We start from the raw sequence: 57,330 nt of genomic DNA, 5'->3' as shown, positions 1-57,330 counted from the left end.
GGGAGGCCGGCGTCGGCCTGATCGTGCCGGCGCTGGTGATCGCCGTCTGGCAGGTCGTGGCCGTGATGGGCTGGGCCAACCCGCAGATGTTGCCGTCGCCGCTGGCGGTGCTGGAACGCTGGATCGCCTATTTGCTGCCGATCCAGCCCTACGACGCGGCCCAGGGCAGCTGGCTGGCGTGGGCCGTGTCGGGCGAGTTGATCGTCGATTCGCTCGGCAGCCTGTACCGTGTGGTGGTCGGCTTCGCCATCGGCGCCGCGCTGGCGCTGCCGCTGGGCTTGCTGATGGGCGCGCGGCCGCGCGTCTACGCCTGGTTCAATCCGCTGATGCAGCTGCTGCGGCCGATCCCGCCGATCGCCTACATCCCGCTGTCCATCCTGTGGTTCGGGCTGGGCAACGCGCCGGCCATCTTCCTGATCGTGCTGGGCGCCTTCTTCCCGGTGCTGATGAACACCATCGCCGGCGTGCGCCAGGTCGACGGCATCTACCTGCGCGCCGCGCGCAACCTGGGCGCGACCGGCAGCACCCTGTTCGTGCGGGTGATCCTGCCGGCCGCCGTACCATATATATTGTCCGGCGTGCGCATCGGCATCGGCACCGCCTTCATCGTCGTCATCGTGTCCGAGATGATCGCCGTCAACAACGGCCTGGGCTTCCGCATCCTCGAGGCGCGCGAGTACTTCTGGTCGGACAAGATCATGGCCGGCATGATCACCATCGGCCTGATCGGCCTGGCCATCGACACCGGCGTCAACAAGCTGAACAACTACCTGTTGCGTTGGCACCGTGGTTTGGAGAACTGACATGAGCGCAGCCCACATCGTCATCTCGCAGGTCAGCAAGGTATTCCAGACCGCCGAGCGCGAACTGGTCGCGCTCAAGGACATCGACCTCGACATCCCGCAGGGCCAGTTTGTCTGCCTGCTGGGGCCTTCGGGCTGCGGCAAGTCGACCCTGCTCAACGCGGTGGCCGGCTTCGCGCTGCCGTCGTCGGGCAGCATCACCGCCGACGGCCAGCTGGTGACCGGCCCCGGCCCCGAACGCGGCATGGTGTTCCAGGAATATGCGCTGTTCCCGTGGATGACGGTGGCCGACAACGTCGCCTTCGGCCTGGAGATCAAGGGCATGCCGAAGGCGCAGATCAGCGCCGTGGTCGACAAGCTGCTGGCCATGCTGTCGCTGACCGACTTCCGCAACCGCTACCCGAAAGACTTGTCCGGCGGCATGCGCCAGCGCGTCGCCATCGCCCGCGTGCTGGCGCTCGATTCGCCGATCATGCTGATGGACGAGCCGTTCGGCGCGCTTGACGCGCTGACGCGCCGCAACCTGCAGGACGAGCTGCTGCGCATCTGGGCCGAGCTGAAGAAGACCATCATCTTCGTCACCCACAGCATCGAGGAGGCGATCTACCTGGCCGACCGCATCGTCGTCATGACCTACCGTCCCGGCACCGTCAAGCGCGACCTGATGGTGGACCTGCCGCGCCTGCGCGACCCGGCGGCCGCCGAGTTCAACGCGCTGAAACGCGAACTGGGCCAGCTGGTGATGGAGGAACAGCAGCGCCATCACCACGACGAGCTGCGCATGGCAGCCGTCGACTGAGCGATGGTGTAAACTGCGGCACATGCAGACCTATTTATTCCTCGCAGCCGTCGCGCTGTATCTCTTCTGCGCCGCGCTGCCGTCGCGCCGCGGCGGGCTGATTTCCGCCGTGACGGCGGCCGCCTGGCTGCTGCACGGCGCCGGCCTGTGGTCCGAGGTGGCCGGCGGCGCCGGCACCATCCGCATCGGCTTCGCCGCCATGTTGTCGTCGGCGCTGTGGGTGTCGGTGGCCGCCTACTGGATCGAGAACCGGAACTTCAGCCTGGACGGCCTGCGCCGCCTGGTGATGCCGAACGCCGCGCTGGCGGCCGCGCTGCAGGCCGGCTTCCCCGGCAACGTGATTCCGCTGGAAGGCAAGTCGCCGCTGTTCGGCTGGCATATCGCCATCGCCACGCTGGCCTACAGCACCTTGACCATCGCCGCCTTCCACGCGGTGCTGATGTCGCTGCAGGAAAAACGCCTGCACGCCGGCACCGACCGCAAGACCTTCTTGTCCGGCGCGCTGGACCAGCTGCCGGCGCTGCTGACGATGGAGAAGCTGTTGTTCCGCATGATAGGCTTCGGCTTCGCGCTGTTGAGCCTGACCGTGTTGTCGGGTATCGTGTTCTCCGAACAGCTGTTCGGCCAGGCGCTCAAGTGGGACCACAAATCGGTGTTTACGCTGATGTCGTGGCTGCTGTTTGCCGCGCTGCTGGCGGGGCGCCGCTTGCGCGGCTGGCGCGGCAAGACCGCGCTCAGCTTCACGCTGGCCGGCTTCGCCACCTTGCTGCTGGCCTACGTCGGCAGCCGTTTTGTGTTTGAAGTGGTTTTGCATAAGGGTTGGGCATGAGCCGTATTATCTTTTGGCTGGCATTGGCGTTCCTGGTGATCTTCGCCGTGCGCAGCAAGATCCGCCAGGCGCAGAAGCGCCACGAACAGCAGTTCCGCCAGCCGCCGGCTGCCGGCCCGCAGCCGCCGCCGCAACCGGGCCGTCCGGCCCGCGCCGCCCAGGCGGCCGACGCGGAAACCATGCTGCAATGCGCGCACTGCGGCATTTTCTATCCCGCATCCGAGACCGTGCAGGCGCGCGGGCGCGACTACTGCAGCGCGGCCCACGCCACGCTGCCGGCCGCCTAGGCCTCTGGCGTGATCGCGCGCCTGCAAGCGCTGTCGGCGTTGTCGGCCGAGTCGCGCGCGACCTTCTGGCGCTCGCTGCAGACGCTGGGCGCCACCCGCGTGGTGATCGCGCTGGTGCTGCTGGTCTACCTGAGCTTTGACAGCCACGGCCTGCGCGCCTCCGGCCCCTATCTGTACCTGCAGATCTGCCTGGTGTACCTGGGTCTGTCGGTGTTCTTCGCGCTGAGCGCCGTCTACTGGCAGCGCCGCTTCCTGCTGCAGCTGCTGTCGCAGATCGCCTGCGACCTGACCGTCATTTCGCTGCTGTACATCGCCGGCGGCGGCGCGCGCAGCGGGCTGGCCATCCTGTATTTGTTCCCGCTGGCCGGCTCGGCCATCCTGGCGCCGCTGCTGCTGTCGCTGTTCTGCGCGGCGCTGGTGGCGCTGTTCCTGCTGGCCGAGAGCATCTGGCAAATCTTCATGATGGAGGGCGACCACGCGATCCTGCAGGCGGGCCTGTACGGCGCCGCCTTCTTCGCCACCGTGCTGGTGGTCAACCGCATGGCCGCCAGGCTGATCGGCCAGGAAGAGCTGGCCAACCGGCGCGGCGTCGAGATCAACGTGCAGCAGGCGGTCAACCGGCTGGTGATGGCCAACATCGGCGACGGCATCCTGGTGGTCGACCCGGACGGCCAGGTGTTGGCCGGCAATCCGGCGGCGGCGCAGATGCTGGGCATGGGCGGGCCGGAGCTGCGCTTCCGCCTGTCGGCCGCCGCCGCGCTGGCGCCGCTGGCCCAGGCCTATGCCGAATGGCGCGCCGACGCCGCGCGCAGCACCGCCTTCGTCACCATCAAGCCCTACACCGAGGCCGCGCTGCAGGACGTCACCGCCGCCTGGAGCGCGCGGCGCGACCTGTCGGCCCACCTGAAGGTGCGCTTCGCGGCGGCCGACACGGCCGGCATGGACACCGAGCGCAGCGTGATCTTCCTGCAGGACGTGACGGGCATCGAAAATCAGGCGCAGCAGCTCAAGCTGGCGTCGATGGGGCGGCTGACCGCCAGCATCGCGCACGAGGTGCGCAATCCGCTGTCGGCCATCGGCCACGCGACGTCGCTGCTGGGCGAGGACCTCGACAGCGCCGTCCACCTGCGCCTGCTGAAGATCGTCGGCGACAACGTGGCGCGGGTCAACCGCATGGTGGAGGACATCCTGCAGCTGTCGCGCAAGGTGCAGCCGCACAGCGAGCCGCTGGCGCTGGACGTGTTCCTGGCCGAGCTGAAGACGGAGTTCGTCGAGACCCACGGCCTGCCGCCGGACATCGTCGCCGTGTCGGTGCCGGCCGGCACGCTGGTGCGCTTCGACGCGCTGCATCTGCGCGAGGTGGTGCTCAACCTGCTCAACAACGCGGTGCGCTACGCCAGCGGCGGCCCGCGCTCGATCCGCGTGGACCTGGTCAGCGACCGCGCGCGCCGGATGGCGCTGATGGAGCTGCACGTGCAGGACGACGGCCCCGGCATCTCGCCCGAAGTGCGGGCCCACCTGTTCGAGCCGTTTTACACCACCTCCAGCAAGGGCACGGGACTGGGGCTGTATCTGGCGCGCGAATTGTGTTTGAATAACGAGGCCAGGCTGGATTATGAATACCGTTTCGACGCCAACGACAGTCCGGATGGCGCTCCCCGCTCCAGCGGCCGATTTGTGATCACCTTCGCCCACCCGGCGCAGAAGCAAGGAAAGGCTGTTCCATGAGTGCTAGAGGTTCCCAACGCGCCCCGCGCGTGCTGGTCGTCGACGATGAGGCGGACCTGCGCGAACTGCTGGAACTGACCCTGCTGAAAATGGGGCTGGACGTCGACAGCGCCGAAACGCTGGCGCAGGCGCGCGCGCTGCTGGCCACGCCGGAGCGCGAATACCAGCTGGTGCTGACCGACATGCGCCTGCCCGACGGCCTGGGGCTCGAACTGGTGCGCGAAGTCAGCGCCGCCTACAAGAACACGCCGATCGCGGTGGTGACGGCCTTCGGCAGCGCCGACAACGCGGTGGTCGCGCTCAAGGCCGGCGCGTTCGACTACATCTCCAAGCCGGTGGCGCTGGACCAGCTGCGGGTGATGGTGCAATCGGCGCTGCGCCTGAGCGCCGGGCCGGCCGCGGCCGACGGTGAGGCGCCGGCCGCCGAGCCGGCGGGCGGCCGGCTGAAGGGCGATTCGGCCGTGATCCAGGCGCTGCGGGCGCAGATCGCCCGGCTGGCGCGCTCGATGGCGCCGATCGCCATCAACGGCGAATCGGGCAGCGGCAAGGAGCTGGCGGCGCGCGAGATCCATGCGCAAAGTTCGCGCGCGGGCAAGCCCTTCATCGCCGTCAACTGCGGCGCGATTCCGGAAGCGCTGATGGAGGCCGAGTTCTTCGGCTACCGCAAGGGCGCCTTCACCGGCGCGGCCGATGAGCGCGACGGCTTCTTCCAGGCGGCCAACGGCGGCACCCTGATGCTCGACGAGGTGGCCGACCTGCCGCTGGCGATGCAGGTCAAGCTGCTGCGGGCGATCCAGGAGCGGCGCGTGCGCAAGATCGGCGCCACCTCGGAAGAGCCGGTCGACGTGCGCATCATCAGCGCGACCCACAAGAACCTGGCGCAGTGCGTGGAGCAGGGCAGCTTCCGCCAGGACCTGTTCTACCGCCTGAACGTGATTGAACTGAGCCTGCCGCCGCTGCGCGAACGACTCGACGACCTGCGCGTGCTGACCGCCGCCATCCTGGAACGGCTGGGCACTTTCGAGCACAAGGTGCACCTGGGGCCGGGCGTGCTGGACGCGCTGCGCGGCTATTCCTTCCCCGGCAATGTGCGCGAGCTGGAAAACATCCTGGAGCGGGCGCTGGCCTTCGCCAACGATGGCGTGATCGAGGTGGCCGACCTGGCGCTCAAGGGCGCGCGCATGGTGGAGGCGGTGGTGCCGCTGCCGTCGCCGCTGTATCCTTCGCCGGACTTCGCCGCCAGCGAAGCGGCGGCGCTCGGCCTGCCGCCGACGCCCGCGCCGCCGCCCGAGGGCGGGGCCGCCGGTGATGGCGCCCCGGCCGCTCCGGCCCCGCCGCCGCTGCCGCACCTGGACGCGCTGCCCAGCAGCCTGCCCGACTACCTGAACCAGATCGAGCGCGACATCATCCTGCGCGCGCTGGCGCAGACGCAGTTCAACCGCACCCAGGCCGCCCATCTGCTGGGCATCAGCTTCCGCCAGCTGCGCTACCAGATGCAGAAGCTGAACATCCAGGAGCCGGAGGCGTGAGCGTTTTATCGCCGCTCGCCGCGCCGCTGCCGCCGGTCGGCGCCGACGGCTGGTGGCCCGCCGCCCGCCGCTACGACAGCCCGCACCGCGACGCCCGCCCCGACCCGGACGACATCACGCTGCTGGTGATCCACAACATCTCGCTGCCGGCCGGCCGCTACGGCGGCCCGCACGTGTCCGACCTGTTCAGCGGACGGATCGACTATAATGCCGACCCCTCGTTCGCCGACCTGCGCGGGCTGAAAGTGTCGAGCCACTTCCTCATCCGCCGCGACGGCCGCGTGCTGCAGTACGTCGCCGCCGGCGAGCGGGCCTGGCACGCGGGCCGCTCGGCGTTCCGCGGAAGGGAGCGGTGCAACGATTTTTCGATCGGCGTCGAGCTCGAAGGCACCGACGACACGCCGTTCGAGGCGGCCCAGTACCGGGCGCTGGCCGGGCTGACGGTGGCGCTGCAGACGCGCTACCCGCTGGCCGAGGTGCGGGGGCACGAACACATCGCGCCGGGCCGCAAAACCGATCCGGGGCCCATGTTCGACTGGGAATACTATCAAAAGCTGCTTAGGAAAGAGGCAATGTTAGTAGGCGCTAGCGCTGAACTTGGCTTCCCCATTGGGCTTCTTTAATGTCAAGAGCAAAATTGCTGGAAATATCAAAATTTCTCACTTGCCGTGCTACGGTGTGACCACTACAATCAGTGGATAGGTTCTGATCAATCACTAGATCTAGTAGTTATTCTCGTATTGCCGAGACACTGAATCTTGTGGGGATGACAAGCCTGCCGGGCCGGTTACACACCCTTTTATGGCATTTTTTTACACAACATACGTCGCGCAGCACTGACTGCACGCTGTTATCGGGGAGCTTAAATGCAATCTACTCAAGACATCACCATCAATCCAGCGCTGGTACCAGCAGCCGCTGCGAGTACCGCCAGCAGCCCGATCACGGCCGCCAGCGACCTCGGTGACTACCGCATCATCCGCCGTAACGGCGCGGTCGTCGCGTTTGAACCGTCGAAAATCGCGATTGCCGTGACCAAGGCCTTCCTGGCCGTCAACGGCGGCCAGGGTGCCGCCTCGGCCCGCATCCGCGAATTGGTAGAACAGCTGACCTCCAGCGTGGTCACCGCGCTGGTGCGCCGCCAGCCATCGGGCGGCACCTTCCACATCGAAGACGTGCAGGACCAGGTCGAGCTGGCGCTGATGCGCTCCGGCGAACACGACGTCGCCCGCGCCTACGTGCTGTACCGCGCCAAGCACATGGAAGAGCGCCGCGCCGCCAAGGAGGCGCAAGGCGCCGCCGCCGCGATCGACGCGCCGCAGATCCACGTGGTGGAAAACGGCGAGCGCAAGCTGCTCGACATGAACCGCGTCTCGAGCCTGATCAACGCCGCCTGCATAGGCCTGGAAAAACACGTCGACGCCGACGCCATCCTGGCCGAGACGGTCAAGAACCTGTACGACGGCGTGCCGGTCGAAGAGCTGCACAAGTCCGCCATCCTGGCCGCCCGCGCGCTGATGGAAAAAGACCCGGCCTACTCGCAGGTGACGGCCCGCATCCTGCTGCACACGATCCGCAAGGAAGTCTTCGGCAAGGAAGTCGCGCAGGGCGCGGCCGCGGCCGAATACGTGACCTACTTCCCGCAATACATCGCCAAGGGCATCAAGGAAGAACTGCTGGACGCCAAGCTGGCCGAGTTCGACCTGGCCCGCCTGGCCAAGGCGCTGGTCGCCGACCGCGACCTGCAGTTCGGCTACATCGGCCTGCAAACCCTGTACGACCGCTACTTCCTGCACGTGCGCGACATCCGTATCGAAATGCCGCAGGCCTTCTACATGCGCGTGGCCATGGGCCTGGCGCTGAACGAATCGGACCGTGAAGCGCGCGCCATCGAGTTCTACAACCTGCTGTCGACCTTCGACTTCATGTCGTCGACGCCGACCCTGTTCAACTCCGGCACCCTGCGCTCGCAGCTGTCGTCGTGCTACCTGACCACCGTGTCGGACGACCTCGAAGGCATCTACGACGCGATCAAGGAAAACGCGCTGCTGGCCAAGTTCGCCGGCGGCCTGGGCAACGACTGGACCCCGGTGCGCGCGCTGGGCGCCCACATCAAGGGCACCAACGGCAAATCGCAGGGCGTGGTGCCGTTCCTCAAGGTGGTCAACGACACCGCCGTCGCGGTCAACCAGGGCGGCAAGCGCAAGGGCGCGGTGTGCGCCTACCTGGAAACCTGGCACATGGACATCGAGGAATTCCTCGACCTGCGCAAGAACACCGGCGACGACCGCCGCCGCACCCACGACATGAACACCGCCAACTGGATTCCGGACATGTTCATGAAGCGCGTGATGGAAAAAGGCGAGTGGACCCTGTTCTCGCCGTCCGACTGCCCGGACCTGCACGACCTGGTCGGCAAGGCCTTCGAGAAAGCCTACCTGGGCTACGAAGCCAAGGCCGCCGCCGGCGAAATCCGCGTGTTCAAGAAGATCGCCGCGCTGGACCTGTGGCGCAAGATGCTGTCGATGCTGTTTGAAACCGGCCACCCATGGATCACCTTCAAGGACCCATGCAACATCCGCTCGCCGCAGTCGCACGTGGGCATGGTCCACAGCTCGAACCTGTGCACCGAGATCACGCTCAACACCGGCCCTGACGAAATCGCCGTCTGCAACCTGGGCTCGGTCAACATGCCGGCCCACATGAAGGAAGGCAAGCTCGATCACGTCAAGCTGCAGAAGACCATCCGCACCGCGATGCGCATGCTCGACAACGTCATCGACATCAACTACTACGCCGTCGACAAGGCCCGCAACGCCAACATGCGCCACCGTCCGGTCGGCCTGGGCGTGATGGGCTTCCAGGACTGCCTGCACATGATGCGCGTGCCGTTCTCGTCGGACGCCGCCGTGTCGTTTGCCGACACCTCGATGGAAGCGGTGTGCTACTACGCCTACCTGGCCTCGACCGAGCTGGCCGAGGAACGCGGCCACTATCAGTCGTACAAGGGCTCGCTGTGGGACCGTGGCATCCTGCCGCAGGACTCGATCAAGCTGCTGGCCGACGAACGCGGCGGCTACCTGGAGCAGGACACCTCGGCCGCCATGGACTGGACCCCGGTGCGCAACCGCATCAAGCAGTTCGGCATGCGCAACTCGAACTGCGTGGCGATTGCTCCGACCGCGACCATTTCGAACATCATCGGCGTGTCGGCCTGCATCGAGCCGACCTTCCAGAACCTGTACGTGAAGTCCAACCTGTCGGGCGAGTTCACCGAGATCAACGCCTACCTGGTGCGCGACCTGAAGGCGCGCGACCTGTGGGACGAGGTGATGATCTCCGACCTGAAGTACTTCGACGGCTCGCTGGCCAAGATCGACCGCATCCCGCAAGACCTGCGTGACATTTATGCAACCGCGTTCGAAGTCTCGCCGACCTGGCTGGTGGAAGCCGCCTCGCGCCGCCAGAAGTGGATCGACCAGGCGCAGTCGCTGAACATCTACATGGCCGGCGCCTCGGGCAAGAAGCTGGACGAGACCTACAAGCTGGCATGGCTGCGCGGCCTGAAGACCACCTACTACCTGCGCACCATCGCCGCCACCCACATGGAGAAGTCGACCACCAAGACCGGCGCGCTGAACGCGGTGTCCGTGGACGGCGGCATGTCGGCCAGCGCCATGGCGGCGGCAGGTCCTGCCGCGGCGGCCATGGCCGGCTCGGCGGCATCGGCATCGTCGGTGGCGCAAGCCGAAGCCGACGGCGCGGCCTGCTACCTGCGTCCGGGCGACGACGGTTTCGAGGAATGCGAAGCCTGCCAGTAAGCTGGCGACGAATGTACTGATAAAACGTACTAATATATAGAGTGAACCGTCCCGGCCCGTCCGGGCGGTTCTTTTGACACCGAATTCAGAAGGAAACCACCATGTCGCTGTCCTGGGACGAAGAGGCCGCACCGGCCGCATCGCAAGTTGTCAATCAAGCCGCTCTGGCCGCCACCGAAGGCAGCGCCGAGCAGGTCGCGCTGCGCGTCAACGCGGACGACAAACGCATCATCAACGGCAAGACCGACGTCAACCAGCTGGTGCCGTTCAAGTACAAATGGGCCTGGGACAAATACCTGGCCGGCTGCGCCAACCACTGGATGCCGCAGGAAGTGAACATGCAGCGCGACATCGAGCTGTGGAAGAACCCGAACGGCCTGACCGAGGACGAGCGCCGCCTGGTCAAGCGCAACCTCGGCTTCTTCGTCACCGCCGACTCGCTGGCCGCCAACAACATCGTGCTGGGCACCTACCGCCACATCACCGCCCCCGAGTGCCGCCAGTACCTGCTGCGCCAGGCCTTCGAAGAGGCGATCCACACCCACGCCTACCAGTACATCGTCGAGTCGCTGGGCCTGGACGAGGCGGAGATCTTCAACGCCTACAACGAAGTCAAGTCGATCCGCGACAAGGACGAGTTCCTGATCCCGTTCATCAACACGCTGACCGACCCGGCCTTCACCACCGGCACCGTGGAAAACGACCAGAAGCTGCTGAAGTCCCTGATCGTGTTCGCCTGCCTGATGGAAGGCCTGTTCTTCTATGTCGGCTTCACCCAGATCCTGGCGCTGGGCCGCCAGAACAAGATGATGGGCGCGGCCGAGCAGTACCAGTACATCCTGCGCGACGAGTCGATGCATTGCAACTTCGGCATCGATCTGATCAACACCATCAAGATGGAAAACCCGCTGCTGTGGACCCCGGCCTTCAAGGAAGAGATCAAGCAGCTGTTCCTCAAGGCGGTGGACCTGGAGTACGCCTATGCCGAAGACACCATGCCGCGCGGCGTGCTGGGCCTGAACGCGACCATGTTCAAGGGCTACCTGCGCTTCATCGCCAACCGCCGCGCCACGCAGATCGGCCTGGAGACGCTGTTCGAGCAGGAAGAGAACCCGTTCCCATGGATGAGCGAGATGATCGACCTGAAGAAGGAACGCAACTTCTTCGAGACCCGCGTCATCGAATACCAGACCGGCGGCGCGCTGAACTGGGATTAAGCTTGTAAGTTATAGAGCGTCAAACAAAAAGCCTCGCACTGCGAGGCTTTTTGCTATTGCAGGTCAATATCCTGCGCGGGAATACGAGTAAGAGTGAGCTCAGGTTTCGTAACCAGGGAGAACTTAATGAGTAAGTCCGATCCGACGCCAACAAATGACCTGGAAAATAACCTGGAGTCTCTGCACGCAGAATTACGTGCTCTCATCGCTTCCAGCCGGCAGCGTTTGTCTTCCACCGTTAACGCTGAGCTAAGTCGACTATATTGGACAGTAGGGCGCCGCCTATCCACCGACCTGCTGTCGGGAGAACGTGCGCGCTACGGCGCCCAACTTATGCAAGGTCTGGGAGAAAAACTGGCGAGGGAATTTGGTCGAGGTTTTGAGGTCAAAAACCTGCGCCGTATGGTGCAATTTGTACAAGCTTTTCCCGATGTGGAAATTGTCGCATCGCTGATGCGACAATTGAGCTGGACACATTTCTTGCAACTGTTGCCGGTGAAGGTGGAAGCTGCCCGCTGGTACTACGCGCAGCAATGTGTCGTGGAGTGCTGGAGCGTGCGCGAACTGCGACGGCAGATTGAACGCAAAGGCTTTGAGCGCAGCGAACTCGCCGATACACCCATGCCGCCAGTATCCGGCGAGGTTATATCTTCCGCTATCTTTAAAGATCCGTACTTTCTGGACTTCCTGGGGCTAAGCCAGGGCTACGACGAGGCCGATTTGGAAGCTGCGATTCTTCTGCAGCTGCAAGCTTTTATCTTGGAACTGGGACGCGGGTTCGCTTTTGTGGAGAGAAAAAAGCGCATGGTCATAGATGGCGAGGATTTTCATCTCGATCTGCTATTTTTTCATCGCCGTCTGCGCCGCTTAGTCGCCATTGAATTAAAACTTGGACGTTTCAAGGCGTCGCACAAAGGGCAGATGGAACTGTACCTTAGATGGCTGGACAAGCATGAGCGCCAGTCTGGCGAAGAAGCACCCATCGGTTTGATCTTGTGCGCCGAATCCTGTCGCGAGCAAATAGAATTGTTGCAAACGCATAAAGACGGCATCGCCGTAGCCGAGTATTGGACTGAGTTGCCACCAAAAGCAGAATTGGAGCGCAAGCTGCATACCGCACTTGTTGAAGCGAGGGAGCGTTTGGCGCGACGGGAAGTTTTGGTGGGAGGTGAAAAGTCGAATTGAGGCTCTCAATGACTGAGGTGCTCTCTCAAGATTCCGCGATCATCAAAAGGCAGGACGGCAGGTTGTGCAGCGCGTGGATGATCATAACGATCAGGAAGGCGCGTCCCTTGCCCTGGTCCAGCAGGCTGACATAGGCCAGCCCCAGAAAAACGCCGCAGGGAATGCCGGCCGCCAGGAGCGTCGACAGGCCGGCGCCGGCGTGCAGCAGCGCGAACGGAATCGACGCGGCGAGAAATGAATAGCCGTCGCCGGCGCGGAAGAAGCGACGCACAATCCCGACCGGCAGCATCTGCAGGAACAAGGTCTCCGTAAGTGGTGCAAAGATCAGGCCGACGAACAGCAGCTCGCCGGGGCCGAACTTGTCCATGTCGGTACGTCCGGGCAGCGACAACAGGTCGCAGATCGCGCCTATCGCGAACGATGCGATCAGGCTGGCGGCGACAAACGCCAGGATGAAGATGAGTGGACCGCGTTGGGCGTAGAAGCGTTGACTGCGCAGTACCGCCTGATGGATGGTCTTCAATTTGTCGCTAGCTTCCCGGTGGACTTGGCGGCGATTGTCGCATGGCCGTCAATCCACTGTCGAGCAGGGAGCTTCCTTACCCCAGCCACTTTATATAGTTGGCCAGCGCCGCGCCGTGCTCGTCGCCGGTCAGCACGCCGACGTAGCCGTCCGGCCGGATCAGCGCGATGTCGCCCGGCTGGAAGCCGTATGCATCGCGCAGATAGCCGTCGTCGTCGCGCAGCTCGCCGCGGACGCCGATGTCGACGATGCGCAGGCCGGGGCGCCCGGCGATCGCCGACGGCCCGCTCGCCTCATAGCGCAGCAGCAACCAGCCGCCGCCACCCGATAGCGTAAACAAACGCACGGGCTGTCCCGCCGCGCCGCGGCATGGCGCATCCGGTGCGCGGTCGCCGGCGCGCAGCACGGCGCTGTTCGACGCATCGTGCGCCCGCTCGTCGAGCGTCAGCGCGGACAGCGGATAGCCCAGGTCCAGCTGCTGTGTCTCCCGGCCGCGCCGCAGGTCGCCGCGCAAACGCGCCGCGTCCAACAGCTTGCTGGCCAGTCCCAGCATGCCGGCGGCCACCTCGCGCCGCTCCGCCTCATAAGTGTCGAGCAGCGCATCCGGCGCGCCGCCGAGCACCGCCGCCAGCTTCCATCCCAGGTTCCAGGCATCCTGCACGCTGGTGTTCAATCCCTGGCCGCCGGTCGGCGGATGCACGTGCGCGGCGTCGCCGGCGATGAACACGCGGCCGACCCGGTAGCGTTCGGCCAGGCGGGAGCTCATCGCATAGTCCGAGCGCCAGTGCACGGCATGCACCACGATGTCCGCGCGCCCGGTGCGCGCGGCGATGGCGGCGGCGATGCCGGCATCCGACAAATCGAATTCGCCTTCGAGCGGGATCGGCATCTGCAACTGGAACAGCGGCGTGCCGCGCAGCGGGCACAAACTGATCTGCTGCGCGCCGCCGCCGTTCCAGCGGTGCCAGACATCGTCCTTCAATCCGCTCAGCGACAGGTCGGCCACCACCGCGCGGGCGTTCATCGACTCGCCGGGAAAGTCTATGCCCAGCGCCTTGCGCACGAAGCTGCGGCCGCCGTCGGCGCCGATCAGGTAGCGCGCCCGCACCGTCACGTCGCCGTCCGGCGTCGCCACCCGGGCGCTGACGCCAGCTTGCTCATCCTGCTCGAAGTCGGCCAGCGCATGACCGTAGCGCGGCGCGTGGCCCAGTTCCATCAGCCGCTCGCGCAGTATCCCTTCGGTCAGATGCTGCGGCAGCATCAGCGGTTCGCCGTACGGTTCGGCGGCGCTTGGCGCCGCCGCCTCTACCGACGCCACGTCGTCGTAGCCGCTGTCGGCGCGGTACTTGCGCTGCGCCGGATAGCGCCCGCCGGCCGCCACCATGCGGTCGGCCACGCCCATCGCCTCGAAGATTTCCAGGGTGCGCGGCTGTATGCCCTTGCCGCGCGAGCCGCCGAACGGCGTCGTCGTTTTATCGATCAGCAGGAAGTCGACGTGGCGCCGCGCCAGCTCGATGGCTAGCGTCAGGCCGGCGGCGCCGGCGCCGCAAATGAGAACGTCGGTGTGGATGGTTCGCATGATGAACTCCTGTATGTGTGTATTTTGCACATATTATTCCGGGCTGAAGATCGTGTCAAGAACTATGTGTATAATGCACATATGAATAAAGATATCCGCGATATGCATGACGCGCTGCTCGACATCATCGGCTTCATGAGCCGTCCCGAGCCCGACGTCGCACTGATGGCCGACATGTCGATGCCGCTTGAGCGCGCGCTGCTGCCGCTGCTGGTGCGCATCGACCGGCGCGGTCCGATCGGCGTGGTGGAGCTGGCCGACCTGGTCGGCCGCGACTACACCACGGTGAGCCGGCAAGTGGCGCGACTCGACGAACTGGGTCTGGTGGTGCGCCGCTCCGGCGCCCGCGACAAGCGCGTGCGCGAAGCCGAGGTGACGGAGCTGGGCCGCGAGATGGCGGACGCCATCGACCGCATGCGCGAGCAGCTGGTCGGCGAACTGATGGCCGATTGGACCAACGCCGAGCGTCGCGATCTGGCGCGTTTGATGAAGCGCTTCGCCAACGACATGAACGAATGGGTGCTGCGCCGACGCGGCGAAGACGCCGACGAGTAAGGCGCACCGCTGTATTCTGCTTGCCATTCGCCGCACTCTGTCTCATAATCGCGACGAAATAAAAAACAGTGAGCAGAGACGGCGCGCACGCGATGCGCAAGCGCTCTCGAATTCGGAAGCGGGCGGTGCGGATTTTTCGTCGGCGATGCCGGCATCGCAGAAGCCCAGGCGGCACAAGGCGCGCTTTGAAGCGATCCTTTTTCGCGCGGCGCGGTGAGCGCCTTTTCGAACTCGATTGAGCGCGCACATCGCGCCGCGACGACGCGAGCGAGCTGTCCGAATCGGCGCGCGTATGTGAATTGGCGAGCTTAAGTCGAAAAAAAGCGCGCGAATATCTATCGTGCTGGTTGCGCACCGACAAGGTTTTCGTGTACTTTACGAGATTGAAAATGCGTGTTTGTAAATGTGCTGGTTTTTGAAAGCGCGCGCCACGCAAAATGATCGCGATACGGGATACAGATTCACACAGATATGCACAAGACCACCACCGTTTTTGAATAGCCGTCTCGCCTGATTAGGTTCAGGCTGGGCGGTTTTTTCTTTGAAAACGAAAACCGTGATGTGGCTGCGACGTAGGTCCATGGAGCTGAGTACACGCCCGACCACCCGCAAAACGTCGCAACAAGATTTGTACCTGAGCGCCGCGCCGGCCACGGACGGCGACCAGGTCGATGGCTGCAGTGCTGCACTCGTGAGGAGGGGCAGCAGTTCAGCCGGTGCCGAATTCATTAGCGCAAACCGTAGTCCGTTTGTGCCGATGAATAATTCGCCTGGCCTAATTCCGGGCCGGACGGGTTTAAATCTTGTTATGAATTTTTCCCATCCCCGATGAAGGAGAACTAAAAATGGCAACTGCCGCAAAGAAACCAGCAGCAAAAAAGCCGGCCGCTAAAGCCGCCGCCCCAGCGAAAAAGCCGGTAGCAGCGAAAGCCGCCGCCAAGCCAGCAGCGAAAGCTGCCGCTAAACCAGCAGCGAAACCAGCCGCGAAAAAAGCCGCTGCCAAGCCAGCAGTGAAAAAAGCCGCAGCCAAACCAGCAGCCAAACCAGCTGTGAAAAAAGCAGCCGCCAAGCCAGCAGCGAAGAAAGTCGTCGCCAAGGCAGCAGCCAAGCCAGCAGCTAAAAAAGCAGCCGCCAAGCCAGCAGCGAAAAAAGTAGCCGCTAAACCAGCAGCGAAAAAAGTCGTCGCCAAGGCAGCAGCCAAGCCAGCAGCTAAAAAAGCAGCCGCCAAGCCAGCAGCTAAAAAAGTAGCCGCTAAACCAGCAGCGAAAAAAGTCGTCGCCAAAGCAGCAGCCAAGCCAGCAGCTAAAAAAGCCGCAGCCAAGCCAGCAGCCAAAAAAGCAGCCGCCAAGCCAGCAGCGAAAAAAGCCGCAGCCAAGCCAGCAGCCAAGCCAGCAGCTAAAAAAGCTGTCGCCAAAAAACCAGCAGTAAAAGCAGCAGCCAAACCGGCTGCAAAGGCAGCGGCTAAGCCAGCAGCAAAAAAGCCGGTTAAGGCAGCTAAGCCAGCTGCCGCCAAACCAGCCGCCAAGAAAGCAGCCGCCAAACCGGTAGCCGCCAAACCGGCCGCGCCAGCTGCAGCACCAGCAGTGGCAGCCGCCGCTCCTGCTGCCAAGCCTGCCGCGAAAAAAGCTGCGCCGAAAAAGCCGGCTGCACCGAAGAAGGAAGCTGTCGCCAAGCCAGCCGCTCCAGCTCCGGCCGCCGCGCCCGCAGCAAAAACCGTGTTGGCACCGGCCGCAGCATGGCCGTTCCCAACCAGCACGCGTCCTTCCTGAGCTGGTAAATAGCTTGGGTGCCTGCTGAGGCAACCGGCCGCTGTGTGAGACAATCACACAGCGGCTTTTTTATTGGAGGGACCCCGTGCTTAGTATTGTCATGTTGATTGTCGACGCCATCGCCACCCTGTTGGGCGGGGCCTTGCTGTTGCGCTTCTGGATGCAGGCGATCCGCGTCCGCCCGCCGGCGTCGGTGGCCCAATTCACTTTTCAATTATCGGACTGGCTGGTGCGCCCCTTGCGCCGCATCGTGCCCGGTGTGGGCGGCTATGATTGGGCCAGCCTGATCGGCGCCTTCCTGATCGTGCTGCTGGCCACCTCGGTGCTGTTCCTGGCCGGCTGGACCACCCAGGCGGTGCTGCTGGTGGCCCTGCAACGCTTCCTGCAGTGGATTTTGTACGGCTTCATGGCCTTGCTGGTGATCGAGGCGATCTTCAGCTGGGTCAATCCGCACGCGCCGCTGGCGCCGTTCGTGCGCGCGCTCAACGAACCGCTGCTGAAGCCGATCCGCCGCATGGTGCCGCTGGTCGGCAACCTGGACCTGTCGCTGCTGGTGGCGCTGATCCTGCTGCAGATCGCCCAGATCCTGCTGGGCATGCTGTTCAGCCGCTGAAACCGCGTTGGCCAAAGAAAAAGGGCAGACCGACGGTCTGCCCTTTTTTTATGCGCCGCGCCGTTTAGTAGCGGTAGCCGAAGGCGGCTTCGAACTTGTCCGCGATCTCGGCGGCCGTCAGCTTGTGGTTCTGCGCGCCCTTGCTGGCGATCTTGATCGCGCCCAGCAGGCTGGCCAGGCGGCCGGTGGTTTCCCACTTCCAGCCGTTGGTGATGCCGAACAGCAGGCCGGCGCGGTACGCGTCGCCGCAGCCGGTCGGGTCGATCGCCTCGGCCACCGGCACGGCCGGGATCTCGATGCGCTGGCCGCCGGTGTAAATCTCCGAACCATTCTCGCCGCGCGTGACGATCAGCGCTTCCAGGCGGCCGGCGATGTCCGGTACGGTCAGGCCGGTGCGGTCCATCAGTAGTTCGATTTCATAGTCGTTGGTGGTGACGTAGGTGGCCTTGTCGATAAACTCGATCAGCTCTTCGCCGTTAAACATCGGCAGCTGCTGGCCCGGATCGAAGATGAACGGGATCTGCAGCCTGGCCAGGTCGGCGGCGTGCTTCTTCATGCCCAGGTGGCCGTCCGGCGAGATGATGGCGAGGCGCGCCGGACCCGCCTTGGCGATGTCGTTCTCGTGCGCGTATGACATGGCGCCCGGGTGGAAGGCGTTGATCTGGTTGTTGTCCTCGTCGGCGGTGACGAAGCACTGCGCGTTGTACGCTTCCGGCTTGATCAGGATGTTGTCGGTGGCCAGGCCCAGCTTGCGGAAGCGCTCCATGTAGGCCGCGTTGTCCTGGCCCATGACGCCGACGATGCGCGGATCGCCGCCCAGCATCTGCAGGTTGTAGGCGATGTTCGGCGCGCAGCCGCCGAATTCGGTGCGCATGGTCGGCGCCAGGAACGAGACGTTAACCTTGTGCAGCTGGTCGGCCAGCAGGATGCTGTCGAAGCGGCCCGGGAATTGCAGGATGGTGTCGATTGCGATCGAGCCGCAAATCAGGGAGGTCTGAGTCATGATAGGTCTTTATGGATAGAAGACTGCGATGTGATAGCCGGATGCTTTCAGCTGGTTCAGCTCGAAGTACAGTTTGACAGATTGCTCGGTGTGCGGGGCGAAACCCTTGTCCAGCGCGACGTCGGCGCCGAGATAGTCGCGCGGCGTGAACACGCGGCGCAACACGGCCTTGTCGGACGCGTCGTCCAGCACCAGTTCGATGTGCGGCCAGGCTTGCGCGGTGGCGCTCTGGTTGCGCAGCAGCGTGGTGAAGGAGAACGTGGTCTCGCTCAGGGTCTGCAGCTCGCCCTGTTCGATGGTGAGGTCGTCGATCTGCGTGGGCAGCTCGATCTTGCAGCCGAGCGCGTTGCAGGCGGCCAGCAGGCCGGGCTTGAGCGGCGGCAGCGCGGCGGCGATCTGGTTGCGGAAGGTGGTCAGGCCCTGGCCGATCAGCGCGGCCACCAGCAGCACCGAGCCCAGGCTCATGGCGATGGTGGCGGCCTTGCCGAACTTCCGGCGGCGGCGGTCGCGCTTGACGAAGCCGGGCTCGTCGGCGTCGTCCTCGGCCTCCACATCGGCGTGGTCGGCGGCCTCGTCCTCGACGGCTGCGTCCTCGACGGCCGGCGCGGACAGCGTGTGCACCCGGGCGGCCTGGGCTTCAGCCAGTCCGGCCGAGGACAGCTGCACCAGGGCTTCCTCATCCACCTCGTCCAGTTCGTCGTGGCGTGGGGCGGGAGCGGCGGTTGCGGCGGCCTCGACCGGCGTCTCGTCCAGCGTCGGCTCGCGGCGGTCGGTCGCGGCCAGCATGTCGGCGAAGGCGTCGGGGGAGGGTTCTTCCTCATCCTCCGGCTCGTGCTCCGGCGCACGGTTTTCCATGACCGCCAGCTCCGCCTGCAGCGCGGCCTCCAGCTCTTCGTCGGACATGGCTTCGATGGTGAGCGCGTCTTCGAGCGGCGGCTCGGCATCGGCCGCGGCCGGCCCAGCTGCCGGTTCAGCTTCAGGCTCCGGCTCCGGCTCGACGTCCAGATCGAGGTCGAACGCTTCCTCGGCGGCGGGCGGGACGGCGGCCGGTTCGGCCGGCAGCGCGATCGCCGGCATGGCGGCGGTGGCGATCGGCTCGTCGTCGAAGCTGTCGTCGGGGGCGGGCGCCGGCTCGCTGTCGGCGACCGGTGCATCGTCGGCGCCGGCGATCTCGGCCGCGTCCATCGCGGTGTCGAGTTCCAGCGTGAAGATCGGTTCGCTGCCCAGCACTTCGGCGGCGCGGGTATCCAGCGCGGCCAGTTTTTCATCGAGCGGCGTCGGCTCGGGCAGTGGAGATGCGGGATATTCGGGAACGGGCGCCGGCGCGGGGCTGGCCGCCGGCGGCGGTGGGCTCAGCGGCGAGCTGGAGGGATCGAGCAGCGCCGCGTTGCCGTCAAAGACTTCATTGCAGGAGCCACAGCGCACTATGCCCCCACGTAATTTCAACTGGTCATGGGCGACCCGAAATACCGTGTTGCAGTGGGGGCATTTGGTGGCGAGTGCCATTGCCGGGCTTAGCGCGCAGCCGGAACCACATCGCTGCCGAGGCGGCCATGCAGCGCCACCCAGCCGTCCTGCTCAGCCCAAACGCCGAGCTTGATGAACGGCGCATACGCGGCCGCCACTTCCTCGGCCTGGCGCGCCAGCACACCCGACAGGATCAGCGCGCCGCCGTCGGCCACGCGGCCCGACAGCATCGGCGCCATCAGCTTCAGCGGGCTCGACAGGATGTTGGCCACGACGATGTCGAAACGCTGCGTCGCGTGCTGCGATTGCGCGAACGTGTCCGGCAGGAAGTACTCGATCTCGCACTTGTTGCGCTGGGCATTGTCGGCCGCCGATTCGATCGCCTGCGGATCGATGTCCACGCCGACCACTTCGCCGGCGCCGACCTTCTTGGCCACCATCGCCAGGATGCCGGAGCCGCAGCCGTAGTCGAGCACGGTCTTGCCCGGCGCCGGATGCGCTTCCAGCCACTCCATGCACAGGCGGGTGGTCGGATGGCTGCCGGTGCCGAAGGCCAGGCCCGGATCCAGTTCCAGGATCAGGCCGTTGGCGTCGGGCGCTTCGTGCCAGCTCGGCACGACCCAGATGTTCTTGCCGATATGGATGGGCGCGAACTGCGACTGCGTCAGGCGCACCCAGTCCTGCTCCTCCACCTTGCGGGTGGCGAACTTGGGCAGCGTCGCCAGGCCGATCTGCGCGGCGGCGGCGGCCACGATCACGGCCTGGTCGTCATCTTCATTGGTCAGGGCCACCACGCGGCTGTGTTCCCACGCCGCTTCGGTCGGTTCCATGCCCGGCTCGCCGAACAGCGGCTTTTCCGCGTCGGTGCCTTCGTCCGCGTCTTCCACGGAGACCGACAGCGCGCCCACGTCCATCAGCGCGTCCGACAGGGCTTCCGCGTGATCGCGTGCGATTTCGATGACGATTTCAGTCCAGCTCATTATTGTGGCGCCTTGTTGCTCAAACTCAGTTTATGCAGGTCCGGCATGTCGGCCAGCTTCTGCTCCAGATAATGGATGTTGGTGCCGCCTTCGATGAAGCGCGCGTCGACCATCAGCTCGCGGTGCAGCGGGATGTTGGTCTGGATGCCCTCGACCACCATTTCCGACAGCGCGATCTGCATGCGGCGGATCGCCTGCTCGCGCGTGGCGCCATAGGCGATCACCTTGCCGATCATCGAATCGTAGTGCGGCGGTACATAATAACCCGCATAGGCATGCGAGTCGACGCGTACGCCCGGCCCCCCCGGCACGTGCCAGGAGGTGATGCGGCCTGGCGACGGCGTGAACTTGAACGGGTCTTCGGCGTTGATGCGGCACTCGACGGCGTGACCGGACAGCATCACGTCGCGCTGGCGGAAGCGCAGCTTCTCGCCGGCGGCGATGCGGATCTGTTCCTGCACGATGTCGATGCCGGTGATCATTTCCGTCACCGGATGCTCGACCTGCACGCGGGTGTTCATCTCGATGAAGTAGAACTCGCCGTTTTCATACAGGAACTCGAAGGTGCCTGCGCCGCGGTAGCCGATCTTGCGGCAGGCTTCGGCGCAGCGGTCGCCGATCTTCTCGATCAGCTTGCGCGGGATGCCCGGCGCCGGCGCCTCTTCGATGACCTTCTGGTGGCGGCGCTGCATCGAGCAGTCGCGTTCGCCCAGCCAGACGGCGTTCTTGTGTTCGTCGGCGAGGATCTGGATTTCCACGTGGCGCGGATTTTCCAGGTACTTCTCCATATAGACTTCCGGATTGCCGAAAGCGGTGCCCGCTTCGGTCTTGGTCATCGCCACGGCATTGATCAGCGCCGCCTCGGTATGCACCACGCGCATGCCGCGGCCACCGCCGCCACCGGCCGCCTTGATGATGACAGGGTAGCCGACCTTGCGCGCAATTTGCACGATCGCCTTTGGATCGTCGGGCAACGCGCCGTCCGAACCGGGCACGCACGGCACGCCGGCCTTGATCATGGTTTGCTTGGCCGAGACCTTGTCGCCCATCAGGCGGATCGAGTCGGAGCGCGGGCCGATGAAGACGAAACCGGATTTCTCCACGCGCTCGGCGAAGTCGGCGTTTTCCGACAGGAAGCCATAGCCCGGGTGGATCGCTTCCGCGTCCGTCACTTCGGCCGCGCTGATGATGGCCGGCATGTTCAGGTAGCTGAGCGTCGACGGCGCGGGGCCGATGCATACCGATTCATCCGCCAACTTCACGTATTTGGCGTCTTTGTCTGCTTCCGAGTGGACCACAACCGTCTTGATGCCCAGCTCGCGGCATGCGCGCTGGATACGGAGGGCAATTTCGCCACGATTGGCGATGAGGATTTTTTCAAACATGATAGGTTCGCGTATGTCTGTGAGCACCGGTAGCTCCGGTAACGTCAGGTAGAGGAGGGAATGCGGACCAAGCCGGCGCGCCCGTCACCGATGGGGAGGGCGCAGGCCGGTCTTAGCCTATCACAAACAGCGGTTGGCCGAACTCGACCGGTTGGCCGTTCTCGACCAGGATCTGGGTGATCGTGCCGGACTTGTCGGCGTCGATTTCATTCAGCAGCTTCATCGCTTCGATGATGCACAGGGTGTCGCCTTCCTTGACGGTGGCGCCCACTTCCACATAAGCAGGGGAGCCCGGGGCCGACGAACGGTAGAAGGTGCCGACCATCGGCGATTTGACGATGTGGCCGACAGGCTCGGCGGCAACGGCCGGTACCGGCGCTGCGGCGGCGGCCGGCGCTGCGGCTGGGGCCGGAGCGGCATGGTACTGGTGCATGCCTTGCGGCTGCATCATCACCATCTGGTTTTGCGGCATGGCGGACGACTTGACGATGCGTACTTTGCTCTCGCCTTCGGTCACTTCGAGCTCGGCGATGTCCGATTCCGCGACCAAATCAATCAAGGTCTTCAGCTTGCGTAGATCCATGTAACCCCCAGGAATGTCTTGTTATGTAAGTGTGAGCGGTAGCGCCTTTTGGGCGGAACCGTGCGGAATTGCGCGCAGATCGCGTAGATTAACGGTTTTTAAGTACGAAGTCGATGGCAAACCGATATCCTTCGATACCCAGCCCGCAAATAGTACCTATGGCGATCGCGCTTAGAAATGAGTGGTGGCGAAACGACTCGCGCTGGTAAATATTCGAAATATGCACCTCAACAAACGGTATCGCCACCCCCGCCAGGGCGTCGCGCAAGGCCACGCTGGTGTGGGTCAGGCCGCCCGGGTTGATGACGATGGCGTCCACGCCTTCCGTTCTGGCGGCATGGATGCGGTCGATCAGTGCCCCTTCGTGGTTGCTCTGAAAGCAGGACAAGCTCGCGCCCGCCGCCTGGGCTTGTGCCTGGGCAGCGCGTTCGATGTCGGCCAAAGTGCTAGCGCCGTAGACCTCGGGCTCGCGGGTTCCCAGCAAATTCAGGTTGGGACCGTTGAGCAGTAGGAGGTTTTTTGCCATGGGTTCAGGACCGTTTTCCGCGAAAGTTCCGCATTTTGCCGCCAACTGCCGGCATTGGCAAGAGAAAAAAACTTATGAAACTGATTACAGAGTTGCGAGGTCCTTGCGCAATTCGTCGAACTTCAGGCGGCCCAGATAGGTCTTCTTGACTTGGCCGTCGGCGCCGATCAGCACCGTGTAGGGCAGGCCGCCGGCGCTGTTGCCGAACTGGCGCGACAGGTCGGTGCCGGCCATGCCGGCCACGAAGACCGGGTAGGTGATCTTGAACTTGTCGCTAAATTCGGCGATATTTGTTGGCGAATCGATACCAATCCCGATAACTTGCAGCTTCTTACCCTCATCTCCGGCGGCCAGCGCCGACAGCTCCGGCATCTCCTGCACGCACGGGCCGCACCACGGCGCCCAGAAATTGACCAGCAATGGCTTGCCCTTATATTGGGCCAGCGCGGTGGCGGCGCCCTTGGCGTCCGCCAGCGTCTGTTTATACAGGTCGGCGACGGGGCCGGTGACGCCCGGTGCTACGGTGGTGCTTATAGGTGGTGCAGCCTCCTGCTTATGTAAGCCGACATAGGCGCCGGAGGCGGCAAATGCCAAAGCGACAACAACGTAGGCGGCAAGGTGTTTTTGGTTCATGGCGTGGATGGTTCGGATGGGGTTGGGTGGACACTGTTAACTAATAGGGCGCGCACGGTGGCGATATCGGCGCGCATCAGCTTGCCGTCGCCGCGCGTCTTGACGGCGCCGCGCAAATCGTCCAGTTCATACAAGGCGGCGTGCACGCCTTCCTTGTGCCACATGAAGCTGACGGTCTCGACCGAGCCGTGGCGCGGTCCCTTGAAGTGCGGCGTCTCGGAGATGTCGATTTGCAAATTGCGGTTCAGCAGGAAGATTTCCACCTCCTTGGCGCTGTCGGCAAACAGCTGCAGGTGGATATCGTCGTGCGGGCCGGCCGTGCCGTTCAGGACGGCGCCGGTCAGGTAGGGATGGAACGCGGCCAGGCCTTCCATGATGTCGACCGCCAGCGTGCGCAGCCGGAACAGGCGCGCGGGCTGGGTGTCGGCATGGAACAGCGACTGGTAGATCCGCACTTCCGCCTCGATCTGCGCGTTGTCGGGCAGCAGGTTCAGCGGCGGCTGGGTGTCGCCGAGGATTTGCTTGGCGGCCTTGCGCTTGGCCGAATTGTAGTCCTGGCCGTCCTGGACGATCAGGCGTGCGGCGGCGGCGGCGATCTCCGCGCGCAGCAGCAGAACTTCTTCGATAACATTCGGCGTCATGGACGAGATAATACTCTGAACCGGGAAAAGGGCGGCGGGTCGGGTAAAATCCCGTATTCATTCGTCGTCTTAATTACTATGCATATTCATATCCTCGGTATTTGCGGCACCTTCATGGGCGGCCTGGCGGTCCTGGCAAAAGCAGCGGGTCACCGCGTCACCGGCTGCGACGCCAACGTTTATCCACCGATGAGCACCCAGCTGGAAGCCCAGGACATAGAACTGATACAGGGCTACGGCCCGGAGCAGGTGCAGCTCAACCCCGACCTGTACGTGATCGGCAACGTGGTTTCGCGCGGCAATCCGCTGATCGAGGAGATCATGAACCGCGGCCTGCCATACGTGTCCGGCCCGCAGTGGATCGGCGACCACATATTAAAAGACAAATGGGTGCTGGCCGTCGCCGGCACGCACGGCAAGACCACCACCTCGGCCATGCTGACCTGGATCCTGGAAGACGCCGGCTACGCGCCCGGCTTCCTGATCGGCGGCGTGCCGATGAACTTCGGCGTGTCGGCCCGCATGCAAGGCGACAAGGATTCCATCTTCTTCGTCATCGAGGCCGACGAGTACGACACCGCGTTCTTCGACAAGCGCAGCAAGTTCGTGCACTACCACGCCAAGACCGCGATCATGAACAACCTGGAATACGATCACGCCGACATCTTCCCCGATCTGGGCGCCATCGAAACCCAATTCCACCACCTGGCGCGCACGGTGCCAGGCATCGGCCGGATCGTCTACAACGCCGACGAGCCGGCGCTGCAGCGTGTGCTCAAGCGCGGCTGCTGGAGCGAGAAGGAAAGCTTCGGCCGCGCCAACGACGCCGATTGGACCATGAACGAATACGATGACGGCAGTTTCGATGTCATCTTCGGCGGCGAAGTGGCCGGCCACGTCGAGTGGAGTCTGACCGGCAAGCACAACCGCGCCAACGCGCTGGCCGCGATCGCCGCCGCCCGCCACGTCGGCGTGCCGGTGGCGCAGGCGGCCAAGTCGCTGGCCACGTTTGAAAACGTCAAGCGGCGCATGGAAGTGCGCGGCGTGGTAAACAATATTACCGTGTATGACGATTTCGCCCACCACCCGACCGCCATCGCCACCACCGTCGGCGGCCTGCGCCAGAAGGTCGGCAAGCAAACCCGCATCCTGGCCGTGCTGGAGCCGCGCTCCAACACCATGAAGCTGGGCGCGATGAAGGACGCGCTGCCGGGCAGCCTGGTCGACGCCGATCTGGTCTTCGGTTTCGGCAGCCAGCAGGCGCTGGGCTGGAGCCTGGGCGACGCCTTGGCGCCGCTGGGCGCAGTCGCCACCGCCTACGACAACATCGACGTGCTGGTCGCCGCCATCGTCAAGGCGGCCATGCCGGGCGACCAGATCATCGTCATGAGCAACGGCGGCTTCGGCGGCGTGCACGACAAAATCCTGGAAGCGCTGGCTTGATGATTCTCTATCTGCACGGATTCCGCTCCTCGCCGAAGTCGATGAAGGCGCGCGTGATGGGCGAGCGCATGGCGGCGCTGGGCCTGTCGGAGCAGTTCATCTGCCCGCAGCTGCCGGCCTCGCCGAAACTGGCGATGGAACTGGCGCTCTCCTTAATAGAAGGCATCCCGGCCCACGATTTAACCATCGTCGGCTCCTCGCTGGGCGGCTATTACGCCACCTGGCTGGCCGAGCGCATCGGCTGCCGCGCCGTGTTGCTGAACCCGGCCATCGTGCCGCTCAAGGACCTGGACCAGCACGTCGGCGTCACCACCCAGTACCATTCCGACGAACCGTTCGAGTTCAAGCAGGAATATATAGAAGAGCTGCGCGCGCTCGCCGTCAATCCGGTCACGCGCCAGCAACGCTACTTCCTGATCGCCGCCACCGGCGACGAAGTGCTGGACTATCGCGACATGGTGGCGCACTATGCGGGCGCGCGCCAGCACGTGATCGAGGGCAGCGACCATGGCATTTCCGAGTTCCCCGACTATCTGGACGAAGTACTGGAATTTTGCGGCATCGAGGCGGCGCAGTGACGGTACGTACGCCGTCGCTGCGGCAAACGCAATGGCAGCCGCACGTGCTGGCGCTGAACGCGCCGCAGCAATACCGCCGGTGGCTGACGGCCGGCGGCTCGCTGACCGCCAGGCTGAAGGCCCACAGCCGGGATTTCCGCGTGCAGTGCCTGCATCAAACCACCGCGCGCTGCCTGAGCGACGAGGCGGCGGCCATCGGCATGCATCGCCCCGGCCGCGTTTGGGAGAGGGAAGTGCTGCTGCGGTGTGATAATACGCCTGTGGTGTTCGCCCACACGGTGGTGCCGATGTCGGCCACGGCCACGGATTGGCCCTTGTTCAGCGCGCTGGGCGAGCGCTCGCTGGGGTCGACCTTGTTCGGCGACCCGCAAGTGCGGCGCGGCGTGTTGGAATTTGCAAGATTGCGTGCGGGGCATCCCTTGGCACAGCGCGCACGCACTGCCCTCGGGCTCGACGGCCCGGAAGAACTCATACTCTATGCGCGGCGCTGTCTATATCGGCGCCGTCAAGGTACCCTGCTGGTGACGGAAGTGTTTTTGCCTTCCGTACTGGAATTGAAACAAATAACAACGAACAGAAGCTAGCAATGAATCTATTTTTCGAAGAATCCGGCGATTTCAAGGTCGGCACCATGATGTCGCAAGCCGGCGAGGCCTACCAGGTTGAGATGGCCAGCGGCAAGCGCACCAAGGTCAAGATCAAGGACGTGCTGCTGCAGTACGAGAAGCCGTCGCCGACGGATTTGATGGAACAGGCCAAGGCCGTGGCCGCCGACATCGACCTCGAATTCCTGTGGGAAGTCGCGGGCGAGGAGGAGTTCGGCTTTGCCGAGCTGGGCGCCGAATACTTCGGCCACGCGCCTTTGCCGGCCGAGGCCGCCGGCCTGATCCTGAGCCTGCATTCGGCGCCGATCTACTTCTATAAAAAAGGCCGTGGCCGCTACAAGGCCGCGCCCGAGCAATCGCTGCGCGCCGCGCAGGCCGGCATCGAGAAGAAGAAGCAGCAGGCGCTGGTCCAGGCCGAATATGTCGAGGAGCTGAAGGCCAACAAGCTGCCGGCCTCGATGCAGAACATGGTCATGCAGCTGTTGTTCAAGCCGGACAAGAACTCCATCGAATACAAGGCGCTGGAAGCGGCGTGCAATGAGCTGCACACCAACCCGCAGCGCCTGATGCTGGCGGCCGGCGGCGTGGCGTCGCCGAAGGCGCTGCACATGGCCAAGTTCCTGTTCGAGAACTTCCCCCGCGGCGCCGGTTTCCCGGATGTCGCCGTGCCGGTGCCGCCGACCAATCTGCCGCTGGCCGACGTGCAGGCGTTCTCGATCGACGACGTCACCACCACCGAGATCGACGACGCCTTCTCCGTGACCAAGCTTGCCGACGGCAACGTCAAGATCGGCATCCACATCGCCGCGCCCGGCCTGGGCATCAAGCCGGACGACGCGGTCGACAAGATGGCGCGCGCGCGCATGTCCACCGTCTACATGCCCGGCGACAAAATCACCATGCTGCCGGACGCCATCGTCGAAGCGTTCACCTTGGCCGAGGGCAAGACCTGCCCGGCGCTGTCGCTGTACGCCACGCTGAACCCGGCCGACTGGTCGGTGCTGGCCACCGAGACCCGCGCCGAGATGGTGCCGATCGCCAGCAACCTGCGCCACAACGACCTGGACGATCTGGTCAACGAAGAAACCCTGGCCAGCGGCGAGGGCGAGTACAAGCACAAGGAAGAGCTGGGCCTGATCTGGAAATGGGCGCAGGTGCTGGAGGCGGCGCGCATGGTCAAGCGCGAAGGCTTCGGCCTCAAGCCGGAACAGAACAACCGCGTGGACTTCAACTTCTACGTGGAAAACGACGTGGTCACCGTCAGCCGCCGCAAGCGCGGCGCGCCGCTGGACAAGATCGTCGCCGAACTGATGATCTTCGCCAACAGCACCTGGGGCAAGCTGATGCATGACCACGGCGTGCCGGGCATCTATCGTAGCCAGGGCCAGGGCGTCGGCGGCTGGGCCGCCAAGATGCAGGTGCGCATGGTCACCCATGCGGCGCCGCACCAGGGCCTGGGCGTGGACCAGTACGCGTGGAGCACGTCGCCGCTGCGCCGCTATACCGACCTGGTCAACCAGTGGCAGATCCTGGCCTGCGCCGAGCATGGCGTGACAGCGCCGCTGGTCGCGCACTTCAAGCCCAAGGACGCCGAACTGTTCGCGATCGTGTCGCAGTTCGACGCGGCCTACGCGGCCTATGGCGACCACCAGGCCAATATGGAGCGCTACTGGTGCCTGCGCTGGCTGGGTCAGGAAGATGCGCGCCAGGTCGAGGCGGTGGTGCTCAAGGACGAGGTGTTGCGCCTGGTTGACATTCCGCTGATCATCCGCCTGCCGGGCATGCCGCAGGTGGCGCGCGGCGCCCAGGTCAAGCTGGACATCCTGCGCTGGGACGAGGTCGACCTGACCATCGAAGCGCGCATCCTGGAAATCCCGGCCGCCGAAACGGTGGCCGCCGATGCCGAGCTGGACTACGAGGACGAGGAAGTCCCGGAAGACGCGGTCGATGCGCCGGAAGTGGCGGTCGAGGCCGCGGCCGAGGAGCCCGCCGCGGAATAAAACCCGCAGCCCCGCGCTCGCTTTGACGTAAAATCACAGCGCTATCTTTCTTAACCCGGCCTCGCGTGAAGTCTTTTCAAGAAAATCGGTTCCTGTACCTCGCCACCGGCATCTCGCTGCTGGCCCACGGCGCGTTGCTTGCGGTGCATTTTGTCGCCCCCAAGCCCACGCCCGTGCAACCGACCGATCCGGGGCTGGAAGTGATACTGGTCAACGCCAAGCACAGCAAGGCGCCCTTGAAAGCCGAGGCGCTGGCCCAGGCCAACCTGGACGGCGGCGGCAATGTCGACCAGGGCCGCTCCAAGTCGCCGCTGCCGGACATGCGCAAGATGGAAACCGGCGACAGCATCAAGGCCGCCAAGCGCCGCATCGCCGAGCTGGAAGAGCAGCAAAAGAACCTGCTGACGCAGGCGGCCAGGCAGACGCCGTTCACCGCGCCGCCGGTCACGGAAAAGAGCAAGCCCGATCCGTTGCCGACCGGCGCCGACCTGCTGGACGCCAGCAAGGCCATCGCCCGCCGCGCCGCCGAGATCAGCGAGACCATCGAAGACCAGAACAAGCGGCCGAAGAAAACCTTCATCACGCCGAGCACGCGCGGCGTGGGTTACGCGATGTACTACAAGACCATCCAGAAGAAGATCGAGGACACCGGGACCTTGAACTTCCCCAACGTCAACGGTCGCAAGCTGTACGGGCAACTGGTGCTGTCGATCCCGGTGTTCCAGGACGGCACGATTTATGAGCGGGACGGCGGCATCAAGGTCGACCGCAGTTCCGGCAACCAGGCGCTGGACGAGGCGGCGATGAACATCGTGCGCCGTTCCGCACCGTTCGGCAAGTTCCCGCCGAACATGCTGTCGACCGACAAGGACGATCTGTGGGTGATCGTCACCACCTTCAAATTCACCCGCGAAGACAAACTACAAGCCGACTTAAGCGGCGGAGGACGTTGATGGACCGCTACTGCGTATTCGGCAATCCGATTGCCCACAGCAAATCACCCGAGATCCATGCGGCCTTCGCGGCGCAGACCGGGCAAGACATCAGTTACGAAAAGCGCCTGGCACCGGTGGACGGCTTCGCCGCCGCCGTGCAAGCCTTCATCGCCGAGGGCGGCCTCGGGGCCAACGTCACCGTGCCGTTCAAGCTGGACGCGGTCAAGGTGGCGCAGGCGCTGACCATCCGCGCGCGCGCGGCCGGCGCCGTCAACACGCTGCACTTCACCGAGGACGGCATCGTTGGCGATAACACCGACGGCGCCGGGCTGGTGACGGACATCGTCAGCAACGCCGGCGTGACGATTACCGGCAAGCGCGTGCTGCTGCTGGGCGCGGGCGGCGCGGCGCGCGGCGTGGTGCTGCCGATACTGGAACACCGTCCGGCGCAACTGGTCATCGCCAACCGCACGGTGGCAACCGCCGAAGCGCTGGTCGAACAGTTTGCCGCGCTGGGCGGCGAGGGCGTGGTATCGGCCTGCGGTTTCAGCGCGCTGGAAGGCGCGTTCGACATCGTCATCAACGCCACCTCGGCCAGCCTGAGCGCCGAGCTGCCGCCGATATCGCCATCGATCTTCGGCCCCGGTTCGCTTGCCCTGGACATGATGTACGGAGCCTCCCCCACGGTATTCTTGCAGTTCGCGGACCGGCACGGCGCACAGTTGAAGCTGCGCGACGGCCTGGGCATGCTGGTCGAGCAGGCCGCCGAGGCTTTCAGCCTGTGGCGCGGCGTGCGGCCGGACACGGCGGAAGTACTGCAAGCGTTGCGGGCCAAGCTGTGAGCGCGGCCAAGGCGGGCAAGTGGCGCTGGGTGAAGTGGATCTTCATCGTGCCGGTGCTGCTGGTCGCGGTGGTGCAGCTGTATTTCTTCCTGCAGATCTGGTGGTGGGTTGACCACAACCCGTCGATGACCAGCTTCATGCGCGAACAGCAGTCGGCGCTGCGCGAGAAAAACCCGAACGCGAACATCCAGCAGATGTGGGTGCCGTACAACCGCATCTCGAACAACCTCAAGCGCGCCATCATCGCTTCCGAGGACGCCAACTTCTCCGAGCACGAAGGCGTGGACTGGGACGCGCTGCAAAAGGCCTACGAGAAGAACAACAAGAAGCACAAGGTGGTGTCGGGCGGATCGACCATCACCCAGCAGCTGGCCAAGAACCTGTTCCTGTCCGGCTCGCGCAGCTATGTGCGCAAGGGCCAGGAGCTGATCATCACCTACATGCTGGAAACCTTGATGGACAAGGAACGCATCTTCGAGATCTACCTGAACGTGGTCGAGTTCGGCACCGGCACGTTCGGCGCCGAGGCGGCGGCGCGGCATTACTACGGCGTCAGCGCGGCCAACCTAGGCGCGGCCCAGGCCGCCAAGCTGGCGGTGATGCTGCCCAATCCGCGCTTTTTCGACAAGCACCGCGACTCGGGCTACCTGGCACGACGCACCGGCGTAATCCTGCGCCGCATGGGATCGGCGGAATTACCTTAGGAGGCAGCTATGTTGAGCAAGCAGCGTGGACTCGGATTGATCCAGGTGGCCATCGTCATGGCGACGCTGGCGGCGATTGCGATGGCGTTTCTGATGTCGGCCCGCCACGAGCGCAACTTTTTCACCGAAGGACTGGCCAAGCTGGCCGGCAAGCCGGTGCCGGCCGCAGGCGCTTCGGCCGCATCGTCCGCATCGGCGGCCGCGGCCGTGCCGGTGGTGCCGGCCGGCGTGCTGCGCAAGTGCGTCATCAACGGCAAGACTGTGCTGTCGGACGTCGAATGCAAGGACGGCCAGGTGGTCAAAGCCATCGACACACGGGGCATCGAAGCACCCAAAGTCCCCAAGCCGGACCCTGCCGACAGCGCCCCGCAGTCGGCCACCGACAAAATGATAGAAAAAGCCACCCGCTAGGGTGAAAAACCGCATGGCAGGCTGGCCTCGGCAGGGGCTTTGCGGGTACACTTGCGCTGTTTCCAGAAGGCTTGCGTACCCATGATTAATGTTTTCGTTCTCCAGAATGGCCGGCTCAACCAGGTGCCCATCGACAGTCGCGAAGACCTGGAACAGGTCGAGCCGGTCTGGGTCGACCTGACCGACCCGACGGATGACGAACGCGCATGGGTCAAGGCCATCTACGGCGTCACCCTGCCGGGCGAGGACGAAGTCAAGGACATCGAAGCGTCGGCCCGCTACTACGAGGCTGAAAACGGCGACCTGCACCTGCGCACCGACTTCCTGCTGGAAGAAGAGGACGGCCCGTCGCGCATCGTCACGGTGGCCTTCATCCTGGCGCGCAAGATGCTGTTCTCGGTGCATACCGACGACCTGCCGGTGTTCCGACTGGTGCGCATGCGCGCCCGCTCGCGTCCCGGCTCGATCGCCGACTACATGGACGTGCTGCTGGACCTGTACGCGACCGACGCCGAGTATTCGGCCGACGCGCTCGAAGGCATCTACCAGAACCTGGAAGAGGTCAGCGGCCGCGTGCTGCAGGAAGAATTCACCGACCAGGACGCGGCCGCCGCGCTGAACGCCATCGCCCACGAGGAAGACTTGAACGGCCGCATCCGCCGCAACATGATGGACACGCGGCGCGCGGTCAGCTTCCTGATGCGCGGCCGGCTGCTCAATTCGGAACAGTTCGAGGAAGCCCGGCAGATCCTGCGCGACATCGAATCGCTGGACGGCCATACCTCCTTCCTGTTCGACAAGATCAACTTCCTGATGGACGCCACGGTCGGCTTCATCAACATCAACCAGAACAAGATCATCAAGATCTTCTCGGTGGCCAGCGTCGCCTTCCTGCCGCCGACCCTGATCGCCTCGATCTACGGCATGAACTTCAAGTGGCTGCCGGAGCTGGAATGGCAGCTCGGCTATCCGTTCGCCATCGTGCTGATGATCACCAGCGCGATCGCCCCGTTCTGGTACTTCCGCCGCCGCGGCTGGTTGAAGTAATCACACCGGTAATCACACCGGCTGCGGGCTGAATTCCAGCGACAAGGTGCTGTAGTAGGGGGCGCTGTTCCATTGCTGGTGCAGCGCCAGCGCGCGGTCGTACAGGGCGGCCTTGATGTCGACGCCGAAGCGCTTGAAGTCGAACGGCTGCTTGTCGCGCGCCGTGCAGGCGCTGGCGGCGCCGGCCAGGAAGGCTTGCTCGTCGAACGCGCCCGACCACAACTGGGCCTGCAAGCCCTCGACGATGGCTTCCGCCTGCACCGCCTCGGTCTCGACCTCCTTGTTGGCCCGGTCGTGCACCGCCACCATGACGAACTGCGCATCGGCGCCGCGCGCCAGCAGGCTGAGGAAGCCATGCCGCAGCGGCAGCGCGGACTCCACCACGTAGTGCACCAGGTCATGCGGCAGGATGCCCTGGCGCGGCATCACCGCCTCGGTCACGCTGCCGTTGTTGCGCACGAAGCGCAGCACATCGTATTTGTCGGTTCTGGAACGTTTTTCGGCGATCAGTTTCATATTGCTGCAATATGGCTAAATCAATCACATTATTATGCGCTTGTTAACCCCGCTGAATAGTCACCAACTTTCACGACCGTAATATATTTAAGGCCATATTCCTTTAGAATGGCGGCCTGTGTCACCATCCGGTCACCCGCCTCTCATATACTGGCCGGATTTTCCTTCCCGTCTCCACGCGACGCCCGTTGCCAGAGAAAGTACAAAGCAATGACAAAAAAACGGCAATTTTTCCCCCGCCAGGTGGTGGAGGCCGGCGGTAACCGCTGGGACTGGGCGCTGCTGCCCATCGTGCTGGCGGTGTTCGTCCTGATGGCGTACGGCAGCCAGCAAATGGCGCGCCCCTATGAACTGGGGCAGGCGCTGCCGCTGTCGCTCGATCCGAGCTATCTGCCGTACTACCTGCTGCGCACCACGCTGCGCATGTTCATCGCGCTGGGCGCGTCGGTGGTGTTCAGCTGCGTGTTTGCCGCGCTGACCACCAAGTACCGCGTCGCGGAAAAAGTGCTGGTGCCGCTGCTCGACATCTTGCAGTCGATCCCGATCCTGGGCTTCCTGTCGATCACCGTCACGGCCTTCATCGCGCTCTTCCCCGGCAACCTGCTGGGCGTCGAATGCGCGGCCATCTTCGCCATCTTCACCTCGCAGGCGTGGAACATGGCGTTTTCCGCCTACCAGGGCTTCCGCACCGTGCCGGCCGAATTGTCGGAAGCGGCGCGGGTGTTCCAGCTGTCGGGCTGGCAGCGCTTCTGGCGCCTGGAACTGCCGTTCGCCATGCCCGGCCTGCTGTGGAACATGATGATGTCGATGTCCGGCGGCTGGTTCTTCGTCGTGGCGTCGGAGGCGATCTCGGTCTCCAACCAGAACATCAAGCTGCCCGGCATCGGCTCGTACATCGCGCTGGCGATCGAGCAAAGCAACCTGGGCGCGATCGGCTGGGCCATCGCCGCCATGCTGATCGGCGTGCTGCTGTACGACCAGCTGTTCTTCCGTCCCTTACTGGCCTGGGCCGACAAGTTCCGCTTCGAGGAAACCGGCGGCGACGCCGGCCAGCAATCGTGGCTGCTGACCTGGCTGCGCCGCACCGAGCGCACGCAGGCGCTGGTCGAATGGTTCGGCAATATGCTGTCGCGCTCCATCGCGCTGTTCCGCCTCGGCCATGACGGCACCTCGATCCGCGCCCGCCGCGACCAGGCATCGGTGGTGCCGCAGCGCGTCTGGGACGCGGTGATCGCCGCCGTCGTGTTCTACGCCCTATGGAGCCTGGTGCACTTCATCAGCACCGAAGTGGGCTGGAGCGAAGTGGGCCACGTGATCACGCTCGGCCTGTACACGATGATACGGGTGGTGCTGCTGCTGGCGCTGGCCGCGCTGGTATGGGTGCCGATCGGCGTCTGGATCGGCATGAATCCGCGCTGGGCCTCGCGCACGCAGGCGGTGGCGCAGTTCCTGGCCGCCTTCCCGGCCAACCTGGTGTTCCCGGTGGCGGTGATCCTGATCGTGCGCTACCACCTGAATCCGGACATCTGGCTGTCGCCGCTGATGATCCTCGGCACCCAGTGGTACTTGCTGTTCAACGTCATCGCCGGCGCCTCGACCATCCCGACCGAGCTGCGTCACGCCGCCAAGAACTTCGGCCTGACCGGATGGCTGAAATGGCGCCGCTACCTGCTGCCGGCCATCTTCCCCAGCTTTGTCACGGGCGCGATCACCGCGTCCGGCGGTTCGTGGAACGCGGCCATCGTCGCGGAATTCGTCAGCTGGGGCCCGACCACGCTGAAGGCGCACGGCATCGGCAGCTACATCCAGGAGATGACCGTGGCCGGCGACTTCCCCCGCATCGCGCTGGGCATCGGCGTGATGTGTATCTTCGTCATGGGCTTCAACCACTTTGTCTGGCGCCGTTTGTACACCCTGGCCGAAAGCCGGCTGCATTTCTAGGAACAGAATCATGAGCACTCCTATCGTCGAATTGAAATCGGTCGGCAAGCACTTCCGCGGCGCCGACGGCTCCGCGCGCTCGGTGCTGGAAGGCGTGGACTTCACGCTGAACGAAGGCGAGATCGTCGCGCTGCTGGGCCAGTCCGGCTCCGGCAAGTCGACCATGCTGCGCATCATGGCGGGGCTGATCCAGGCCGACGCCGGCCAGGTGCTGTATCGCGGCATGCCCCTGTACGGCACGGCGCGCGGCATCCGCATGGTGTTCCAGTCGTTCGCGCTGTTCCCGTGGCTGACGGTGCAGAAGAACGTCGAGCTGGGACTGGAAGCGCAGGGCATGCCGGCCGAGGAGCGCGCGCGCCGCGCGGAAAAAGTGATCGAGTTGATCGGCCTGTCCGGTTTCGAAGGCGCGTTGCCGCGCGAGCTGTCCGGCGGCATGCGCCAGCGGGTCGGCATCGCCCGCGCGCTGGTGATGGAGCCGGAAGTGCTGTTGATGGACGAGGCGTTTTCCGCGCTGGACGTGCTGACCGGCGAGCGCCTGCGCGAAGAGATCCTGGAGCTGTGGCAGTCGGGCCAGATCCCGACCAAGGCCATCCTGGTGGTGTCGCACAACATCGAGGAAGCGGTGATGATGGCCGACCGCGTGCTGATCTTCGCCAGCGATCCGGGCCGCGTGCGCGCCGAGCTGCCGATTTCGCTGCCGCAGCCGCGCAAGGCCGAAGGCGCCGAAGTGCGCCACCTGATCGACAAGGTGTACGAGCTGATGACGGCCGGCGCCGGCAAGCGGGGCCTGATCAGCGAGAAGGAAGTCAAGCTGCAGCTGGGCGACCGCCTGCCGCAGGCCGACATCGCGCACATGGAGGGTATCTTGGAATTGCTGGCCGAGGAGCCGTTCTCCGGCCGTGCCGACCTGCCGCAGCTGGCCGAAGAGACCGAGCTGACCGACGCCGAGCTGCTGGAAGTCTTGAACGCGCTGATTTTGCTGGGCTTTGCCTACCTGACCAACGGCGACATCCTGCTGACGGAGCTGGGCGGCCGCTACGTCGCGGCGACCAACACCGAGCGCCAGGAAGTGTTCGGCAAGCAGCTGCTGGAGCACGTGCCGCTGATCGCCTACATCTGCCACGGCCTGGAGCAGGACAAGTCCGGCGATTTGCCGGAAGACCTGTTCCTGAAGCTGCTGCGCTTCACGCTGAGCGAAGAAGAAGCCGAACGCGCGCTGCGCATGGCGATCGAATGGGGCCGCTACGGCGACCTGTTCGAATACAACTTCAACACCGGCGTGATCCAGCTGGCCGAAGAAGACGAGGAAGACGAAGTTTAAAAAAAAGCGGGGTCAGTTCCGGCAACCTGCCACGTGTGGCAGGTTGCCGGAACTGACCCCGCTTTTTGACCCCGGGTTCTTACGCCAGCTTTTTAAAGACGCGGCTGGCGGCGGCGATGGTCTCGTCGATCACCGCGTCGGTGTGCTGGGCCGAGACGAAGCCCGCCTCGAACGCGGCTGGCGCGAAGTAGACGCCTTCATCCAGCATCGCGTGGAAGAACACGTTGAAGCGCGCGCGGTCGCCCGCCATCATCTCGGCGTAGTTGTTCGGCGGCGTCTCGCTGAAGTACAGGCCGAACATGCCGCCCACCGAGTCGGCGCAGAACACGATGCCCGCATCCCTGGCCGCCTTGGTCAAACCGGCCGCCAGGCGCGCCGCCGAGGCGCTCAACTTGTCGTAGAAGCCCGGCTCCTGGATGATCTTCAGCGTCGTCATGCCCGCCGCCACCGCCACCGGATTGCCCGACAAGGTGCCGGCCTGGTACACGGCGCCCAGCGGCGCCATCTTGCTCATCAACTCCGCGCTGCCGCCGAAAGCCGCCACCGGCAAACCGCCGCCGATCACCTTGCCCAGCGCCGTCAGGTCCGGCTTGATGCCGTACAGCTGCTGCGCGCCGCCCAGCGCCACGCGGAAGCCGCACATCACTTCGTCGAAGATCAGTACCGCGCCGTGCTTGGTGCACAGTTCGCGCATCGACTTGAGGAAGGCCTCGCTGGCCTTGATCAAGTTCATATTGCCGGCCACCGGCTCGACGATGACGCAGGCGATTTCGTCGCCGAACGAGGCGAACGCCTCTTCCAGCTGCTGCACGTTGTTATAGTCGAGCACCAGCGTGTGCTTGACGAAGTCCTCCGGCACGCCGGCCGACGTCGGATTGCCGAAGGTGAGCAGGCCGCTGCCGGCCTTGACCAGCAGCGAATCGGCGTGGCCGTGGTAGCAGCCTTCGAACTTGACGATCTTGTCGCGGCCCGTGGCGCCGCGCGCCAGGCGCAGCGCGCTCATGGTCGCCTCGGTGCCGGACGAGACCAGCCGCACCTGCTCGATCGACGGCACCAGGCGGCAGATCTCTTCCGCCATCAGCACCTCGCCCTCGGTCGGCGCGCCGAACGACAGGCCGCGCGCGGCCGCTTCCTGCACCGCCTTCACCACCACCGGATGCGCATGGCCGACGATCGCCGGGCCCCAGGAGCCGATGTAGTCGATATAGCGCTTGTCGTCCGCGTCCCAGAAGTACGGGCCTTCGGCGCGGGTGATGAAGCGCGGCGTGCCGCCCACGGAGCGGAAGGCGCGCACCGGCGAGTTGACGCCGCCTGGCGTGGTTTTCTGGGCGCGCTCGAACAGCACGTCGTTTTTCGAAATCGTGGTCATGATGGCATCTTCAATATCAAGTTGGTAAAGCCTGCTGCAGATGGAAAAAGCGGTTCGGCACGAATTTCCCCATGCCGTAGCGCTGCGCATGCGCCAGCGCGCCGACGGTGTATTCCTGCGCCGCCGCCACCGCCTCGGGCACGTCGGCGCCGCGCGCCATGTAGGCCGTCACCGCCGCCGACAAGGTGCCGCCGGCGCCGATGAACGGGCCCGCCATGTGCTGCCAGGGGTCGTGGCTGATCATGCCGTCGGCGCCGAACAGCGTGTTGGCCAGCGTGGCCGCGCCGAGCGGAGAGGCGGCCGCGTCGCCCGACGCGGCGCCGGCCGCCGTGCCGGTGACCAGCACGAATTCGCAGCCCAGGGCCAGCAGGTGCTCGACGTCCGATTCCAGCGTGTCCTCGCCGCCTTCGCGCCAGGTTTCGGCCAGACGGCCCAGCTCCACTTGCGACAGCATCAGCAGCGTCGCCTGCGGCACCAGCAGCTGGCGCAGGGCGGTCAGCAGTTCCTCGGCGTCGTCGGCGTCGGCCGGATCGGGCAGGCGGGAACTGAAGGGATCGAGTATCAGCGGGGCGTCCGGGTAGTCGGACAGGATCTCGGCGATCGCCGCCACCTGCTCGACATTGGACAGCGCGCCGACCTTGAAGGCGGCCATCGTCATGTCCTCGAGGACCACACGGGCCTGGTCGGAGACCCAGTCGGGATCGATTTCCTGCATGTCTTCGACACGGGCACTGTCGCCGATCAGCAACGCGGTGGTCACCGCCAGGCCGGTGCAGGAGAGGGCGGAAAATGCCGCCAGATCGGCCTGGACGCCTATCGCGCCGGCCGGATCGGCAGCGCCGAAGCTTAATATGAGAGGAGAAGTTTGGTTTTGCACGGCGGGTAGATTAAGATACCTAATTCAGCATTTTACTTGATTGAAGGGTGGCAGAACGTGAGTAGCAATGAAACAACGCAGGAGTTCCAAACCTGGATGTGCCTGATCTGTGGCTGGATCTACGATGAAGAAGCCGGCCTGCCCGACGAAGGCATCGCCGCCGGCACCCGCTGGGCCGATGTGCCGATGAATTGGAGCTGCCCGGAATGCGGCGCCCGCAAGGACGATTTCGAGATGGTAGCCATCTGATCGGCCCTGCCAGCGCCGCGCCCGTCGCCGTCCTCCTGTGCTATGGTATAGCACCATTCCTGCGAACTGATTATGACGACCACGCCGCACGCTGAATTGACAAACAAGGCATTGAAAATCATGGTGATCGACGACAGCAGCACGATTCGTCGATCGGCCGAGATCTTCCTGACCCAGGCCGGCTACCAGGTGGTGCTGGCCGAGGATGGCTTCGACGCCCTGGCCAAGATCAACGACCACCATCCGGCGCTGGTCTTCTGCGACATCCTGATGCCGCGCCTGGACGGCTACCAGACCTGCGCGCTGATTAAAAAGAGCGCCAAATTCCACGCCACGCCGGTACTGATGCTCTCCTCCAAGGACGGCCTGTTCGACCGCGCGCGCGGTGCCATGGTCGGCTCGGCCGCCTATCTGACCAAACCTTTTACCAAAGACAGCCTGCTGGCCGCCGTGCGCGAGCACACCGGCGGCGGCGCTGCCGCACCCGAATAAGAAAGCCCCAGGGGATACCATGGCCATACAAAGAATTCTGATCGTCGACGATTCGCCCACTGAGCGCTACTACCTGACCGACATCCTGGTCAAGAACGGCTTTTCCGTCTCCACCGCCGAGAACGGCGAAGAGGCGCTGGCCAAGATCAAGGCTGACAAACCGCAGCTGATCCTGATGGACGTGGTCATGCCGGGCGCGAACGGCTTCCAGGTGACCCGTTCGATCGCCCGCGATCCCGAACTGCAGGACGTGCCGGTGATTATCTGCTCCAGCAAGAACCAGGAGACCGACCGTATCTGGGGCCTGCGCCAGGGCGCGCGCGACTACCTGGTCAAGCCGGTCGATGCCGCCGAGCTGCTGGCCAAAATCGCGGCTCTCGGTTAATCGACGAGCGCGATGAGCAGCCACACGCCCGACACCCCCGTCCCTGCGACCGGCCCGGAACGCCGCAGCCGCCTGCGCCAGTACCAGGTGCAGCTGCTCGAACGCATGCAGGCAGCCAAGACCGGCGCCGCCGCCGGCGGCCGTGAACTCGGCGTGCTGCTGGGCGGCCGCCACTGCCTGCTGGACCTGACCCAGATCAGCGAGATCGTGCCGCCGCAACCGGTGACGCCGGTGCCGCTGGCGCAGGACTGGTACCAGGGACTGGCCAATATACGCGGCAACCTGACCGGCGTGATCGACCTGGCGCGCTACCAGGGCCTGTCCGCCGGCGACACGGCGGCGGCCGAGCGGCGCCTGATCACATTTTCGCCTGGGCTGGGCTTCAATTGCGCGCTGCTGGTCGAGCGCGTGCTGGGACTGCGCAAGCTGGCCGACATGACGGCCGCCAGCGACGCGCCCGACCAGTTCACCGACGCCGATGGCCAGCAGTGGATCCGTATCGACCTCGCGCAACTGGTGCGCGAACCCCGTTTCAGTCAAGTTGGTCTCGTGTAGCTGAGTAGTAAAAACTAATCCGGAGAGGGTGTAATGGCTTTCAACATGGGTATTTTCTCGCGTGGCAACCGGAATGCCGGCCAGGACATGGCAGCGAATTCAGAATTCGGCGAAGCCGGCGATTCACAGTTCATGCAGAACGCCGCCGAGGCGGGCAAGGGAGCTGCCGCGGCAGCGGCAGCGGCAGCTTCCGCCCCCGCCGCCGCCGGACAGGACGACCATCCCGACAACAATGCCGGCACCGACAGCGCGGCGCCGCTGCGCCTGCGCGATGCGCTGGGCCGTCGCGGCGCGCCCGTCGCAGCCGCCGAGGCGGGGGGCGGCTTCAAGCTGCCGCTGATCGGCCACCTGCCGGCGCAGCGCCAACTGAGCGTGCTGTCGACGGCGCTGGCGGTCAGCCTGGCGCTGAGCGCCGCCTTCGTCGCCCTCAACACTATCCACAGCGGCAACCGCTCCACCCAGACCCAGATCGCCAGCGACGCGCTGATGCACTCGCAGCGCATCGGCAAGGCCACGCCGAACGCGGTGCAGGGCAGTGCCGAAGGCTTCCGCCAGCTGGAGGAAAGCCGCAAGGAGTTGAACAACGACTTCACGCTGATGACGCGCGGCGGCCGCTATCAGGGCCGCGAGATCGGCCAGCCGATATCGTCGCTGGCGCCCATAGTCGCCGCGGCGCGCAAGCAGTGGAACCAGACGGACAAGGCGGCCAACACCATCCTGCTGCTGAAGGCGGACCTGAGCGGCGTCGACAAGACGCTGCAGAAGCTCAACGCGATGTCGCCCGAGCTGCTGACACGCGCCGAGGAAATCTCCGCCCTCAAGCTGCAGCGCGGCGGTTCGGCGCGCGAGATCGCGGCGCTCGGCAAGCTGACCATGCTGACCCAGCGCATGAGCCGCAGCGCCAGCGAGTTCCTCCTCGGCGGCGGCGTCAAATCGGAAAGCGCGTTCCAGCTGGGACGCGACACCACCGTGTTCCGCAACACCGTCGACGGCTTCCTTAACGGCAGCGCGCCGCTGGGGCTGGCCGCCGTGCGCGAGCCGGACCTGCGCGAAAAAATCATCGTGCTGAAAACCGAATTCGAGGAGTACCAGAAGCTGGTCACGGCCATCCTCGACAGGCTGGACAAGTTCAGCGCCGCCAAAGCCGCCGAAGAGCTGATCTTTAACGACAACGAAGCGCTGCGCCAGCGCCTGTCGGTGCTGCAGCAAGCCTACCGCGAAGACCAGGATTCCCTGGGCTTGACGTTCTGGCTGATGGTGGTCGGCGGCATGCTGACGCTGATCTCGGCGGCGGCCATCGGCCGCGTGCTGCTGATGGATTCGTACAACCGCACCCGCGGCGCGGACCGCCGCCGCCAGGAAGCGGAAGCCATGCGCCAGCAATCGCAGCGCAAGGAAGAAGAAGCGAAGGCCATGAATGACCAGAATCAGGCCGCGATTCTGCGCCTGATGAACGAGCTGCAGGAAGTGGCGGATGGCGACCTGACGGTGCAGGCCACGGTATCCGAGGACATCACCGGCGCCATCGCCGACTCGGTCAACTACACGGTCGAAGAGCTGCGCGGGCTGGTCGGCCGCGTCACCGCCACCGCCGAGCAGGTGACCAAGGCGTCCACCCACGCGCAGACGATTTCCAGCGACCTGCTGCTGGCATCCCAGCAGCAGTCGCGCGAGATCCAGGATGCGTCGGCCACCGTGGTCAAGATGGCCAACGAGATCACCGACGTGTCGCGCTCGGCCAGCGAATCGGCCGACGTGGCGCGCCAGTCGGTGGCGGCGGCGCAGCAGGGTTCGACGGCGGTGGAAAACGCCATCAAGGGCATGCACGAGATCCGCGAGCAGATCCAGGACACGTCCAAGCGCATCAAGCGGCTGGGCGAATCGTCGCAGGAGATCGGCGAGATCACCGAGCTCATTTCCGACATTACCGAACAGACCAACGTGCTGGCGCTGAACGCGGCGATCCAGGCCGCGTCGGCCGGCGAGGCGGGACGCGGCTTCTCGGTGGTGGCGGAAGAGGTGCAGCGCCTGGCGGAACGCTCGGCCGAGGCGGCCAAGCAGATCGGCGCGCTGGTGCGGACGATTCAAACCGATACCCACGACGCCGTGGCCGCGATGGAGAAGTCGACCCAGGGCGTGGTCGAGGGCGCGCGTCTGTCCGACGCGGCCGGCGCGGCGCTGAGCGACATTTCGCAGGTGTCGAACCGCCTGGCCGAACTGATCTCCGGCATCTCGCTGGCGACCGGCCAGCAGGCCACGTCGGCCACCGGCGTGGCGCAGAACATCCAACACATTTTGACGGTGACCGAGCAGACGCAGGACGGTACCCAGCAAACCGCACAATCGATTCATAAGCTGTCAGTGCTGGCGCAGGAATTGAAAAACTCGGTGGCGCGATTCCGCATCGCGTCCTGAACCGCCCATCATTGAAAGGCCGAGGCAAGCATGACCACAACTGATTTTTCGAACCCGCCGCAACCGCAATTCGATACCGGCCCCCTGTCGTGGGTAATGGTGGAAATCCGCGAGTCGCTGGCACGCTCGAAGACCGCGCTGTTCGAAGCGGGCGGCCGGGCACCGGAAGATCAGGCGACCCAGCTGCAGCACGCCAAGTCGCACCTGCACCAGGCGCACGGCGCCCTGCAGATCGTCGACGTGGACGGCGTGGCACTGATGACGCAGGTGGCGGAAGAGGCGCTGGACCGCTTCAAGGCCGGCACGCTCAAGTGCAGCACCGACCATGCGCAGACGCTGGCCGAGCTGTATCAGGCGCTGGTGGAGTATCTGCAGGAGCTGCTGGACGGCGTGCCGCCGCAGCCGGTCAAGCTGTTCCCTTACTACCGCGCGGTGCAGCAGATGATGGGCGTGGAGCGCATCCATCCGGCCGACCTGTTCTATCCGGACCTGTCGCGCGGGGCCGGCCTGCCGCTGGCGGCCGATGCCGGCGCCGCCGACTATGCGGCATTCCGGCAGCGGTTTGAAAAATCGCTGCTGCCTTACCTGAAGAGCACCGACGCGGCGCAGCAGCAGGAACATGCCGCCGCGCTGCGCGACGCGGTCAAGCTGGTGGCCGACGCGCAGCAGGACGGGAAGGCGCGCGCCTTCTGGGTGGCGATGCAGGGCTTCGCCGAGCTGGTGGCCAGCGGCGAACTGGCGGGCGGCCTGTACGTCAAGCAGCTGTTTGGCCTGATCAATCTGCAGATCCGTCGCTTGAGCCAGGGCGCCGCCGCCCAGCCGGAAGCGATGCTGCGCGACGCCTTGTTCTTCATCGCCGCCGCCGGACCATCGTCGGCGTCGGAAACCGTGCAGCAGCTGCGCCGCGTCTTTGCGCTCGATGGACTGGTGCCGGCCGACTACGAAGCCCGCCGCTACGGCCAGATCGACCTGGAAGCGCTGGAACGCGCCAGGACCGCCATGGCGCAAGCCAAGGCCGCATGGGACAGGCTGGCTGACGCGGTGATCGATCCTGAACTGGATGCGGCCTTCGGCGCAGCCTTGGCCGATGCCGCCGCCGAATGCGAAAAACTGGCCTTGCCGGCGCTGTGCACCCTGCTGCGCCAGTTGGCCGACGTGGCGCGCACCGCGGTCACCGCCGGCCGCAGCGAGGAGCTGGCGCTGGAGATGGCGACCGCGCTGCTGTTCGCCGAACACGGTCTGGAACAGATCCGCCACCTGCCGGACGATTTCGCCGCGCATGCCGACACGATAGGCGCGCGCCTGCTGGCGCTGGTGGCCGGCGATACGCCGCCGGCTCCTGCCCAATGGCAGAACGGCCTGGCGCGCCAGCTGCAGCAGGACGACACGGTGGTCGCGCTGGCGATGGAAATGAAGACCGGACTGCGCCAGGTGGAGAAGGTGCTCGACGAGTACTACGTCGATCCGTCCCGTCGCCCGTCGCTGGTGGAACTGGATCCGGTGCTGCACCAGCTGCAAGGCGCGCTGGCGATCCTCGACCAGGAAGACGCGATGCGCGCGGCCCAGCATGTGAAGGCCGCCGTGCAGGGCCTGGCGGCCGGCGGCGGCGATCCGTCGCTGGAGCCGAAGACGCTGGACGACATTGCGCAGAACGTCGGCGCGCTGGGCTTCTTTGTCGACATGCTGGCGCAGAACGCGCCGGGTGCGCGCGAGCGCTTTGCCTTCGACGCGGAGCATGGCAGCTTCCGCTCGGTGCCGTTCAAGAAGATGCCGGCTTCGGAATCGATCCCTGTGCTGGAAGAGCAGGTGCCGGCACCTGCGCCGTCGTCGATGCCGTTGGCGGCGCCCGCGCCTGCGCCCAGCGATGCGGCGGTGGAAGCTGAACTGCTGGAGATATTTATCGCCGAGGCGCGCGAGGTTTTGCAGTTTGTCGATGGGACGCTGGCCAAGCCGCGTTCGGAGTCGGGCGGCGAAGAGAGCCTGGCCATGCTGCGCCGCTCCTTCCATACGCTCAAGGGCAGCGGGCGCATGGTCGGCCTGAACCAGTTTGCCGACGCCGCGCATGCGATAGAGCGGGTGATGAATGTCTGGATGGCGGAAGCCCGGCCGGCTAGCGATGCCTTGTTCGACCTGCTCGGCAGGGCTGCGCAGGACATGGGGGCGTGGGTGGCGGAGCTGGTCGCCAGCGGCGTTTCGTCGCGCAATGCCGATGCGCTGGTCGTAGCCGCTGCCCGGGTGCAGGAGGGGGGCGATTTCACCATCGACGAGGCGCCGCCTGCCGAGGGCGCGGCGCCACCGGTCGAGGAGATCGAGGCCGTGGCACAGCCGCCGGAGGACGAGGTGCCGGCCGTTGAGGAAATCGCTCCCGCGCCGCTGGTCGTCAGCGGCAACGTCATCGAATTCCCGACCATCACGCCGGCGGTGCCGCGCGACGACAACGTCAAGCATATCGGCGATCTGGAGATCGCCCTGCCGCTGTACAACATCTATCTGCACGAGACGGACGAACTGGTTCGCTTGCTGACGCAGGACTTCGGCGAATGGCGTCACGAGCCGCGCCGTCCGGTGAACGCAGCGGCCTTGCAGGCGTCGCATACGCTGGCCGGGACTTCGGGCACGGTGGGGTTCAAGGCGCTGCGCGAGTTGGCGCTGGCGCTGGAGTCGACGCTGCAGGCGCTGCTGCCGCCGGCGCCGCACCTGGACCAGGTGCAGCATGACCTGCTGGACTTTACGATTGAACGCATCCGCCAGATGCTGCACAGTTTTGCTGCCGGCGAAATGCCCGCTTCGCAGCCGGAGCTGCTGACCGCCTTGCATGACCTGCGCGAGGAACTGGCGGCCACGCCGCCCGCGGCCAGCAACGATATCGAGGCGCGCCTGGATGATCTGGTGGCCGAGACGATGGACAACATCACGTCGCCGCCGGAACCGGTCGAGTCGGCGCTGGATCAGCTGTTCCGCGAGACGTATAACGCAATCAGCGGCAGCGTGCCGGAGTCTGAAGTGGCGGCGCCCGAGCCGGCACCGAAAAAAGCACCGGCGCCTGCGGACGATATAGACGATTTGTTCAACGCCGCCTTCGACGACACCTTTGCCGAGCCGCCGCTCAAGATCGCCGCGCCACTCGCGCCGGAGCCGGAGCCTGTGCCGCCGGTCCTCGCGCCCGAGCCAGAGCCTCAGCCCGAGCCAGAGCCAGAGCCAGAGCCAGAGCCGCAAGCGGCCGAACCCGAGCCCCAAGCCGCCGCGCCGGCGCTTGACTCAACGCCCGAGCCGATGCCCGAGCTGGACACGGAAATCATCGAGCTGCCGCCCGCCGAAGCGGAAATCCTGACCGCCGCGCCGGCGATCTTCCACGACGAACTGGACGCCGACCTGATGCCGGTATTCCTGGAGGAGGGCGCCGACCTGCTGCCGCAAGTGGGCGAATCGCTGCGCGCCTGGCAGCATCAGCCTGCCGACCCCTCGCATGCGCAAAGCCTGTTGCGCCTGCTGCACACCGTCAAGGGCAGCGCCCGCATGGCCGGCGCGATGCGTCTCGGCCAGCACGCGCACGAAATCGAAACCCACATTGAAAACATGGTGCACGCCGGTTCCGCCACGCCGCAAGCGTTCGACGAACTGCTGGCACACTACGACCACGCGCTGCTGTTGTTCGAACAACTGCAGCACCCGGAGGCGCTGCAGCAGGCCGGCACCTCCGGCCTGGCCGCCGATGTCGGCAGCATGGACGCCGGCGCCGCCGCGATCGCAGGCACCGATGGCGTCGTCGCGCTCGACGTGGATGCCTACGCCGGTGCCGCCGTCGAGTCGCCCGCCGGCGACACCGCCAAGCCCACCGCTCCGGCCCCGGTAACAATCGACGATCCGCAGCCCGGCGCCAAATCGCCGCTGGTCCGCGTTCGCGCCGACATCCTCGACCGCCTGGTGAACCAGGCCGGCGAAGTCTCGATCTCCCGCTCCAAGCTGGAAAACGAAGTGGAGACGCTGCGCTCCTCGCTGTTCGACTTCTCGGAAAACCTCACCCGGCTGCGCCGTCAACTGCGCGAAGTCGAAATGCAGGCCGAATCGCAGATCGCCTCGCGCATGTCGATCTCCAGCGAGCGCGAATTCGATCCGCTCGAATTCGATCGCTTCACGCGCCTGCAGGAGCTGACCCGCATGATGGCGGAAAGCGTCAACGACGTCGCCTCCTTCCACGAAAGCCTGACCCGCAGCGTCGACAACGCCGGCGAAGACCTGGTGCTGCAAGCGCGCCTGACGCGCGACCTGCAGCGCGACCTGATGCGCGTGCGCATGGTGCCGTTCGCCAGCATCTCGGAGCGGCTGTTCCGTGTCGCCCGCCAAAGCGCCAAGGAAGTGGACAAGCGCGTCAACCTCGATATCCGTGGCAGCGCCGTTGAAATCGACCGCAGCGTGCTGGAACGCATGGCCGCGCCGTTCGAGCACCTGCTGCGCAACGCCATCGCCCACGGCGTGGAAAGCCGCGCCGGCCGCGGCGAGGCGGGCAAGAACGAAACGGGTGAACTGCTGGTGCAGGTGGCCCAGCAGGGCAATGAAGTCGTCATCGAATTTACCGACGACGGCGCTGGCCTCGATCTGGAGCGCATCCGCGCCAAGGCGGTCAGCAACGGCCTGCTGCGCGAAGACGAGGAAGTCACCGATGCCCAGATCGCCGACCTGATTTTCGAACCCGGTTTCTCCACCGCAGAATCGCTGACCGAGCTGTCGGGACGCGGCGTCGGCATGGACATCGTGCAGTCCGAAGCACAAGCGCTGGGCGGCCGCGTCGACATGTTCTCCGAACGCGGCAAGGGCACAAAATTTACCATCCACCTGCCGCTGACGCTGGCCGTCACCCAGGTGGTGCTGCTGGCCGCGGGCGGCAAGACATACGCGCTGCCGGCCATCCTGGTCGAGCAGGTGCTGCAGATGAAGGAAGCCGCGCTGGCGGAAGCGCACCGCAACGGCCACGTGCCGATCCAGGGCCAGCAGGCGGCGCTGCATTACCTGCCAGTCTTGCTCGGCGCCGGCGGTGCGCAACCGCCGGTGCAGCGCTCCTCGCCGGTGATGATGCTCAAGAACGGCAACGAGCGGCTGGCGGTGCAGGTCGACGAGGTGCTCGGCAACCGCGAGGTGGTCATCAAGAACATCGGCCCGCAGTTGGCGCGCATGGTCGGCATCGCCGGCGCCACGGTGCTCGGTTCCGGCGATATCGTGCTGATACTGAACCCGGTGGCGCTGGCGCAGCACCTGGCGCATCATCCGGAACTGAAGGCGCAGCACGCACAGGCGGACGGGCGCGATCGGGCGGCGCATCAGCGCGGACGTTCCATCATGGTGGTGGACGATTCGATGACGGTGCGCCGCGTGACGCAGCGCCTGCTCGAGCGCGAAGGCTACACCGTCGTCCTGGCCAAGGACGGCGTGGACGCGCTGGAGCAGTTGCAGGGCAGCGCGCCGGACCTGATGCTGGTCGATATCGAGATGCCGCGCATGGACGGCTTCGACCTGACCCGCAACGTGCGCGGCGACGACCGCACCAAGGACATCCCTATCATCATGATTACCTCGCGCAGCGCCGACAAGCACCGCAACTACGCGCTGCAACTGGGGGTGAACGCCTACTTCGGCAAGCCGTTCCAGGAGCCGGTGCTGCTGGATGCGATCGAAGGGCTGCTGAAACAGTAAGGCATTTGCAAGCCATTTGTGGGTAGTACAAGATTACCTTTCTTCCTGCGGTCATCGATATTCCATCGGTGGCGCTCTCTTACAGGAAGAAAGCATCATGTCAGTCACCAGCACTTACTCATTCATACAGGGCTTCTTTAATGGAGTCTTTGTCGGCCAGAATACCGTCAAGGCGGCGGACCAGCCGTTTTCCGAATCGCCTCCGGGCAGCGGCGTGTTCGTCGTCCATCGTCCCAACGGCGAAAACCTGGTCGATCTGGGCAAGCTGATTAACACCAACGCCAACGTCGGCATGGTCGCCACACAGCTGATCAGCTCCGGCGCCTCGTTGACCAGCGGCCTGCGGGTGCAGGCCACGCCGTGGATCAGCGTTCCCTACTTCATGCAGTCGCCGGCCGCGCACAAGCCTTTCGACATGCTAGCCAAAGTCAATTTCGACTTCCATATCGAAACGCCGTGGTTCTGCAGCGATATCGACGGCACCATCTCGGTGTTCCTGTTCATGTTCCTCGACAGTCAGAAGCATCTGCACGTGACGGTCGACGGCACCTGGTTCTCGTTCGACGGCGGCGCGCCTTTCTGCGCCGGTCCCGCCAAGGATGCGCTGAAGAAGGCCATGCCGGCAGTGCGCAAGCAGGTGCAGGACCTGCTGCCGCAGCTGACGTCCGCCATCTCCGGCGTCAAATTCGCCAAGCCTTACTTCTTGCCGGGTAACGGCACCAAGACGGCCGGCACCTTCGTACAAAACGCCAGCAGCGACGCGTCGCTCGGCCTGCTCTTAGCTTAAAGGAAAACGAAAATGGACAAGGATCAAAAACTGGTCAGCGATATCAGCGCGCTGCTGCGCGAGGCGGGCTACACCGGCCTGACGGTGCAGAACGATCACTACGGCACACTGCTCAATGCCACCCGCGAACGTAGCGGCGTGGTGCTGCGGATGTCGCCGGACATGCAGAAGGTCGGCCGCCGCACCGAAGAAGGCGCGGCGGAAGCACGCACCGCGCGGCTGGACGTGCACGAGGTGCCGGTGATGGAAGGCGTCGCCGAACAGCTGCGCGCCAATCCGGAACTGGCCAGGGCCATGAACATCCCGGCCGAGCATTTGAAATACATCATGTAGCACGCTTGGGTCCGGCCTGCACTGCGTGTTGCGCAGGTCCGGACCTCGCCGCGGCAACTGCGCCGGCGATCAGTTGCTGCGCCAGCGCCTCGATCTCCGGCGCCACCGGCGCGCCCAGCGTGCTCAATGCCACGCGCTGGTAGCGCCGGTAGGCCGCCAGTCCCTCTTCAAAGCGCGCACCGTCGAGATGGATGCGCATCAGGTCTGCGTTCAACGCCTTGCAGCATTGGTCCGCTTCCAGCGCCCGTTCCAGCAACTGCACGGCGGCGGCCGTGCGGCCGGCCTGCGCCAGCTGGCGTCCGGCGTCGCCCAGGGTTCGCGCCAGCTTGCCGCGCCATAGTTCGCGCCGCGCCAGCAGCCATGGCGCGCTGTCCCCGGCCAGCAATTCTCCCCGATACAGCGACAGCGCCTGCGTGGCGGCCATCAGCAGCGCGGTCTCCAGCGGCGCATTCGCACCCGCACCTGCATCGGCGCCCCAGGCGCGCGTCAGTTCCTGCAAGCGTGGCAGCAGTTGCTCCAGTGCCGCCGTGTCGCTCCAGCACTGCTGTGGCGCCAGCGACAGTACTCCTTGCTCCAGCAGGATGCTGCCCGCGCCGATGGTCGCGCGCAATCGCGACAGCGTGGTCTCCAGCGCATGGCGGGCGGTATCGCCGTCGGCGTCGGGCCACAGCAATTCCGCCGCCCGTTCCAGCGTGACGCTACCCGGCGCATGGGCGGCGACCAGCTTCAGGATGTCGAGTTGGCGGTGCTTGGACTTGCCTTGCGAGCGCAACGGCTCGCCGGCGATGCGCAATTCGAAGCCGCCGAAAGTGCGCACCTGCACCGGCCATGGCCAGTTGTCGCCGGCGTCGGGCGGCGGCGCCAGGCGCCAGGCGCGCACCAGCATGCAGGCGGCACCGGGCAGGATGCCGGCGGCCAGCGCATGGGCGCACAGCGGTTGCAGGATATGCGGTGTGGCGAAGGTCAGGTAGCCGCCGCCCTGAGCGGCGACGTGGTTCAGCGCGCGGCGCAGCTTGTCCTGCGCCAGCAGCAGCTGCACCGGCTGCGCGCGCTGCAGCTGCGCCAGCGGCTGGGCGTGGCCGTCGGCGCCGGCGATGAACAGCCAGGCCTCCAGCAGGTCGGCCCAGGTTTGCGCCAGCGGCGAACGGTAGTCGACGGCATGCCGGCGCAGCACGGCGGTTTCGGCTGCGCAGCGCTCGCGGTCGAGCAGCGTGTAGGCGACGCAGCCGGCGGCCTGCGCATACACCTCGTACGGCACGCTGCCGAAGCGCAGCGCCGCCTCGTGCGCCATGTGGGCATGGGCCAGCGCGCTGTGGCCGTCGCCGTTATAGCTGGCCAGCCAGGTTCGCGTCAGCTGCAGGTGGGCCACCAGGTTGTGGTGCTGCGGCGGCGTTTGCGCCGCCACTTCGGCGATGACGGCGACCGCTTTGCCAGGCTCTCCGCGCAGCAGGCAGGCGGCGGCGTGCAGCAGCGCGTAGTGGCTGTCCATGATGCGGATGCCGCTGCTTTCGGAGCTTGCGCGGCAGGCCGCGTAGGTGGCGTCGAAGCGGTCGTGGTCCATGGCGGTCAAGGCGTCGTACAGCTGCACCAGATGCGACAGGTAGCGCGCGTAGGGCGGCAGCGCGGCCGCTTCCGGCATCGCGTCCACCAGCTCGCGCACCGCGTGCACGGCGGCGTAGCGGCCGGACTGGTAGTAGTGCTGGCCCAGCATCGCGCCCAGCCTCACCTTCAATGTCGGCTCGCCCGGCTGGCGCAGCACTTCCTGCGCGCGCTGTTCCCACAAATCCATGTCCTGGTGGCCGGGATCGGTCATGAACAAGCCGCTCCACACGCTGTGCGTCAGGTGCGCCTTGAGCGCGGAGCCGGGCAGGCGGTCGTAGTCCTCCGCCGGATCGACGTGCTGCCGCAGGAAGGCGCGCAGCGGCTGTTCGGCGGCGCCGTCGAAGAAGTAGGAACTGATGATGGCGCTCAGCGCCTGGAAGCGGTGCGTGGGCTGGTTTTGTTCGGTGAACGCCTGCAGCGCCTTGAGCAGCGCGGCGCGGGCGCGCGCGGTGTCGCTCATGAAGACGGCCAGTCCAAGCCAGTAGTAATGCCAGGCATTGCGATGCGCTTCGGGCAGGGCGTCGATCCAGCGCGCCAGCGTGGTGTGGCGGGCGCTGGCGAACATCGATTCGGCGCTGGCTTCGATCAGTCCGGCCGCGCGTTCGGGCATGCCGTGTTCCAGTGCCAGCTTGATGGCCGCATCGCCGCTGCCGTCGGCCAGCAGCACGTCGATGCAGCCGGCGATCCATGCGCGGCGCTGCTCTTCGCCGACGCGGGTGGCGGCCCATTTGCGCAGGAAGCCCTGGAACAGCGGATGCAGCGCGTACTGGCGGCCGGGGTATTCGTAGATCAGCGCGCCCTGCGCGGCCAGCCGGGCGACGATGTCGGCCGCGTGCGGCGCGCCGGACAGCGCCGCCGCCCAGGCGCCGCTGAAGTGCGGCAGCCAGCAGACAGCCAGCAGCGTCGCCCGTTCCTCGTCGCTGTAGGCGCTGAAGACTTCCTCCGCCAGGTAGCCGATCATGGCCTCCGACAGCACGTCCTCCGCCGCCAGCGCGGCGCCGGGGCGGCGCTTCAGCCACGAGGCCACCAGCGCGATGCCGGCGGCCCAGCCGCGCGTGAAGGCATAGACGCTATCGGCGACGGTGTCGGCTTGGCCCACGCCCAGCACATTCAGCAGCACTTCGGTTTCATCGCGGGTGAAGGCCAGCGCCGTGCTGTCCAGTTCATGCATGTCGCCATGCGCCAGCAGGCGCGCGCAGGCGGCCGGAGGCAGCGCGCGGCTCAGCACCACCACCTTGCTGGCCGGCGGCAGCTCGGTGGCCAGCGTTTCGAGGAACTGGCGGAACCACGGCGCGTCCTGGCAGCGGTGGGCGTCGTCCATGACGATGCAGCTGGCCGGCGCCAGCACCGCGCCCAGCGAGCGTGCGTACAGCCGCAGATAGCCCTGCGGCGCCGGCAGGTGTTCGCGCAGCAGCGGCGGCGGTTGCCAGCCTGGCGCCACGCCGCCGTTGACGATGGCTTGTTCGAAGTAGAGCAGGAAGCTGGCGGGATCGGTGTCGGCTTCGTCCAGCCGCAGCCAGGCCACGGTGGGACCGGCGGCCTGGCAGAATTCCAGCCCCAGGCTGGTCTTGCCGGAACCGGCCGGCGCGGCGATCCAGGTCAGCGTGGCGGGGGAGTCGAGCACCGTCTGCACGGCGCTGTGGCGGCCGATCAGGCGGGCGACCGGACGGGAGGTTTTGGCGAGTGATGCCATGATGGTGATTCCTCGAAGCGAGCTGCGCAGGAACCACTAGTTTAATTCTAATTATAAAAAGAACAAATATTTAATTTCAACAACTATTTATTTGCAACAGACAACTGCAAGGGGCGCCGCCCCTTGCAAGTCCCTGCCTTAGCTAGGGTCGACCTTGTTACTCAGCGTGAAGTGCGCCTCGGCGTAGTTGTCGCCGTCGACGAATATCCACCACGTGCCGGTCTTGCCCGGGCCGATGGTGAACGGCGCCAGATGCCCTTCCTGGTAGTTGTCGCCGTCGGCATAGCCCTCGCCGTAGCAGCGCAGCGTGGCCTTGACCTGGATGACGTCGTTGGCCAGCAGGTCCAGCGTCAGGATCAGACGCCCCATCGCGTCGTCGGCCACCTGGTCGAACACCTTGACCACGTGGGTGCTGGACGACGGTCCCAGTTGGGCGATGTTGTAGAAATCGCCGACGCTGTGCGGGTAGGCCGCGGCGGCGAATTCGTAGTCGGTGGTGGCCATCCAGCCGTCGATGGTCAGGCGGCGGAACAGGTGTGAAGGCTGCTTCAGGTCCAGCGTGACGTTGGCGGTCTTGTTGGCCGCGACGGTCACCGAGGCCTCGCCGTGCAGCGCCTGTTTGTCTGCCGTCACCAGCACGCTGCCCACCGGGACGTTGGCCAGCGTGAAGCTGCCGTCGGCCGCGCTGTGCGTGAACTGGTTCTGCGAAATCTGCACGCTGGCGCCGGCGGCCGCCTTGCCGTCGAAATGCACCACGCCGTGCAGCGTGCCGGTCTGCGCCACCTTCTTCCATTTGTAGATGGTCACTTCCTCCCAGCGCGCCGGGCGGTAGATCAGCGGTTCGGCGTAGCCGTATAGCGGCGCGTCGAAGAAGCACAGGTTGGCGGGGCTGACGGCGTTGGCGTCGCCGGTCTGGCGCCAGGCGTCGGAGTCCTTGGCGTCGGATTCGCACCAGTCGGAGGCGAAGGCGTTGAGCATCTGGTTGGCGGTGTCGTCGGCGGCGTCGGTCAGCGCGTTGCCGAACCAGCCGGCGCTCTCCAGCACCATCTCGTGGATCTTCGAATACAGGATCTCGCCGGCGGCGATGCGTTCGTCGGACTGGTAGACGTACAGGCCGTCCGGCGTCGACGGCACGATCTGCGCGCCGCCGGCCAGGTCGCTCTGTTCCAGCATGCCGCCTTCCATCGGCACGCCGGACTGTTTGATCGACATCCACAGCAGCGACGAGCACACCGTCGGGAAGGTGTTGGCCGCCCACTTGGCGCTGGCCGGCGCCTTGTCGGTCAGGCCGATGGCGGGCTTGGTATAGCAGTAGAAGCGGTAATGGCTCTTGCCGGCCTGCTGCGCCGCGAAGTCGGCGATGCCGTGCAGGGTCTGGCGGATTTCCAGCGTCTCGCTCAGAGGATCGGGCTTGACCACCATGGCCGGCACGATTTCCGGCGCCACGCCGCCCAGGTCCATTTTCGATTCGATGGTGGCGAAGCCGGCGATCGGGTACTTCTTGCCGGTCTCCGGATCGACCATGTCCTCGCCGTCGACGGCGTGGGCGACGGTTTGCGTGACCACGCCCGGCCACAGGTATTTGAGCACGTCGGGACGGGCGCCGTCGCCGTCGATGAATTCGATCAGGCGGTCTTCCGACGCCGTCGAGTGGGTGATCTCATCGCGGTTGCGGGTCATGATGCCGGAGTGCGAATAGCGCTGCGGCGGCGTCACCGTCTGCAGCACGGCGGAGATCAGGCTGCCGTTGCTGGGATTGAGGATCAGGTCGCCCTTCTTGGCGTTCATGAAACGCGCCGGCATCTGCATCCAGCGTTTTTCCTGCGTCGGCATGCAGAACATGCCGTCGGGGATGTGGTCCGGCAGGTTCCACGGATCGCACTCCTGGCCGTCGACCGGGAACGGCGGCGCCATATGCATGTCCATCGCGGTGAGCGTCGTCGGGCCGTGCAGCGCCACCGAGGAGGCGGCCGGCAGCATGCCGTAGCTGCCCAGGCGCGTCACTTCCTCCAGCGTGATCGATGTGGGATTGGCCACCAGCTGGCGGCTGGCCAGGTCGCTCAGCAAGGTTTGCGCGGCGGCGTTGACCAGCAGCTTCTTGCTCATGTGCTGCGGCAGGTCGAAGTGCGCGCTGACGCGCACCGGCAGGCCGTTCGGCGCCGTGCCCTTGTAGTGAACGCTGAAGGCGATGGCCTGCTGCGGCACCTGCGCTTTCGGAATCGCCACGTCGATGCGGGTCGTGCCCCGGGCCTTCAGCACGATGGCGCTGGCGGCGGCCGGACGCAGTTCGAATTCGCGCGGGCCCTCTTCATACGCCAGTTCCAGCTGCATGCTGCTCAGCGTCAGGTTGGTCGCTTCCGGATTGCGCACGGTGAAGCTGGCGCGGTAGCTGCCGTCGATGAATTGGGCGCTGAAGTCGCTGCTGTCCACCGGCGGCTGCAGCACGCCGCGCTGGCGCGTCAGGAAGTAGGGATTGGCCACGCTGACGCTGCGCTGTATCACATGCGGCGCATCGCCCGGCTGCTGCACCGTCACCTTGACGTGGAACACCGTGTGCGGACGGTTCGGATTCAGCTGCGTGGCGAAATCGTGCTGCAGCGTCGGATGCGTGCTGCCCATGGCCACCGTGCCCAGTTCCCAGTTGTAGGCCGCCGCGGTGGCGCCGCCGCCGGCATTGATGGCGAGGCGAGGTCGCGTGGTCGGCAGCAGGACGGGATGGGTGGCGGCGTCGCGCGCGGCGATGGTCTGCAGACCCATGGCCGTTTTGCGCGGCGCGATGTGAATCGGTGGACGGGTGCGCGGCGTGCCCTGGGTGCGGCGCTCCGGCGCGTTCTCCACCGTCAGTATCATCGCGGTGGGATTGTGCGGCGCCGTGCGCACCGTCAGCGTCGGCGGCTGCTTGCCGTCGGCCGGGGCGTTGATCTGGACTTCGGCTTTCAGCTTCTCGATGGCGCCGCGCTTGCCGGCCGTGACGTTGATGGTCTTCTTGCCGGCGCGGTTCCACACCAGGTACTGCTTGGAGCCGGGCACGCCGTTGATGCAGATGTTGCCTGGTTCATTGTTATCGTAGGACTGGCCGTTCGGCGCCTTGACTTCGACGCAGACGCTGTCGCCGATGGCGGCCACGGCGGGCGTGCAGACGACCGAGCCGAGCAGCGAGGTAGGGATCGTTGGAACTTGCAACATGGGAACTCCTGTAGACATTGGGAATGGTGACCTCAGGCCTGTTTGCAGCAGTCCTGGTGTTGCCAGTGTCGTTGGGAGCGGCTCACAAATCGCTCACAAATGCTAAACCCGGGGTCAGATACTAATGCCGTTAAGTTAAGGAACTAGGCCGGCCCCAGTTAGTTGTTGTAAACATACGCGAAGGCTGTTAACCTTCGCGCCATGCTTTCCGACGTTCTCCCTTTGACCACGTGTGACTTGCCAGCTCCGGACTGGGGCCGGCTTGGGGAGCAGTTGCCCGTCGAATGGATCATGGGAGCATTGAGCTACACCGGCAAGGCGAGTATTCGGCAGCGGCGTCTGCCGGCGGAGCAGGTAGTCTGGTTGGTCATCGCGCTAGCGATCTACCGACATCACTCAGTGCGACAAGTGCTGGGTGAATTGGAACTGGCGCTACCGGATCTGAAGGACACTTGCGTCACTGATAGCGCTGTAACGCAAGCACGTCAGCGGCTGGGCGAAGAACCGTTGGCGTGGCTATTCTCAACGTCCGCGCGCCATTGGCAGATGCAAGACGCCCATCGTTCCGACTTCCACGGCCTCCAACTGCTCGCCATGGATGGGACGACCCTGAAATTAGCCGATAGCGCGGAAAACCGGGCACATTTCGATTCGCCACACTTCGCCAAGGGAGCTTTGGCCAGTTACCCCCATGCCCGCATGGTGACATTGGCTGCGCTGCGCACCCAGTTGGTCTTGGCCGCCGATTTTGGCCCCTATAGCAAAGGCGAGATGAGCTTTGCCTTGCCGTTGCTAGACGATATACCCGACCATTCGCTGACGGTCTTCGATAAAGGTTTTCTAGCCGCCGAGCTGTTGCATAAACTTCGTATGCAAGGCCAGGAGCGGCACTTCCTCGTGC

The 57,330-nt window shown here is 65.2% G+C and carries 48 protein-coding genes (2 of these 48 only partly in view); 33 read left to right on the top strand and 15 right to left on the bottom strand.

All coding sequences use genetic code 11. The annotated features are described in order from the left end of the window. From ACSQ3S_RS29745 to ACSQ3S_RS29700, 10 genes are all read left to right on the top strand, one after another. Positions 1-803, top strand: partial view of an ABC transporter permease gene (locus tag ACSQ3S_RS29745; RefSeq protein WP_436144624.1) — the 3' portion only. 31 nt of this gene lie to the left of the window's left edge; only the last 803 of its 834 coding nucleotides appear in the window; its start codon lies off the left edge, out of view; its stop codon occupies positions 801-803. Between the two features lies 1 nt (position 804). Beyond that, the gene (locus tag ACSQ3S_RS29740; protein ID WP_176652456.1) at positions 805-1,602 is read left to right on the top strand and encodes an ABC transporter ATP-binding protein; all 798 of its coding nucleotides are present in this window, start codon (positions 805-807) and stop codon (positions 1,600-1,602) included. Positions 1,603-1,624: 22 nt separating this feature from the next. Continuing rightward, positions 1,625-2,431, top strand: a complete 807-nt coding sequence (locus ACSQ3S_RS29735; RefSeq protein WP_353400941.1) for a cytochrome C assembly family protein — start codon at positions 1,625-1,627, stop codon at positions 2,429-2,431. After that, a complete protein-coding gene (locus ACSQ3S_RS29730) occupies positions 2,428-2,718 on the top strand; it encodes a PP0621 family protein (RefSeq protein ID WP_353400939.1) in 291 nt (96 codons plus the stop codon). The genes ACSQ3S_RS29735 and ACSQ3S_RS29730 overlap by 4 nt, the downstream gene beginning before the upstream one ends. A 9-nt stretch (positions 2,719-2,727) precedes the next feature. Continuing rightward, positions 2,728-4,446, top strand: coding sequence for a sensor histidine kinase (locus tag ACSQ3S_RS29725; RefSeq protein WP_176652459.1), 1,719 nt, complete (start codon positions 2,728-2,730; stop codon positions 4,444-4,446). Then, on the top strand, positions 4,443-5,975 hold the full coding sequence (locus ACSQ3S_RS29720; RefSeq protein ID WP_436144623.1) for a sigma-54-dependent transcriptional regulator: 1,533 nt from the start codon (positions 4,443-4,445) through the stop codon (positions 5,973-5,975). The genes ACSQ3S_RS29725 and ACSQ3S_RS29720 overlap by 4 nt, the downstream gene beginning before the upstream one ends. Continuing rightward, positions 5,972-6,598, top strand: coding sequence for a 1,6-anhydro-N-acetylmuramyl-L-alanine amidase AmpD (ampD, locus tag ACSQ3S_RS29715; protein WP_436144622.1), 627 nt, complete (start codon positions 5,972-5,974; stop codon positions 6,596-6,598). Before ACSQ3S_RS29720 ends, ampD begins: the two co-directional genes overlap by 4 nt. 243 nt (positions 6,599-6,841) lie before the next feature. After that, positions 6,842-9,796 (top strand): ribonucleoside-diphosphate reductase subunit alpha, encoded by a 2,955-nt coding sequence (locus tag ACSQ3S_RS29710; RefSeq protein WP_353400933.1) that lies wholly within the window; start codon positions 6,842-6,844, stop codon positions 9,794-9,796. Positions 9,797-9,897: 101 nt separating this feature from the next. Further along, positions 9,898-11,013: a ribonucleotide-diphosphate reductase subunit beta gene (locus ACSQ3S_RS29705; protein ID WP_176652462.1), complete on the top strand. Its 1,116-nt coding sequence runs from the start codon at positions 9,898-9,900 to the stop codon at positions 11,011-11,013. Between the two features lie 126 nt (positions 11,014-11,139). Next, positions 11,140-12,198 carry a PDDEXK nuclease domain-containing protein gene (locus ACSQ3S_RS29700; RefSeq protein WP_176652463.1) on the top strand — a complete coding sequence of 353 codons (1,059 nt, stop codon included), beginning with the start codon at positions 11,140-11,142 and terminating at the stop codon, positions 12,196-12,198. A gap of 25 nt (positions 12,199-12,223) precedes the next feature. On the opposite strand, the gene ACSQ3S_RS29695 is transcribed toward ACSQ3S_RS29700, so the two are convergent. Next, complete coding sequence (locus ACSQ3S_RS29695) at positions 12,224-12,721, bottom strand: CPBP family glutamic-type intramembrane protease (RefSeq protein WP_176652464.1); 498 nt, start codon at positions 12,719-12,721, stop codon at positions 12,224-12,226. A gap of 76 nt (positions 12,722-12,797) precedes the next feature. Next, on the bottom strand, positions 12,798-14,300 hold the full coding sequence (locus ACSQ3S_RS29690) for an FAD-dependent monooxygenase (protein WP_436144621.1): 1,503 nt from the start codon (positions 14,298-14,300) through the stop codon (positions 12,798-12,800). An 81-nt stretch (positions 14,301-14,381) separates the two neighbouring features. Between ACSQ3S_RS29690 and ACSQ3S_RS29685 the strand changes: the two genes are divergently transcribed. From ACSQ3S_RS29685 to ACSQ3S_RS29675, 3 genes are all read left to right on the top strand, one after another. Next, positions 14,382-14,855 carry a MarR family winged helix-turn-helix transcriptional regulator gene (locus ACSQ3S_RS29685; protein ID WP_353400926.1) on the top strand — a complete coding sequence of 158 codons (474 nt, stop codon included), beginning with the start codon at positions 14,382-14,384 and terminating at the stop codon, positions 14,853-14,855. 845 nt (positions 14,856-15,700) lie between these two features. Further along, entirely contained in the window at positions 15,701-16,624 is a 924-nt protein-coding gene (locus tag ACSQ3S_RS29680; RefSeq protein WP_436144620.1) for a transcriptional regulator, read from the top strand. A 100-nt stretch (positions 16,625-16,724) separates the two neighbouring features. Next, on the top strand, positions 16,725-17,237 hold the full coding sequence (locus ACSQ3S_RS29675; protein WP_436145095.1) for a YggT family protein: 513 nt from the start codon (positions 16,725-16,727) through the stop codon (positions 17,235-17,237). 64 nt (positions 17,238-17,301) lie between these two features. Here the strand turns inward: ACSQ3S_RS29675 and ACSQ3S_RS29670 are convergent, their stop codons facing one another. From ACSQ3S_RS29670 to ACSQ3S_RS29635, 8 genes are all read right to left on the bottom strand, one after another. Continuing rightward, positions 17,302-18,240: a carbohydrate kinase family protein gene (locus ACSQ3S_RS29670; RefSeq protein ID WP_176652468.1), complete on the bottom strand. Its 939-nt coding sequence runs from the start codon at positions 18,238-18,240 to the stop codon at positions 17,302-17,304. 9 nt (positions 18,241-18,249) lie between these two features. Beyond that, positions 18,250-19,746, bottom strand: coding sequence for a DUF3426 domain-containing protein (locus tag ACSQ3S_RS29665; protein WP_436144619.1), 1,497 nt, complete (start codon positions 19,744-19,746; stop codon positions 18,250-18,252). A gap of 8 nt (positions 19,747-19,754) precedes the next feature. Beyond that, positions 19,755-20,687, bottom strand: a complete 933-nt coding sequence (gene prmA, locus ACSQ3S_RS29660) for a 50S ribosomal protein L11 methyltransferase (protein WP_176652470.1) — start codon at positions 20,685-20,687, stop codon at positions 19,755-19,757. Beyond that, positions 20,687-22,072 (bottom strand): acetyl-CoA carboxylase biotin carboxylase subunit, encoded by a 1,386-nt coding sequence (gene accC, locus ACSQ3S_RS29655; RefSeq protein WP_152806774.1) that lies wholly within the window; start codon positions 22,070-22,072, stop codon positions 20,687-20,689. The genes prmA and accC overlap by 1 nt, the downstream gene beginning before the upstream one ends. 112 nt (positions 22,073-22,184) lie before the next feature. Continuing rightward, positions 22,185-22,655: an acetyl-CoA carboxylase biotin carboxyl carrier protein gene (accB, locus tag ACSQ3S_RS29650; RefSeq protein ID WP_176652471.1), complete on the bottom strand. Its 471-nt coding sequence runs from the start codon at positions 22,653-22,655 to the stop codon at positions 22,185-22,187. Between the two features lie 88 nt (positions 22,656-22,743). Next, positions 22,744-23,181 (bottom strand): type II 3-dehydroquinate dehydratase, encoded by a 438-nt coding sequence (gene aroQ / locus ACSQ3S_RS29645; RefSeq protein WP_176652472.1) that lies wholly within the window; start codon positions 23,179-23,181, stop codon positions 22,744-22,746. An 84-nt stretch (positions 23,182-23,265) separates the two neighbouring features. Further along, positions 23,266-23,814: a TlpA family protein disulfide reductase gene (locus tag ACSQ3S_RS29640; protein WP_436144618.1), complete on the bottom strand. Its 549-nt coding sequence runs from the start codon at positions 23,812-23,814 to the stop codon at positions 23,266-23,268. Next, positions 23,811-24,455, bottom strand: coding sequence for a hypothetical protein (locus ACSQ3S_RS29635; protein WP_176652474.1), 645 nt, complete (start codon positions 24,453-24,455; stop codon positions 23,811-23,813). The genes ACSQ3S_RS29640 and ACSQ3S_RS29635 overlap by 4 nt, the downstream gene beginning before the upstream one ends. Positions 24,456-24,533: 78 nt before the next feature. Here ACSQ3S_RS29635 and mpl point away from each other — a divergent pair, with 78 nt between their 5' ends. From mpl to corA, 9 genes are all read left to right on the top strand, one after another. Continuing rightward, positions 24,534-25,898 carry a UDP-N-acetylmuramate:L-alanyl-gamma-D-glutamyl-meso-diaminopimelate ligase gene (mpl, locus tag ACSQ3S_RS29630; RefSeq protein ID WP_436144617.1) on the top strand — a complete coding sequence of 455 codons (1,365 nt, stop codon included), beginning with the start codon at positions 24,534-24,536 and terminating at the stop codon, positions 25,896-25,898. Next, complete coding sequence (locus ACSQ3S_RS29625; protein ID WP_436145094.1) at positions 25,898-26,476, top strand: YqiA/YcfP family alpha/beta fold hydrolase; 579 nt, start codon at positions 25,898-25,900, stop codon at positions 26,474-26,476. The genes mpl and ACSQ3S_RS29625 overlap by 1 nt, the downstream gene beginning before the upstream one ends. Next, positions 26,473-27,060 (top strand): chorismate--pyruvate lyase family protein, encoded by a 588-nt coding sequence (locus ACSQ3S_RS29620; protein ID WP_436144616.1) that lies wholly within the window; start codon positions 26,473-26,475, stop codon positions 27,058-27,060. Before ACSQ3S_RS29625 ends, ACSQ3S_RS29620 begins: the two co-directional genes overlap by 4 nt. A 2-nt stretch (positions 27,061-27,062) precedes the next feature. Next, complete coding sequence (locus ACSQ3S_RS29615; RefSeq protein WP_353400914.1) at positions 27,063-29,081, top strand: ribonuclease catalytic domain-containing protein; 2,019 nt, start codon at positions 27,063-27,065, stop codon at positions 29,079-29,081. A gap of 65 nt (positions 29,082-29,146) precedes the next feature. Next, the gene (locus ACSQ3S_RS29610; RefSeq protein WP_176652477.1) at positions 29,147-30,034 is read left to right on the top strand and encodes a TonB family protein; all 888 of its coding nucleotides are present in this window, start codon (positions 29,147-29,149) and stop codon (positions 30,032-30,034) included. Further along, a complete protein-coding gene (aroE, locus tag ACSQ3S_RS29605; RefSeq protein ID WP_436144615.1) occupies positions 30,034-30,858 on the top strand; it encodes a shikimate dehydrogenase in 825 nt (274 codons plus the stop codon). Before ACSQ3S_RS29610 ends, aroE begins: the two co-directional genes overlap by 1 nt. Beyond that, positions 30,855-31,562, top strand: coding sequence for a monofunctional biosynthetic peptidoglycan transglycosylase (gene mtgA, locus ACSQ3S_RS29600; RefSeq protein ID WP_176652479.1), 708 nt, complete (start codon positions 30,855-30,857; stop codon positions 31,560-31,562). The genes aroE and mtgA overlap by 4 nt, the downstream gene beginning before the upstream one ends. Before the next feature lie 9 nt (positions 31,563-31,571). Then, on the top strand, positions 31,572-31,973 hold the full coding sequence (locus tag ACSQ3S_RS29595; protein WP_353400911.1) for a DUF4124 domain-containing protein: 402 nt from the start codon (positions 31,572-31,574) through the stop codon (positions 31,971-31,973). An 81-nt stretch (positions 31,974-32,054) separates the two neighbouring features. Beyond that, entirely contained in the window at positions 32,055-33,020 is a 966-nt protein-coding gene (gene corA, locus ACSQ3S_RS29590) for a magnesium/cobalt transporter CorA (protein WP_008452071.1), read from the top strand. Between the two features lie 12 nt (positions 33,021-33,032). On the opposite strand, the gene ACSQ3S_RS29585 is transcribed toward corA, so the two are convergent. Further along, complete coding sequence (locus ACSQ3S_RS29585) at positions 33,033-33,536, bottom strand: hypothetical protein (RefSeq protein WP_413448908.1); 504 nt, start codon at positions 33,534-33,536, stop codon at positions 33,033-33,035. 210 nt (positions 33,537-33,746) lie between these two features. On the opposite strand from ACSQ3S_RS29585, the gene ACSQ3S_RS29580 reads away from it, so the two are divergent. After that, positions 33,747-35,477 (top strand): ABC transporter permease, encoded by a 1,731-nt coding sequence (locus ACSQ3S_RS29580; protein ID WP_176652483.1) that lies wholly within the window; start codon positions 33,747-33,749, stop codon positions 35,475-35,477. Positions 35,478-35,487: 10 nt separating this feature from the next. Continuing rightward, complete coding sequence (locus ACSQ3S_RS29575) at positions 35,488-36,798, top strand: ABC transporter ATP-binding protein (RefSeq protein WP_176652484.1); 1,311 nt, start codon at positions 35,488-35,490, stop codon at positions 36,796-36,798. Between the two features lie 79 nt (positions 36,799-36,877). On the opposite strand, the gene hemL is transcribed toward ACSQ3S_RS29575, so the two are convergent. Both hemL and thiD read right to left on the bottom strand, forming a co-directional pair. Continuing rightward, positions 36,878-38,167, bottom strand: coding sequence for a glutamate-1-semialdehyde 2,1-aminomutase (hemL, locus tag ACSQ3S_RS29570; RefSeq protein ID WP_413449535.1), 1,290 nt, complete (start codon positions 38,165-38,167; stop codon positions 36,878-36,880). A gap of 16 nt (positions 38,168-38,183) precedes the next feature. After that, on the bottom strand, positions 38,184-39,044 hold the full coding sequence (gene thiD, locus ACSQ3S_RS29565; RefSeq protein ID WP_436144614.1) for a bifunctional hydroxymethylpyrimidine kinase/phosphomethylpyrimidine kinase: 861 nt from the start codon (positions 39,042-39,044) through the stop codon (positions 38,184-38,186). Between the two features lie 96 nt (positions 39,045-39,140). Between thiD and ACSQ3S_RS29560 the strand changes: the two genes are divergently transcribed. The 8 genes from ACSQ3S_RS29560 (at position 39,141) to ACSQ3S_RS29525 (ending at position 49,948) form a co-directional block, all read left to right on the top strand. After that, positions 39,141-39,293: a rubredoxin gene (locus ACSQ3S_RS29560; RefSeq protein WP_176652487.1), complete on the top strand. Its 153-nt coding sequence runs from the start codon at positions 39,141-39,143 to the stop codon at positions 39,291-39,293. A gap of 72 nt (positions 39,294-39,365) precedes the next feature. Continuing rightward, entirely contained in the window at positions 39,366-39,785 is a 420-nt protein-coding gene (locus ACSQ3S_RS29555) for a response regulator (RefSeq protein WP_176652488.1), read from the top strand. 19 nt (positions 39,786-39,804) lie between these two features. Further along, the gene (locus ACSQ3S_RS29550; RefSeq protein ID WP_176652489.1) at positions 39,805-40,170 is read left to right on the top strand and encodes a response regulator transcription factor; all 366 of its coding nucleotides are present in this window, start codon (positions 39,805-39,807) and stop codon (positions 40,168-40,170) included. 12 nt (positions 40,171-40,182) lie between these two features. Next, on the top strand, positions 40,183-40,725 hold the full coding sequence (locus ACSQ3S_RS29545) for a chemotaxis protein CheW (protein ID WP_436144613.1): 543 nt from the start codon (positions 40,183-40,185) through the stop codon (positions 40,723-40,725). 87 nt (positions 40,726-40,812) lie between these two features. Beyond that, positions 40,813-43,140, top strand: a complete 2,328-nt coding sequence (locus ACSQ3S_RS29540; RefSeq protein WP_436144612.1) for a methyl-accepting chemotaxis protein — start codon at positions 40,813-40,815, stop codon at positions 43,138-43,140. 30 nt (positions 43,141-43,170) lie between these two features. Beyond that, positions 43,171-48,828 carry an Hpt domain-containing protein gene (locus tag ACSQ3S_RS29535; RefSeq protein ID WP_436144611.1) on the top strand — a complete coding sequence of 1,886 codons (5,658 nt, stop codon included), beginning with the start codon at positions 43,171-43,173 and terminating at the stop codon, positions 48,826-48,828. Positions 48,829-48,925: 97 nt separating this feature from the next. After that, positions 48,926-49,615, top strand: coding sequence for a hypothetical protein (locus ACSQ3S_RS29530; RefSeq protein WP_176652493.1), 690 nt, complete (start codon positions 48,926-48,928; stop codon positions 49,613-49,615). A 12-nt stretch (positions 49,616-49,627) separates the two neighbouring features. Further along, positions 49,628-49,948 (top strand): hypothetical protein, encoded by a 321-nt coding sequence (locus tag ACSQ3S_RS29525; protein WP_176652494.1) that lies wholly within the window; start codon positions 49,628-49,630, stop codon positions 49,946-49,948. Here ACSQ3S_RS29525 and ACSQ3S_RS29520 read toward each other — a convergent pair. Next, entirely contained in the window at positions 49,941-53,243 is a 3,303-nt protein-coding gene (locus ACSQ3S_RS29520) for a BTAD domain-containing putative transcriptional regulator (protein ID WP_436144610.1), read from the bottom strand. The genes ACSQ3S_RS29525 and ACSQ3S_RS29520 overlap by 8 nt on opposite strands. A gap of 138 nt (positions 53,244-53,381) precedes the next feature. Next, complete coding sequence (locus ACSQ3S_RS29515) at positions 53,382-56,429, bottom strand: carboxypeptidase-like regulatory domain-containing protein (RefSeq protein ID WP_436144609.1); 3,048 nt, start codon at positions 56,427-56,429, stop codon at positions 53,382-53,384. Between the two features lie 201 nt (positions 56,430-56,630). Between ACSQ3S_RS29515 and ACSQ3S_RS29510 the strand changes: the two genes are divergently transcribed. Continuing rightward, positions 56,631-57,330, top strand: the 5' portion of a protein-coding gene (locus ACSQ3S_RS29510; protein WP_176656081.1) for an IS4 family transposase. Its footprint extends 629 nt past the window's final position; the window shows 700 of its 1,329 coding nt (coding positions 1-700); its start codon is at positions 56,631-56,633; the stop codon falls past the right edge of the window.

Origin of the sequence: Duganella sp. LjRoot269 (genome assembly GCF_964254095.1) — a bacterium.
GTDB classification, from domain to species: domain Bacteria; phylum Pseudomonadota; class Gammaproteobacteria; order Burkholderiales; family Burkholderiaceae_D; genus Rugamonas; species Rugamonas hordei.
Note: the sequence above shows the minus strand (reverse complement) of the source record. Positions and strands in the feature narration are given on the sequence as shown.

Coding starts and splice junctions, on each gene's coding strand:
- ACSQ3S_RS29740 (WP_176652456.1), top strand. CDS start 805: ATGAGCGCAGCCCACATCGTCATCTCGCAGGTCAGCAAGGTATTCCAG.
- ACSQ3S_RS29735 (WP_353400941.1), top strand. CDS start 1,625: ATGCAGACCTATTTATTCCTCGCAGCCGTCGCGCTGTATCTCTTCTGC.
- ACSQ3S_RS29730 (WP_353400939.1), top strand. CDS start 2,428: ATGAGCCGTATTATCTTTTGGCTGGCATTGGCGTTCCTGGTGATCTTC.
- ACSQ3S_RS29720 (WP_436144623.1), top strand. CDS start 4,443: ATGAGTGCTAGAGGTTCCCAACGCGCCCCGCGCGTGCTGGTCGTCGAC.
- ACSQ3S_RS29710 (WP_353400933.1), top strand. CDS start 6,842: ATGCAATCTACTCAAGACATCACCATCAATCCAGCGCTGGTACCAGCA.
- ACSQ3S_RS29705 (WP_176652462.1), top strand. CDS start 9,898: ATGTCGCTGTCCTGGGACGAAGAGGCCGCACCGGCCGCATCGCAAGTT.
- ACSQ3S_RS29700 (WP_176652463.1), top strand. CDS start 11,140: ATGAGTAAGTCCGATCCGACGCCAACAAATGACCTGGAAAATAACCTG.
- ACSQ3S_RS29690 (WP_436144621.1), bottom strand. CDS start 14,300: ATGCGAACCATCCACACCGACGTTCTCATTTGCGGCGCCGGCGCCGCC.
- ACSQ3S_RS29685 (WP_353400926.1), top strand. CDS start 14,382: ATGAATAAAGATATCCGCGATATGCATGACGCGCTGCTCGACATCATC.
- ACSQ3S_RS29680 (WP_436144620.1), top strand. CDS start 15,701: ATGGCAACTGCCGCAAAGAAACCAGCAGCAAAAAAGCCGGCCGCTAAA.
- ACSQ3S_RS29675 (WP_436145095.1), top strand. CDS start 16,725: ATGTTGATTGTCGACGCCATCGCCACCCTGTTGGGCGGGGCCTTGCTG.
- ACSQ3S_RS29670 (WP_176652468.1), bottom strand. CDS start 18,240: ATGACTCAGACCTCCCTGATTTGCGGCTCGATCGCAATCGACACCATC.
- ACSQ3S_RS29665 (WP_436144619.1), bottom strand. CDS start 19,746: ATGGCACTCGCCACCAAATGCCCCCACTGCAACACGGTATTTCGGGTC.
- prmA (WP_176652470.1), bottom strand. CDS start 20,687: ATGAGCTGGACTGAAATCGTCATCGAAATCGCACGCGATCACGCGGAA.
- accC (WP_152806774.1), bottom strand. CDS start 22,072: ATGTTTGAAAAAATCCTCATCGCCAATCGTGGCGAAATTGCCCTCCGT.
- accB (WP_176652471.1), bottom strand. CDS start 22,655: ATGGATCTACGCAAGCTGAAGACCTTGATTGATTTGGTCGCGGAATCG.
- aroQ (WP_176652472.1), bottom strand. CDS start 23,181: ATGGCAAAAAACCTCCTACTGCTCAACGGTCCCAACCTGAATTTGCTG.
- ACSQ3S_RS29640 (WP_436144618.1), bottom strand. CDS start 23,814: ATGAACCAAAAACACCTTGCCGCCTACGTTGTTGTCGCTTTGGCATTT.
- ACSQ3S_RS29635 (WP_176652474.1), bottom strand. CDS start 24,455: ATGACGCCGAATGTTATCGAAGAAGTTCTGCTGCTGCGCGCGGAGATC.
- mpl (WP_436144617.1), top strand. CDS start 24,534: ATGCATATTCATATCCTCGGTATTTGCGGCACCTTCATGGGCGGCCTG.
- ACSQ3S_RS29625 (WP_436145094.1), top strand. CDS start 25,898: ATGATTCTCTATCTGCACGGATTCCGCTCCTCGCCGAAGTCGATGAAG.
- ACSQ3S_RS29615 (WP_353400914.1), top strand. CDS start 27,063: ATGAATCTATTTTTCGAAGAATCCGGCGATTTCAAGGTCGGCACCATG.
- aroE (WP_436144615.1), top strand. CDS start 30,034: ATGGACCGCTACTGCGTATTCGGCAATCCGATTGCCCACAGCAAATCA.
- ACSQ3S_RS29595 (WP_353400911.1), top strand. CDS start 31,572: ATGTTGAGCAAGCAGCGTGGACTCGGATTGATCCAGGTGGCCATCGTC.
- corA (WP_008452071.1), top strand. CDS start 32,055: ATGATTAATGTTTTCGTTCTCCAGAATGGCCGGCTCAACCAGGTGCCC.
- ACSQ3S_RS29585 (WP_413448908.1), bottom strand. CDS start 33,536: ATGAAACTGATCGCCGAAAAACGTTCCAGAACCGACAAATACGATGTG.
- ACSQ3S_RS29580 (WP_176652483.1), top strand. CDS start 33,747: ATGACAAAAAAACGGCAATTTTTCCCCCGCCAGGTGGTGGAGGCCGGC.
- ACSQ3S_RS29575 (WP_176652484.1), top strand. CDS start 35,488: ATGAGCACTCCTATCGTCGAATTGAAATCGGTCGGCAAGCACTTCCGC.
- hemL (WP_413449535.1), bottom strand. CDS start 38,167: ATGACCACGATTTCGAAAAACGACGTGCTGTTCGAGCGCGCCCAGAAA.
- ACSQ3S_RS29560 (WP_176652487.1), top strand. CDS start 39,141: ATGTGCCTGATCTGTGGCTGGATCTACGATGAAGAAGCCGGCCTGCCC.
- ACSQ3S_RS29555 (WP_176652488.1), top strand. CDS start 39,366: ATGACGACCACGCCGCACGCTGAATTGACAAACAAGGCATTGAAAATC.
- ACSQ3S_RS29550 (WP_176652489.1), top strand. CDS start 39,805: ATGGCCATACAAAGAATTCTGATCGTCGACGATTCGCCCACTGAGCGC.
- ACSQ3S_RS29545 (WP_436144613.1), top strand. CDS start 40,183: ATGAGCAGCCACACGCCCGACACCCCCGTCCCTGCGACCGGCCCGGAA.
- ACSQ3S_RS29540 (WP_436144612.1), top strand. CDS start 40,813: ATGGCAGCGAATTCAGAATTCGGCGAAGCCGGCGATTCACAGTTCATG.
- ACSQ3S_RS29535 (WP_436144611.1), top strand. CDS start 43,171: ATGACCACAACTGATTTTTCGAACCCGCCGCAACCGCAATTCGATACC.
- ACSQ3S_RS29530 (WP_176652493.1), top strand. CDS start 48,926: ATGTCAGTCACCAGCACTTACTCATTCATACAGGGCTTCTTTAATGGA.
- ACSQ3S_RS29525 (WP_176652494.1), top strand. CDS start 49,628: ATGGACAAGGATCAAAAACTGGTCAGCGATATCAGCGCGCTGCTGCGC.
- ACSQ3S_RS29520 (WP_436144610.1), bottom strand. CDS start 53,243: ATGGCATCACTCGCCAAAACCTCCCGTCCGGTCGCCCGCCTGATCGGC.
- ACSQ3S_RS29515 (WP_436144609.1), bottom strand. CDS start 56,429: ATGTTGCAAGTTCCAACGATCCCTACCTCGCTGCTCGGCTCGGTCGTC.